Source organism: Azospirillum ramasamyi, assembly GCF_003233655.1.
In the GTDB taxonomy this organism is placed as follows: Bacteria; Pseudomonadota; Alphaproteobacteria; order Azospirillales; family Azospirillaceae; genus Azospirillum; species Azospirillum ramasamyi.
The window spans coordinates 352,501-410,171 of record NZ_CP029834.1 but is presented as its reverse complement, the minus strand read 5'-3'; the positions used below and the strand labels follow the sequence as shown (position 1 = coordinate 410,171).

The window sequence follows — 57,671 nt, the reverse complement described above, 5'->3', positions numbered from 1 at the left end:
TCGCCGTGCGGCGCCCGACCGGAGGCAACACCAGTGACCCCGCAACGCTTCCCCCCGAACTGGTTCCAGAAGGCCCGGCTGAAGCTGCGTCATCTCCAGCTGTTCGCGGCGCTCGACGAACACCGCAACCTGCACCGGGCCGCCGCCAGCCTGAACATGTCGCAACCGGCGGCGTCCAAGCTGTTGGGCGACCTGGAGGAAACCCTGGGGATCGAGCTGTTCGACCGCCATGGCCGCGGGATCGAGCCGAACTGGTACGGCAGCCTGATGATCCGCCACGCCCGGATGATCCTCAGCGAGTTGCAGGAGACGGGAGAGGAGCTGAACGCGCTGCTGGCCGGGCACAGCGGCCGCGTGTCGGTCGGCACGGTGATGGCCCCGGCGGTGGAACTCGTCGTGCCCGTCATCAGCAGCCTGACCCGCGAGCATCCCAACCTGAAGATCGCCGTGGCGGTGGAGACCAGCGACGTGCTGGCCGAACGGGTGCACCAGGGGGTGATGGATTTCGCCATCGGCCGCCTGCCCGGCCATTTCGACCCCACCGCCTTCGAGTATCAGGAGATCAGCAGCGAGGAGCTGTGCTTCATCTGCCGCGCGGGCAATCCGCTGCTGCAGCTCGGCCGCCCGCTGACCTCCGCCGACCTGTCGGATGCCACCTGGATCCTGCAGCCGGCCGGCACGCTGCTGCGCGACCGGGTGGAGGCGCTGTTCCGCGCCGAAGGCGCCCGGCCGCCGCACAGGGTGATCGAAAGCGCCTCCCCGGTCATCTCGATGGCGATGGTGGCGGAGACGGAATCGATCACCGTCTTCGCCCGTGCGCTCGCCCAGGTGTTCACTCCCGGCGGCTGCTACACCATCATGCCCTTCCACAAGCGCTTCAGCGTGGAGCCCTACGGCATCTTCTGGCTGAAGGACCGGCCGCTGTCTCCGGGAGCCCGCACCGTGCTGTCGGCGCTGCGCGCGGCGTCGGAACGCAAGATGCGGCGGTTGGCGGAGCCCGGCGCCGATACCGAAAACCATATCGGTTTGGCGAATAATCATATTTGACAGTTATGGGGAAACGGAGGATTGCTAGGGACACAAACCATCGCGCACCACGCCGTCCGCAAAAACCGAAAAGCGGAGACTGCGAATCGCGTGCCGTAGAAACGGGGAGGATTCCGGTCCATGTCGTCTCCCAAGCGTTCTTCCTTCGGTTCGAAACTTGCCGGCCTCACCATCGGTCTGCTGATCGCCGCCGGCACCGCAGCCGCCCCGGCGACGGCGCAGGACAAGCCGACCATCGGCATCGCCATGCCGACCAAGTCGTCGGCGCGCTGGATCGACGACGGCAACAACATGGTCAAGTATTTCCAGGAAAAGGGATACAAGACCGACCTGCAATATGCCGAGGACGACATCCCCAACCAGCTCGCCCAGATCGAGAACATGGTCACCAAGAACAACAAGGTTCTGGTGATCGCCGCCATCGACGGAACGACGCTGACCGACGTGCTGCAGAAGGCGGCGGAGCAGGGCGTGAAGGTCATCGCCTATGACCGCCTGATCCGTGGTTCCTCCAACGTCGATTACTACGCCACCTTCGACAACTTCCAGGTCGGCGTGCTCCAGGCCGCCTATATCGAGAAGGCCCTCGGCCTGAAGGAGGGCAAGGGCCCCTTCAACATCGAGCTGTTCGGCGGCTCCCCCGACGACAACAACGCCTATTTCTTCTACAACGGCGCCATGTCGGTGCTGCAGCCCTACATCGACAGCGGCAAGCTGAAGGTGCAGAGCGGCCAGGTCGGCATGGACAAGGTGTCCACCCTGCGCTGGGACGGCGCCGCCGCCCAGTCCCGCATGGACAATCTGCTGAGCGCCTATTACGGCGACAAGAAGCTGGACGCCGTGCTGTCGCCCTATGACGGGCTCAGCATCGGCATCATCTCGTCGCTGAAGGGCGTCGGCTACGGGACGCCGCAGCAGCCGATGCCGGTCGTCACCGGCCAGGACGCCGAAGTGCCGTCGGTCAAGTCCATCCTGGCGGGGGAGCAGCGCTCCACCGTCTTCAAGGACACCCGCGAACTGGCGAAGGTCACGGTCGGCATGGTCGACGACCTGCTGGCCGGCCGCCCCCCGCAGGTCAACGACACCAAGACCTACGACAACGGCAAGAAGGTCGTTCCCTCCTATCTGCTGAAGCCGGTCAGCGTCGACTCCACGAACTGGAAACAGGTCCTGGTCGACGGCGGCTACTACAAGGAAGCGCAGATCAAGTGAGCGGGCGGCGCGGGGGCGGATGCCGTCGGGCACTCCCCTCCTGCGCTCCGCCGGACCGTGCAGGCGGACGACCGGGGGCCATCCATGGACAGCATTCTTGAGATGCGCGGCATCACCAAGACGTTTCCGGGCGTCAAGGCGCTCGACGACGTCAACCTCTCGGTCCGCGAGGGGGAGATCCACGCGCTGATCGGCGAGAACGGTGCCGGCAAATCGACGCTGATGAAGGTGCTGAGCGGCGTCTATCCGCACGGGACCTATGACGGCGAGATCCGCTTCCGCGGCCAGCCGGTCGCCTTCCGCGGCATCGCCGACAGCGAGAAGCTGGGCATCATCATCATCCACCAGGAACTGGCGCTGGTCCCGCTGCTGTCGATCACCGAGAACCTGTTCCTCGGCAACGAGCAGGCGAAACGCGGCGTCATCGACTGGATTGCGGCCACCGCGCGGGCGCGCGACCTCCTGCGCATGGTCGGGCTGACGGATTCGCCGGAGACCCTGGTCACCGACATCGGCGTCGGCAAGCAGCAGCTGGTGGAGATCGCCAAGGCCCTGTCCAAGCAGGTCAAGCTGCTGATCCTGGACGAGCCGACGGCCAGCCTGAACGAAAGCGACAGCGACGCGCTTCTGGCCCTGCTGCTGCGCTTCAAGGAACAGGGGATCTCCTCCATCCTGATCTCGCACAAGCTGAACGAGATCGCCAAGGTCGCCGACCGCGTCACCATCCTGCGTGACGGCTCCACGGTGGAGACGCTGGACTGCCACGACGCGCCGATCAGCCAGGACCGCATCATCAAGGGCATGGTCGGCCGCGACCTCGCCGACCGCTATCCCCGCCGCGCCGGCAACGCCGGCGACATCCTGCCCAGAGAAACCCTGCCCAGAGAAATCCTATTCGAGGTGAAGGGCTGGAGCGCCGACCATCCCGTCCATCCCGGCCGCCGGATGGTCAAGGACATCGACCTGCATGTCCGCCGGGGGGAGGTGGTGGGCATCGCCGGCCTGATGGGCGCCGGCCGCACCGAATTCGCCATGAGCCTGTTCGGCCGGTCCTATGGCCGCAACATCCGGGGGCGGGCCTTCCTCGGCGGGCGGGAGGTCGATCTGTCGACCATCCGCAAGGCGATGGACGCCGGCCTCGCCTATGCCACCGAGGACCGCAAGCATTACGGCCTCGTTCTGGACGACGACATCCGCCACAACGTGACGCTGGCCAATCTGGACGGAGTCGCCAAACGCGGCGTCATCCACCACGAGCGCGAGATCGGGGTCGCCAACGACTTCCGCCGCCGCCTGCGCATCCGCTGTTCGGACGTGTTCCAGCAGACGGTCAACCTGTCCGGCGGCAACCAGCAGAAGGTCGTGCTCAGCAAATGGCTGTTCGCCGACCCGCAGGTGCTGATCCTGGACGAGCCGACCCGCGGCATCGACGTCGGCGCCAAATATGAAATCTACACCATCGTCAACCAACTGGTGGCCGAAGGCCGGGGCGTCATCCTGATCTCGTCGGAACTGCCGGAGCTTCTGGGCGTGGCCGACCGCATCTACGTGATGAACGAAGGGGCGCTGGTCGCCGAGATGCCGGCGGCCGAGGCCAGCCAGGAAAAGATCATGCACGCCATCATGTCGTCGGCCTCCCAATCCTCGGCGGCCCGCGCCGCCGTCGCGGCGGCCGCTTTGCACGATGCCGCTTTGAACGACGGTGTCCGGGAGCCCCTGCAATGAGCGCCGAACTGAACCTTCCGGCCGCCCCGCCGCGCCAGGCCTCCTTGGCCAGGTTCCTGAAGAGCCACATGCGCGATTACGGCATGCTGATCTCGCTGCTGGCGATCGTGGCCTTCTTCGAATACATGACCAACGGCACGCTGCTGCAGCCGCTGAACCTGACCAACCTCGTCCTGCAGAACAGCTACATCGTCATCATGGCGCTGGGCATGCTGCTGGTGATCGTCGCCGGGCACATCGACCTGTCGGTGGGGTCCGTCGTCGGCTTCATCGGCGCGCTGGCCGCCATCCTGATGGTGCAGTTCCACCTGCATTTCATTCCGACCGCCATCCTCTGCCTGCTGGCCGGCGCCGCCATCGGCGCGGCGCAGGGCTATTGGGTCGCCTATTTCCGCATCCCGTCCTTCATCGTGACGCTGGCCGGCATGCTGGTCTTCCGCGGCCTCAGCCTCGTCCTGCTCGCCGGCCAGTCGGTCGGCCCCTTCCCGGTGGAGTTCCAGCGCCTCAGCTCCGGCTTCATCCCGGACGTCTTCGGCACGGCCGGCTTCCACACCACCACGCTCCTGCTGTGCCTGCTGACGCCGGCGATCATCATCGGCCTCAGCGTCGCCACCCGCATCCGCCGCCACCGTTTCGCCATCGAACAGGAGCCGCTGCCGCTGTTCCTGCTGAAGAGCGCCGGGCTGTTCGCCATCGTCGCCTATCTCGGCATGCTGCTGGCCTCCTACAAAGGGCTGCCGAACGTCCTGATCATCATGGCGCTGCTGATCGGCCTCTACGCCTTCGTCACCCGCGACACCACCATCGGCCGGCGCATCTACGCGCTGGGCGGCAACGAGAAGGCCGCCAAGCTGTCGGGCATCGATACCCGCCGCCTGTCCTTCTACACCTTCGTCAACATGGGCGTGCTGGCCGCGCTGGCCGGTCTGATCTTCGCCGCCCGCCTCAACACCGCCACGCCGAAGGCCGGCGTGTCGTTCGAGCTGGACGTGATCGCCGCCTGCTTCATCGGCGGCGCCTCGGCCTCGGGCGGCGTCGGCCGGGTGACCGGCGCGGTGATCGGCGCCTTCATCATGGGCGTGATGAACAACGGCATGTCGATCCTCGGCATCGGCATCGACTGGCAACAAGTTATCAAGGGCCTGGTGCTGCTCGCCGCCGTCTGCTTCGACGTCTACAACAAGGGCAAGGCTTGAGGCCTTCCTCCGACCGGACAATCGCCATGACGCTCCCCACCCTCGGCCTCGTCGGTCTGGGAAAGATCGCCCGCGACCAGCACATCCCGGCCATCGCCGCCACCGGCCTGTTCCAGCTCGCCGCCGTGGTCAGCCCGGACGGCGGCGCCGCGGACGGCGTGCCGGCCTTCCGCTCGCAGGCGGAGATGCTGGCGGCCCTGCCCGGCCTGGACGCCGTGGCGTTGTGCACCCCGCCCGCCGTCCGCCACGGCCTGACGGTGGAGGCCCTGCGCGCCGGCAAGCATGTGCTGATCGAGAAGCCGCCCGCCGCCACCCTGTCGGAGCTTCACGATCTGGTGGCGGAGGCGGAGGCCGCCCGCCGCACCCTGTTCACCGCCTGGCATTCGCAGTTCAACCCGGCGGTGGAGGAAACCCGCCGCCGGCTGGCCAACATCATTTCCAATGACGCCGCCATCCGCAGCGTCGCCATCACCTGGAAGGAGGATGTGCGGCGCTGGCATCCGGGGCAGGACTGGATCTTCGCGGCCGGCGGCTTCGGCGTCTTCGATCCCGGCATCAACGCCCTGTCGATCCTGACCGACATCCTGCCGGCCCCGGTCTTCGTCGGCGCGGCCGACCTGCACGTCCCGGCCAACCGCGACACCCCCATCGCCGCGACGCTAGAGATGCGTGCGGCCCCCGGTTCCCGCATCGGCCGCGTCACCGCCGACTTCGACTTCCTCCAGCAGGGCGAGCAGACCTGGGCCATCGTGATCGAAAGCGACGGCGGGCGCCTCGATCTCACCCATGGCGGAACCCGCCTGGCGGTGGACGGCGTGCCGGTACTGGCCGAACCGGACACCGAATACCAGCGCATCTATCGCCACTTCCACCGGTTGATGGGCGACGGGGCGAGCGACGTCGACGCCCGCCCGCTGTCCCTGGTCGCCGACGCCTGCATGGTCGGGCGCTGGCATCGCACCGACGCCTTCGACTGGTAACGCCGCCGCGGCGACGCACACCCCAACTTCCGGCGCCGCCGATCCGGTCCGCGCCCCAACCTGAAACCGGTGCCGATATGTCCGATACGAAACCCCCTTTTCCTCCCAACCCCTCCGACTCCGGGCGCCGGCTGCGGTCGCGCGCGTGGTTCGACAACCCCGCCAATCCCGACATGACGGCGCTGTATCTGGAGCGCTACCTGAATTTCGGCCTGACGCGGGAGGAGCTGCAGTCCGGCGCCCCGATCATCGGCATCGCCCAGACCGGATCCGACCTCAGCCCCTGCAACCGCCACCATCTGGTGCTGGCCGAACGCCTGCGCGAAGGCATCCGCACCGCCGGCGGCATCGCCATCGAGTTCCCCGTCCACCCGATCCAGGAAACCGGCAAGCGGCCGACCGCCTCCATCGACCGCAACCTCGCATATCTCGGCCTCGTCGAGGTGCTGCACGGCTACCCGCTGGACGGCGTGGTCCTGACCATCGGCTGCGACAAGACAACGCCGGCCTGCCTGATGGCGGCGGCCACCGTCAACATCCCGGCCATCGCCCTGTCGGTCGGCCCGATGCTGAACGGCTGGTTCCGCGGCGAACGCACCGGGTCGGGCACCATCGTGTGGAAGGCCCGCCAGATGATGGCGGCGGGCGAGATCGACTATCAGGGCTTCATCGAGCTGGTGGCCTCCTCGGCTCCCTCGACCGGCTACTGCAACACCATGGGCACCGCGTCGACCATGAATTCGCTGGCGGAGGTGCTGGGCATGCAGCTTCCCGGCTCCGCCGCGATTCCCGCCCCCTACCGCGAGCGCCAGCAGGCCGCCTACGAGACCGGCAAGCGCATCGTCGAGATGGTGCGCCAGGACGTCAAGCCGTCGGACATCCTGACCCGCGACGCCTTCCTCAACGCCATCGTCGTCAATTCCGCCATCGGCGGCTCGACCAACGCGCCGATCCACATCAACGCCATCGCCAAGCACATCGGCGTGCCGCTGACGGTGGACGACTGGCAGACCCACGGGCTGGGCGTGCCGCTGCTGGTCAACCTCCAGCCGGCCGGAGAGTATCTGGGCGAGGACTTCCACCGCGCCGGCGGCGTGCCGGCGGTGGTGTCGCAGCTGATGCGCCAGGGCCTGATCCGCGAGGACGCGCCCAACGTCAACGGCCGGACCATCGGCGAAAACTGCCGCAACGCCGAGATCCTCGACACCCGCGTCATCCACCCGATCGACGACCCGCTGAAGATCAACGCCGGCTTCGTCGTGCTGCGCGGCAGCCTGTTCGACGCCGCCATCATGAAGACCAGCGTCATCTCCGACGAGTTCCGCGAGCGCTACCTGTCCAACCCCGAGGATCCCGAGGCGTTCGAGGGCAAGGTCGTCGTCTTCGACGGCCCGGAGGACTACCATCACCGGATCGACGATCCGTCGCTGGGCATCGACGCCTACACCATCCTGGTCATCCGCGGCGCCGGCCCCATCGGCTATCCGGGCGCGGCGGAGGTGGTGAACATGCGGCCCCCCGCCGAGCTGATCAAGCAGGGCGTCCATTCCCTGCCCTGCATCGGCGACGGGCGGCAGTCCGGCACGTCGGGTTCGCCCTCCATCCTCAACGCCTCGCCGGAGGCGGCGGCCGGCGGCAACCTCGCCCTGCTGCGCAGCGGCGACCGCGTGCGCATCGACCTGCGCCGCGGCAGCGCCGACATCCTGATCTCCGAAGGCGAATTGGCCGACCGCAAGGCCACGCTGGAGGCGGCCGGCGGCTACCCCGCCCCGCCGTCGCAGACCCCGTGGCAGGAGATCCAGCGCGGCATCGTCGACCAGCTGGACGAGGGCATGGTCCTGAAGCCGGCGGTCAAGTACCAGCGCGTGGCGCAGACAATGGGGATCCCGCGCGACAACCACTGACCGCTGTAATGCCGGAGTGCCCGCGGCAGCGTCGCGGGCTTCCGGCCCTGACGCCGGTCAGCGGCCGGGAGTGACCAGCAGCCCCCCGGCCAGGACGCGGAACGCCTCGACCGCCTTCGCCAGAACCTCCTGCGGCCGGTCGCTGGCCGCGACCCAAAGCGCGGCGTTCAGCGCCGCTCCGTTCAAAAGCCGGGCAGCCGCTTCGGCATCCACCGGCTTGACGATGCCTTGCCCGATCAGCCTCTTCACCGTCTCCAGGGTCGCCTGAAGGCAGTTGTTCTGACTGGGCCATTGCGACGGATCGCCGAGAAAGGCGGGTCCGTCGAGCAGCACGATGCGCTGGACCTCGGGTTCCAGCGCCATCTCGATATAGGCGACCCCCTCCGCCAGCAGGCCTTCCCAGTCATTGGCGGCCCGGCTGGCCGCCGCGCGCGCGCGCGCCGCCATCTCTCCGTCGATCTGGTCGACCACCGCCTGCAGCAGCCCGCGCTTGTCGCCGAAATTGTGATAGAGCGCCCCGCGCGTCAGCCCGGCCTCCGCCGTCAGCTCATCCATCGAGGCGGCGGCATAGCCCTTCTCCGCGAAGGCCTTGCGCGCGGAGCCGATCAGCTTGGCGCGGGTTTCCTCCATCATCTCGGCGCGTTTCTTTCCGGCCACGGCGATTCCTCCTGACATACGCATTGTATGTGAGTTGACATACGAGACGTATGTGTGCTGTCATTCGCATACGGGTCGTATATCAAATCGCGCCGCAACAGTGAAGCCGGATGCGGGGCGACCCGGCCAACGACCGATCACTTTTCAGCCAGGAGAAGAAGCCATGGCTCAACGTCAGGCCATCGTTCCGGAAAGCCGGCACGCGCTTTATGAGAAGCACCGCTACTCCGCGGCGATCCGCTCAGGCGACCTTCTGTTCGTCTCCGGGCAGGTCGGCAGCCGCGCGGACGGTTCGCCGGAACCCGACTTCGAGAAGCAGGTGCAGCAGGCATTCGACAACCTCAAATCCGTCCTCAAGGCCGCCGGCTGCACCTTCGACGACGTCGTGGACGTCACCACCTTCCACACCGACCCGGCCAACCAGTTCGAAACCATCATGGCCGTGCGTGACAGGATCATCGGCGCGCCGCCCTATCCCAACTGGACGGCGGTGGGTGTCAACTGGCTGGCCGGCTTCGATTTCGAGATCAAGGTCGTCGCCCGTATTCCCGAAGCCGCCTGAGCGGACGGCGGTCCCTTTTCGCAGACGAACCGCCTCCAGGCGTCACGTCCCGGAAGCGGTTCGTCCGTTTAGCGCATCCCTGCGATGCTTCTCAATTCGGGTGACTTTTCACGACCGGCCTTGACGCGCACAGCGGTTTACCCACATAAACACTTACGAATTCTCCAGGCGCGGACGACAGACTGTCCGAGCCATCCTCCCATCCCCCCGATCCCAGTCGTCCGATGGCCGCCGCATGGCGCCTCCGGCCGGGTCCCCTCCACACCGAGATCCGCATCGACGAGCGATGCACGCCCGTCCGGCAGCGTCGAATGCCGGCCTAAGTGAGACGTACGACAGAGGCATGACGTTTGATTCAAGGCGGCGCCGGACGGCGCCGAGCAACCGCGCACGCAACCAGCGTCCGCGTGACGACTTCGACGGCTCCCGCCCGGCGGCCAACACGGTCCATGGCGGCGGCTCCACCGGCCCGGTTCCGGGCAAGGACGAGATCCTGTTCCTTCCGCTGGGCGGCTGTTCCCGCATCGGCATGAACATGGCGCTCTACGGTCATGCCGGCAAATGGCTGATCGTGGACGCCGGCGTCGCCTTCATGGGCGACGAGGCGCCGGGCATCGACAGCCTGATGGCCGATCCGACCTTCATCGAGGAGCGGATGCAGGACGTCGTCGGGCTGGTGGTGACCCACGCGCACGAAGACCATATCGGCGCGATCCACCATCTGTGGCCGCGCCTGCGCTGCCCGATCTATGCCAGCCCCTTCGCCTCGCACATCATCCGCGACCGGCTGAAGGAAAAGGGCGCGCACCGCGCCGCCAAGGTGCAGACCTTCGACATCGGCGACACGCTGACCATCGGTCCCTTCCGGATCGAGACCATCGCCGTCACCCATTCGATCCCCGAACCGATGTCGCTGGCGATCCGCACGGCGGCCGGCACGGTGCTGCACACCGGCGACTGGAAGTTCGATCCCGATCCGCTGATCGGCCGGACCACCGACGTCGCCGCGCTGGAGCGCCTGGGCGACGAGGGGCTGCTCGCCATGATGTGCGACAGCACCAACGCCGACGTTCCCGGCTCCACCGGATCGGAAGCCGACGCCCGCGCCGGCCTGATCGCGGCCTTCGCCAACCGTTCGGGCGCCATCGCGGTGACCGGCTTCGCCTCCAACGTCGCCCGCATGACCGCGGTGGCGGAAGCGGCGGCGGCGGTCGGGCGCAAGGTGGTGCTGGTCGGCCGGTCCATGCTGCGCATGGAAAAGGCGGCGCAGGCCTGCGGCTATCTCGATCATGTGCCGGACTTCATGGATGTCCGCGAAGCCTCCTGGACCCCGCGCGAGAACCTCGTGTTCCTCTGCACCGGCAGCCAGGGCGAGGAACGGGCGGCGCTCAGCCGGCTGGCCCGCAACGAGCACCGCGACCTCTGGCTGGAAGAGGGCGACACCGTCATCTTCTCCGCCCGCGCCATCCCCGGCAACGAGGAGGTTCTGGCCGAGATCCACGAGCATCTGCGCGGCATGGGTGTCGAGATCGTCACCCCGGCCGATGCGCCGGTCCATGTCTCCGGCCACCCGAAGCGCGACGACCTCGCGCGCATGTACGGGCTGGTCCGTCCCCGCTTCGCCGTGCCGGTCCATGGCACCATCGAGCATATGGAAGCCCACGCCCGCCTCGCCCGCGCCTGCGGCGTCGAGCGCGCCCTGGTGCCGGAGGATGGCGACATCCTGCGCATCGCGAGGGAAGGCACCCGCGTGATCGGCCGCATCGAGCCCAAGCGCCTCGCCAACACCGGCCGGGAGTTGATCCCCTGGATCCCGCCGGTGGCGGTGACGGTGGACGCGGAGGAAGAGCGCGTCGCGGCCTGAACACGGCCTGAACGCCCATCCGGATCGAAAGAACGCCCTGCGCCCCCGGTGCGGGGCGTTTTTCATTTCCATGCGAATGGAAGCCGGCGGGCATGGCTCAGTCATTGCATACACCCGCGCATCTGATGCCCCACGGAGTGTAAGTTCGATGTTGTTGTTCTCCTGCTGCCGCAGCGCCGCCCTGTCGGCCCTGCTCCTGTTCGGGCTGAACGGGTCCCTCCAGGCCGCGGAGCCGGTCAAGGTCAAGGTGTTCGTCGGGTCGATGTTCGAGATCGGCAAGAACACCGGCGACCGGGCGGGCGAGTTCCAGCACTGGTACGAGCGCTATTGGCGGACCGCCGAACCGATCACGGTGAAGGGCGCCCTGAACCCGGTCTACTGCAACGCCGACGGCGTGTGCGGGTCGGTCCTGGGCATGGGCAAGGTCAGTTCCTCCGCCTCGATGCAGGCGATCCTGCTGAACCCGCAGCTCGACCTGTCGCAAGCCTATTTCCTGGTCACCGGCGTGGCCGGCACCCCGCCGTCGCGCGGCACCATCGGCAAGGTGAGCTGGGCGACCTGGGTGGTCGATTACGACCTGGGCCATCGCTGGGCGCCGGAGGAAGGCAAGCCGGGCGAGCCGACCTTCATGCCGCGCAAGGGCTATGAAGCGGTGCGCCTGTTCCCGATGAACCCGGCGCTGGTCTCCTGGGCGATGCGGCTGACCGCCGACACGCCGTTGAAGGACAGCGAGTCCGCCCGTGCCTATCGCAAGCGCTATCCGCAGGAAGCCGCGCAACGTGCTCCTTTCGTGGGCACCGGCACGCACATGACCGGCGACACCTTCTTCCACGGCCCCGGCATGTCGGAACAGGCGCAGTACATCGCCAAGCTCTATGGCGCCGACGACTATGTCATCACCGAGATGGAAGCGGCGGCGATCACGCTGGTGATCAAGCGGCTGCAGGGCTCCGACCGGGTGATGAGCCTGCGCGGCGCCGTCAATTTCGACCAAGGCAACCCGAACGAGACCACCCTGCAGCATCTCGACCCGAAGCCCGGCGAAACGGCCGGCGGCTTCGCCGAGACGGTGGAGAATGTGGAACTGGTCGGCTCCCGCCTGGTCGACCACATCGTCGGCCACTGGGACCAGTGGAAGGACGGCGTTCCGGCGCTGCCGGCCCAATAAAGGCGCAGGCGTAGAGACCGCGTCCATTCCGGCGTTCCATTCCGCCGGGCAAGAAAATCCACCGGGCAAGAAAAAAGCGCCGGGCCCGCGAGGGACCCGGCGCTTTTCCGTTTCAACGGCGGGAGCTGGCCCGTTCAGTCACCCGCAGCATGCTGCGGTACGGCATCCTGGCCGGGGCGCCGGCGGACGAACAGGCGGTATACCCCGACGAAGAAAACCGGCACGAACAGGATCGCCAGCACGGTGGCGGAGATCATGCCGCCCATCACGCCGACGCCGATGGCGTTCTGGCTCTCCGACCCGGCGCCGGTTGCGATCGCCAGCGGCAGCACGCCGAGGACGAAGGCCAGCGAGGTCATGATGATCGGCCGCAGACGCTGGCGGCAGGCCTCGATCGTCGCCTCCTTCAGATCCATGCCCTGGTCGTAGAGCGACTTGGCGAACTCCACGATCAGGATGGCGTTCTTCGCCGACAGTCCGATGGTGGTCAGCAGGCCGACCTGGAAATAGACGTCGCTCGGCAGGCCGCGCAGCGTCGCCGCGATGACCGCGCCGATGACGCCCAGCGGCACCACCAGGATCACCGAGGCCGGCACCGACCAGCTCTCGTAAAGCGCCGCCAGACAGAGGAAGACGATGAGCATCGACAGAGCATAGAGCACCGGGGCCTGCGAGCCGCTGAGCCGCTCCTCGAAGGACAGGCCGGTCCACTCGTAGCCGATGCCCGGCGGCAGCTTCTGCATCATCGCTTCCATCTCGGCCATCGCCTCGCCCGAACTGATGCCCGGTGCGGCCGATCCCTGGATGTTCAGCGAGGAGGAGCCGTTATAGCGCTCCAGCTTGGGCGAGCCGTAGACCCACTGCGCCGTCGTGAAGGCGGAGAAGGGGACCATCTGGTTGCTGGAGTTGCGCACGTACCAGCGGTCGATGTCGCTCGGCTGCATGCGGTAGGGCGCGTCGGCCTGCAGATAGACCTTCTTCACGCGGCCCTGGTCGATGAAGTCGTTGACGTAGGACGAGCCCCAGGCCACCGACAGCGTCGTGTTGATGTCGCTGAGCGAAAGCCCGAGCGCGCTCGCCTTCTCGCGGTCGATGTCCAGCTTGAACTGCGGCGTGTCCTCCAGGCCGTTGGGGCGGACGCCGACCAGCTTCGGATTCTGCGCCGCCATGCCCAGCAGCTGGTTGCGCGCCTGCATCAGCCGGTCATGGCCCAGCCCGCCGCGATCGACCAGCTGCAGGTCGAAGCCGGTGGCGTTGCCGAGGCCGGGGACCGACGGCGGCAGGAAGGCGAAGACCACCGCATCCTTCAGCTGCGACAGCGCCCCCATCGCCCGCCCGGCGATGGCCTGCGGCTTCAGCGCCGGGGATTCGCGCTCGCTCCAGTCCTTCAGCCGGACGAAGGCCATGCCGGCATTCTGGCCGCGGCCGGAGAAGTTGAAGCCGACAATGGTGAACAGGCCCTCGACGCTGTCCTTCTCCTTTTCCAGGAAATAGCTGGTGACGGCCTTGGCGGTCTCGGCCGTGCGCTCGGCGCTGGCGTTCGGCGGGGCCGACCACAGCACGAACAGCTGGCCGCGGTCCTCCGTCGGCAGGAAGGAGGACGGCATCTGCAGGAACAGGTAGCCCAGCCCGCCGAGGATCAGCAGATAGGCGACGAAATAGCGGCCCAGCCGGTTCACCGCCCCCCGCACGCCGCGGACGTAGACCCGGCTGCTGGCGTCGAAGCCGCGGTTGAACAGGCCGAAGAAGCCCTTGCGGGCATGCCCATGGCCGGCCGGAACCTGCTTCAGCATGGTGGCGCAGAGCGCCGGGGTCAGAACCAGCGCGACCACCACCGACAGCGCCATCGCCGATACGATGGTCAGCGCGAACTGGCGGTAGATGGCGCCGGCCGACCCGCCGAAGAAGGCCATCGGCACGAACACGGCCGACAGCACCAGCGCGATGCCGATCAGCGCGCCGGTGATCTGGTCCATCGACTTGCGCGTCGCCTCGCGCGGGGGCAGCCCCTCCTCGCTCATCACGCGCTCGACGTTCTCGACCACGACGATGGCGTCGTCGACCAGCAGGCCGATCGCCAGCACCATGCCGAACATCGTCAGCACGTTGACCGAGAAGCCGAAGGCGGACATCACGCCGAAGGTGCCGAGCAGCACCACCGGAACGGCGATGGTCGGGATCAGCGTCGCGCGGAAATTCTGCAGGAACAGGTACATCACGACGAAGACGAGGACGATGGCCTCGAACAGCGTCTTGATGACTCCATCGATCGACAGCTTGACGAAGGGCGTCGTGTCGTAGGGGTAGATGACCTCGATGCCCGCCGGGAAGAAGGGCTGCAGTTCCGCCACGCGCGCCTTGACCGCGGCGGCGGTGTCCAGCGCGTTGGCGCCGGTCGCCAGCTTGATGCCGACGCCCGCCGCCGGATTGCCGTTGTAGGCGGCGCTGATCTCGTAGGTCTCGGAGCCGATCTCGATCCGCGCCACGTCGCGCAGCCGCACCTGGGAGCCGTCGGGGTTCACGCGCAGCAGGATGGCGCCGAACTGTTCGGGCGTCTGCAGGCGCGACTGGGCGGTGATGGTGGCGTTGATCTGCTGGCCCGGAACCGCCGGGGCGCCGCCGAGCTGGCCGGCGGAGACCTGTGCGTTCTGGGTCTTGATGGCGTTGGAGACGTCGGTGGTGGTCAGCGCGAAGTTGTTCAGCGCATCGGGGTCGAGCCAGATGCGCATGGCGTTCTGCGGGCCGAAGACGGTGACGTCGCCCACGCCTTCGACACGGCTCAGCGTATCCTGGAGGTTGGAGGTGACGTAGTCGGAGATCTCGCCCTGACTCAGGCGGCCGTCGCTCGACACGAAGCCCACCACCATCAGGAAGTCGTTGCCCGCCTTCGACACCTGCAGGCCGCGCTGCTGGACCTCCTGCGGCAGCAGGGGAACCGCCAGCTGCAGCTTGTTCTGCACCTGGACCTGGGCGATGTCGGGGTTAGCCTCCGGCTCGAAGGTCAGCGTGATGGTCACGTTGCCGGAGGAGTCACTGTTGGAGGACATGTAGCGGAAATGGTCGAGCCCGGTCATCTTCTGTTCGATGACCTGCGTGACCGTGTCCTCCAGCGTCTTGGCCGAGGCGCCGGGATAGCTGGCGGAGATCGATACCGTCGGCGGCGCGATCTTCGGATATTGCTCGACGGGCAGGCGCAGGATCGCCAGGGCGCCGGCCATCATGATGACGATGGCGATGACCCAGGCGAAGACCGGCCGGTCGATGAAGAATTTTGACATGGGAGCGGTATCCTGGATCAGCGGGCCGAAGCGGCCTGTTCAGGCAGCGCCGCAAGGGCGTTCTGCGCCGGCACCGGCTTCACCTCGGCACCCGGCTTGACCTTCTGCAGTCCTTCGACGACCACCTGCTCGCCGGCGGCCAGCCCGTCCGACACCAGCCAGAGATTGCCGACCGCCCGTTCGGTCTTGATCGTGCGCTGGGCCGCCTTGTTGTCGGCGCCCACCACCCAGACGCGGGCGCTGCCGTCCGGTCCGCGGCTGACCGCCGCCTGCGGCACGGTGATGGCGTTCTCGGCGACGCCCTGCTCCACGCGGGCACGCACGAACAGGCCTGGCAGCAGTTCCTTGTTCGGGTTGGGGAAGACGGCGCGCAGCTGGACGGAGCTGGTTCCGGCATCCACCGTCACGTCGGAGAACTGGAGTTCGCCCTTCGCCGGATAGGGGGTGTTGTCGCCGTTGCTGTTCAGGAACAGCGTCACCGGGATCTTGCCGGGTTCGGCCGGGCGGATGCGGCCGGTCGCCATATCCTCGCGCAGCTTCATCAGCTGCGAGGCGGTCTGCGTCACGTCGACATAGATCGGGTCGAACTGCTGGATGGTCGCCAGCGCCGTCGCCTGGCTGGCGGTGACCAGCGCGCCTTCGGTGACCGCCGACTTGCCGATGCGGCCGGAGATCGGCGCGAAAACCTTGGTGTAGCTGAGGTTGATGTTGGCGAGGTTGTAGGCGGCCTTCGCGGCGGCCAGCTGCGCCTCGGCCTGTTTCAGCGTGGCCTGGACGTCGTCGAAATCCTGCTTGCTGACCACGCTGTTCTTCACGAGGTCGCCATAACGTCCGGCCTTGTTGCGCGCGGCCTGCAGGTTCGCTTCCGCCTTCTGCACATCGGCCTGGGCGCTCGCCAGCGCCGCCTCGTAGATGGCGGGATCGATCTGGTAGAGCTGGTCGCCGGCCTTGACTTCGCTGCCCTCGCGGAACAGGCGCTTCAGCACGATGCCGCTGACCTGCGGGCGGATTTCAGCCACCCGGTAGGCGGCGGTGCGTCCCGGCAGCTCGGTCGTCACGGTCAGGGGCTGCGGCCCGATGGTGATGACCGACACCTCCGGCGGACCGCCGGCCGGGGGCTGGCCTGCCGCCTGCTTCTGCTGGTTGCAGCCCGCGAGCACCGCAATCAGCGCAGCCGCCGCGGCCAGCGTCATGAATGAGTTGGATCTGAACATCTCTTTCCTCGTCTCGGCGCCGCGCGTCTGCGGTCCCGTCTCCCTGCTACGGCCGGGCTTTGCCCCGGCCTTCGGTGCGGGCTGCGGGTGGACCGGCACATCCCCGTTGCTTAGTACTGTCTCATACAGTACAGTGTACCAGACGATACATTCAGAATGCTGCAGCGCGCAAGGGGGTTCCGCAATGCCCGATACGGGGCTGGAGACAAGGGGGGTGGAATACGGCGCCGGAACGGGCACCCGCGGCCATGCGCGCTGCCGGGCGCTGCTGGATGCCGCGGCGGTGCTGTTCGTCGAGAAGGGCTATGCCGGAACGTCGCTCACCGATGTGCTGCGGCTCGCCGGCGGGTCGCGCACGACCCTCTATGCCCATTTCGGCGACAAGGACGGCCTGTTCCGCGCCATGATGGAGGAGCATTGCGCCCAGGTTCTCGACGACATGGCGCCGGACACCCTCGCCTTGGATGCCGCCGCCCCAGATGCCGCCGGCACCGGTTCAGAGCAGTTCGCCGACCCGGAGGAGCGGCTGGTCCGCATCGCTCTGCACATCATGCATGCGCTGACGGAGCCGCAGACGACGGCGATCCTGCGCACGCTGATTTCCGAGGGCGCACGCGTTCCCGACATCGTCGAGACCTTCTTCCGCGTCGGGCCGGAGCGCACGCGCGAGCGGATCGCCGGCTGCCTGCGCGAACTGGCCGAGGCGGGACGGATCCGCGTCGCCGACGCCGATGCGGCGGCGCAGGCCTTCTGCGGCATGGTGACCGGCAACCTCCTGATGGAGCGGCTGATCCTGCCCGACCGCCCGGTCGACATGCCTGCGGTGGAGGCTTATGTGCGCGCCTGCGTCCGCCTGTTCCTGCGCGGCGCCGCGCCGTCCCCGCCCTTGCCCCCGCCCTTGCCCCTGCCGGCCGCCTGACGGCACCGCGCCCCGACCACGCTCCCGAACCAACCGCCAAGCAAGAGGCCCGTTGAATGCCCCCCGGACTGCCATCAGGAATGCCGAAGGACATCGTCGTTTTCATCGAGGCGGACGAGGAGCGGGCGGGCCGGCTCGCCTACGCCGCCGCCCTGGCGCAAAACTGGCAGGCGCATCTGATCGCCACCTTCGTCGCCAACCGGCTGGAGCTGACCCCCGGCAGCGGCTTCGCCCGCGGCGGCGCATTGGAAGCCATGCTGCGCCAGCATCACACCACCACCCGCAACGCCGCGACGGAGGCACGGACGCTGTTCGACCGCATCGTCGCCGACACGGGCATCAGCGGTGAATGGCGCCTGTCCGACCATGAGGATGGCGAGTCGCTGATGCTCCATGCCCGCCATGCCAGCCTCGCCATCGTCGGCCCGCCGCTGCGGCCGACCCGGCCGGCGCGGATGCTCAGCCTGTCGGAGGATGTGATCTTCGCTTCCGGCCGCCCCACCCTGCTTCTGCCGGCGGGCTGGCCGTCGCACCGCATCGGGCGGCGCATCGTCGTCGGCTGGAACGGCAGCCGCGAGGCGGCGACCTCCATCGCGCTCGCGATGCCCTTCCTGACCGCGGCAGACGTGGTGCATCTGGTCGTGGTGCCCGAAGCGCGCCCGAACGGCCTGCTCGGCGGCGATCCGGGAGCCGACATGTCCCGCCATCTGGCCCGCAACGGGGTCGAGGTGGTGCTGGAACAGCGCCCCGGCACCGATGCCGGCACCGTGCTGCTGGACCATGCACGCACGGTCGATGCCGATCTGCTGGTTATGGGCGCCTACGGCCGGCCGCGGATCAGCGAGTTCGTCTTCGGCGGGACGACCCGGACGGTTATGGCGAAGGCGAACACCCCGATCCTGCTGTCGCGATGACGCTGCCGAAGGAGGGGGGGCCTGCGTCTTTTTTGCAGATCGCGCCGACCCCTCCTTCCGGTACAGACGTTCTGCAATGGCGCGGGCGCAACGGCGTGGAACGAACAATCAGACCGGACGCGGGCACCGCCGTGCCGGAGGAAAGCACATCATGACGAACAGCAGCCACAAGGCCGATGTCGCCGCCGGAGCCGCCGGGCCGCCGCCGGCTGGGCCCGCCACCTGCGGACCACGCGGACTGGCGCGCCGGCAGGCGATCCTGACCGCGGCCCGGCGCCTGTTCATCGAGAAGGGCTTCGAGAAGACGACGCTCAGCGACATCATCGCCGTGGCCGGCGGTTCCCGCGCCACGCTGTACGAGCATTTCGGCGACAAGGAAGGCCTGTTCCGCGCGATCATGGAGGAGGACAACGCCATGATCCTCTCCGGCCTCGCCCCGGCCCAGGCCGACGACCGCGTCACGCCGGAGGCCGGGCTGACCGCCTTCGCCCTGCATCTGGTCAAGGCCCTGCTGAACGAGGAAACCACCGGCACGGTCCGCATCCTGATTTCCGAAGGCGACCGCGTGCCGGACATCGCCGAGGCCTTTTTCCGCATCGGCCCGGAAAACGCCATCCGCCGCCTTGCCGAGTATCTGCAACGCCTGTCGGACAACGGCACCTTGAAGATCGAGGATCCGGCCGTGGCCGCCCAGGCCTTCCTGGGCATGGTCACCGGCAACCTGCTGGTGCGCCGCCTGATCCTGCCGCAGAGCGCCCCGGCCATCCCCGACCTCGACCGCTATGTCCGGCAGGCGGTGCGGCTGTTCCTGAACGGCGCCCGCGCGACCGGAAACATGGCTCCCGGATGAGCCGCGGCGGCGGTCAGATCGTTTCCGCCGCCTCCTCTCCCACCCCGCGGTCGCGGTCGGCCTTGGTCAGGGGTTCGGCGATCTCCTCCAGCCCCTTGCCTTCGGCATCGACGCCGTAGATCAGGGCGACCACGCCGCCGAACATCATCACCACCGACCCCAGCACATAGCCCCAGAACAGCGGGTCGCGCTCCGTACCCTCCCCCACCAGCCAGCCGAACAGCAGGGGCCCGGTGGAGCCCACCACCTGGGCGATGGCGAAGAAATAGGAGATGGCCTGCGCGCGCACCTCCAGCGGGAAGATCTCGCTGACCGTCAGATAGGCCGAGGACGCGCCCGCCGAGGCGAAGAAGAAGGAGACGCACCAGAAGACAGTGTGCGTGTCCGCCGTCAGCACTCCCTGCCGGAACAGGATGGCAGAGGCCAGCAGCACCGTTCCCGCCAGCAGATAGGTGCCGAAGATCATCCGCCGCCGCCCCACCGTGTCGAACAGCGGCCCCAGCAGCAGCGGCCCGATCAGGTTGCCGGCGGCGAAGGGGAAGAAATAGAGCGCCGTCTGCGACGGGTCGAGGTGATAGAAATTCTGAAGGACGAGGGCGTAGGTGAAGAAGATCGCGTTGTAGAGGAAGGATTGCGTGACCATCATCGTCACGCCCAGGAAGGTGCGGGACGGATATTGCCGGAAGAAGACGTCCACAAGCTGGGCGTAGGACACGGAATCCTCGGGGATGATGGACATGGCCCGCCGCGGATCGACCGGCGGCAGCGTCTTTCCCTGGTCGCGAACGCTGGCCTCGATGCCGTCGACGATGCGCTCGGCCTCCGCCTCCATGCCGTGGGTGACCATCCAGCGCGGGCTCTCCGGGATGAATCGGCGCAGATGGATGATGGCCAGCCCCAGAAGCGGGCCGATGAAGAAGGCGATCCGCCAGCCGAGATCCTCCGGGACCAGGGAGTGGTCGAGAAGAAAGACGCTGCCGACGGCGCCGATCATCGCGCCGCCCCAGTAGGTGCCGTTGATGGCGATGTCGACGCGGCCGCGGTAGCGGGCGGGAATCAGCTCGTCGATTGCGGAGTTGATGGCGGCATATTCGCCGCCGATCCCCATCCCGGCGACGAAGCGCCAGAGATAGAGGAACCACGGCGTCCAGGCGAACCCGGCGATGCCGGACGCGATCAGGTAGATCGCCAGCGTGGTGATGAACAGCCGCTTGCGCCCCCAGCGGTCGGTCAGCCGCCCGAAGACGAGCGCGCCGACCACCTGCCCCATAAGATAGATGGTCCCGGCGAGCCCGACCTCGGCACTCGACATGCCCAGGCTTTCCTTGTAGCCGGAGGCCGAGATCAGCTGGATTTCGATGCCGTCCAGGATCCAGCTGACGCCCAGCCCCACCACGACCATCCAGTGGAAGCGGGCCCAAGGCAGCCGGTCCATCCGGGCGGGCACGAGACTGCTCACCATGGCATTCCCTGGCGCGGAATCGGGAGCAGCGCTTTGTCTGGCGGTCATGGCGGACGGAACCCTTCGGGCTGCGGACAAGCCGGGTGAGGCTTGCCGGCAACCGATGAAACATCCGGCCGCAATGGAAGGTTTCGCCGTTCTCCATCCAGGCACCTGCCAAAAGTCTGATACACGAATTGTAATGACTCTTCTCAATTCCCGTTGCGTATTTGGATCGATCCAAATAGCCTGCCGCAAAGCATGCAGGGCGGCAGGACAGCGAAGGAAACCAGACAGCGAAGGAAATCGCGTTCCGGGGGATTGCTCCCGGATGGACCGGCGACGGACAAAGGCGCGTCGCGTGATCCTCATGGACCGCGCCGAGATCGGAATGGACGCGAAGCTTCCCCGGCCGGATTCCGGCCCGCCGAGGACCAATCCCCCACCAAGGACAGTCGTGATGAAGCCCGAAATCCTCCTCGTCGAACCGATGATGCCCGCCATCGAGCAGGCGCTGGACGCGGCCTACACCGTCCACCGCCTGTCCGCCGCGCCTGACCGCGACCGGCTGGTCGCCGAACTGGCCGACCGGGTGCACGCCGTCGTCACCGGCGGCGGAACCGGCGTGAAGAACGCCGTCGTCGACGCCCTGCCCAAGCTGGGAATCGTCGCCATCAACGGCGTCGGCACCGATGCGGTCGATCTGGAGCATTGCCGCGGCCGCGGCGTGCGCGTCACCAACACGCCCGACGTGCTGACCGATGACGTTGCGGACCTCGCCATCGGGCTGCTGATCGCAACGTCGCGCCGCATGGCGGTGGGCGATCGCTTCGTCCGGGCCGGGCAGTGGCCGACGGGCAAGCTGCCGCTCGCCCGCAAGGTCAGCGGCAAGCGGCTGGGCGTGCTGGGGCTGGGCCGCATCGGCGAGGCCATCGCCAGGCGCGCCGAAGCCTTCGGCATGTCCATCGCCTACACCAACCGCAAGCCGCGCGAGGGCGTGCCCTACCGCTTCGTCGCCTCGCCGGCCGATCTGGCGCGGGAGAGCGACATCCTGGTGGTCGCGGCGTCGGCGGGGCCGGACTCGCGCAACATGGTGGGCCGCGAGCTGCTGGACGCGCTCGGCCCCGACGGCATCCTGGTCAACGTCGCCCGCGGCAGCGTGGTGGACGAGCCGGAGCTGCTGGCGGCATTGACCGAGGGCCGGATCGGCGGGGCCGGGCTGGACGTCTTCGCCGACGAGCCCAACGTGCCGGAAGGATTCTACGGCCTCGACAACGTCGTTCTGCAGCCGCATCAGGCCAGCGCCACGGTGGAGACGCGCATGGCGATGGGCCGGCTGGTGCTGGACAATCTGGAGGCCTTCTTCGCCGGCCGGCCGCTGCCGACCGCCGTCGTGTGAGGCTCCGCCATCTTGGCCAAGCCGCCCGACGGCAGCAAGCCGGGTAACGGCCGCATCACCCTGACGGAGGTCGCCGGCCATGCCGGGGTGTCGCGCTCGACCGTGTCGCTGGTGCTGCGCGGCAGCCCGCTGGTGGCGGCGGAGACGCGGGAGCGGGTGCAGGGCGCCATGGCGGCGCTCGGTTACATCTACAACCGGGGCGCCGCCACCCTGCGCGCCGCCCGCACCCAGACCGTCGGGCTGTTGGTCTGCGAACTGAGCAACCCCTTCTATGCCGAGCTGACGGCGGGGGTGGACGATGTGCTGGACGCCGAGGGCTTCGTCGCCTTCATCGCCAACACCGCCGAGCAGCCGGAACGGCAGGAGCGTTTCCTGCGGCGGATGCGCGAACACAATGTCGACGGGGTGATCCTCTGCCCCGCCGCCGGAACGCAAGGCGAGCTTTTGGACCGGCTGGACCGCTGGCGGCTGCCCTGCGTGCAGGCCCTGCGCTTCGTCTCCGATCGCGGACGCGACTATGCCGGGGCGGACTACCGGGCGGGTGTGGAGACGGCGGTCGACCATCTGGTCGCGCTGGGGCACAGCCGGATCGCCTTCGTCGGCGGGACACTGGACCATTCCGCCTACGCGGCGCGCCATGCCGGCTTCACCGCGGCGATGCGGCGGCATGGACTGCCGGACGATCTGGTCCTGCGCTGTCCACTGACCCGGCGGTCGGGCGCCGAGGCGGCGGATGACCTGCTCAATCGGTTGCCGGCCCCTATGGCGGCCCCGACGGCGGCCTTGTGCTACAACGACGTGGTGGCGCTGGGGCTGATGCTGGGGCTGGAGGCGCGGGGCCTCAGGGCCGGCCGCGATCTGGCCGTCACCGGCTTCGACGACGTGCCGGAGGCCGCGCTCAGCCGCCCGGCGCTCACCACCGTCGCCACCTCCGCAAGGCGGATCGGGCAGGAAGCCGCCCGCCTGCTCCTGCGCCGCATCGCCGACCCGCAGGGCCCGCCCGAACGGATCATCCTGCCGAGCCGGCTGATCGTCCGCGATTCCTGCGGCGCCCCTCCCCCCTCCATCCACCACAGAGACCTGTCATGACCGATACCGTCGAGGCCCTGATCGCGGCACGCGAGACCCGCAAATGGCTGAGCGCGCTGGACAACCGCCCCGCCGACGAGGCCGAGGCCTATGCGATCCAGGACGCCGTCGCCCGCCGCCTCGGCCCCGTCACCGCCTGGAAGGTCGGCGCGGCCACGCCCGATGCCGAGCCCTTCCGCGCGCCGATCAACGCCGCCACCGTCTTCGAGAACACCGGCCATCTGCCGGCCAACATGTTCCAGGTCATCGGGGTGGAGGCGGAGATCGCCTACCGCTTCGGCAGCGACCTGGCGGCACGTGAACAGCCCTATACGCGGGACGAGGTTCTGGACGCCGTCGCCTCCGTCCATCCGGCCTGGGAGATCGTCGATACCCGCTTCACCGGCTTCGGCAGCCAGGACAGGCTCAGCCACATGGCGGACCAGTTCAACCACGGTGCGCTGATCGTCGGTCCGGCGATCGCCGACTGGCGCGCCCTCGATCCGCTCTCGGAGGCGGTGACGCTGGAGGTCGACGGCGAGACCAGGATGGAGACGGTCGGCGGCAACAGCGCCGGCGACCCGGTGCGGCTGCTGGTGTGGATGGCCAATGTCGGCGCCCGCAGCTTCGGCGGCCTGCATGCCGGCGAGGTGGTGACCACCGGTTCCTGCACCGGCACCGTCTTCGTCCAGCCCGGCAGCCGGTCGGTCGCCCGTTACGGCACCATGGGCAGCCTGACCCTGACGGTGGACTGACGCCATAGGGCGGTGCCGGGCCGCGATCCTCAGGACGGATCGAGAAGACGCGGCCCGGCGCCGCCATCCCCCAGCTCGTCCCACGGGTTGCGCAGCGGGCAGTCGCGGATCGACAGGCAGCCGCAGCCGATGCAGCCGTCGAGATTGTCGCGCAGCTTCGTCAGCTTGGCGATGCGCTCGTCCAGCTCCCGCCGCCAGCGCTCCGACATCCGTTGCCAGTCGTCCGTGGTCGGGGTGCGGTCCTCCGGCAGGGCGTTCAGCGCGTCGGCGATGGACGCGAGCGAGATGCCCAGCCGCTGCGCCACCTTGATCACCGCCACCCGCCGCAGCACGTCGCGGGAGAAGCGGCGCTGGTTGCCGGAATTGCGCCAGCTGCGGATCAGCCCCTGCGCCTCGTAGAAATGGATGGTCGAGACCGCGACGCCGGACCGGCGCGCCACCTCCCCCACCGTCAGATCCTTGTCATACTCCTCCGGCGACAGCATCCCGGCCCCCTCTTTCCCGCAACCCTGCCCCGCCAGTGTGACGCCGTTTCCGCTTGACCTCAAGTTGTGTTGAGGTTTTAGCCTGCCCCAACTTTGCTGCCCGGATGGGCAAAGTGCCGATCGGGTAATCAGGGGGACGGGGACCGTATGACGAGGGGAAAGTTTGCCGCCCTGCGCGAGCGCCTGGCGGGATGGGGAGATCGTGTGTTCAGGCCGATCCTGCCCGGCGCCACGCTGCGCGACCGCATGATCGCCTGCTGCGGCGCGCTGCTGGGCATCGCCGCCACCGGGCTGCTCTGCCGCAACATGTTGAGCTACATGTCCAGCGCGCCGGTGCTGGTTGCGCCGATGGGGGCGTCGGCGGTGCTGCTGTTCGCCGTGCCGGCCAGCCCGCTGGCGCAGCCCTGGTCGATCGTCGGCGGCAACACGCTGTCGGCCCTCGTCGGGGTGCTGGTCGCCGCCGTCATCCCCGACCCGATGCTGGCCGGCGGCGCCGCGGTGGCGCTGGCCATCGCCACGATGTCGCTGACCCGCTGCCTCCATCCGCCGGGCGGAGCCGCCGCCCTGACCGCGGTGCTGGGCGGGCCGGCGGTGACGGAGATGGGGATCAAGTTCGCCTTCTTCCCCGTCGCGGTGAACTCCATCCTGCTGCTGATCGCCGGGTTGATGTTCCACCGGCTGTCCGGCCACCGCTATCCGCACAAGGCGGTCAACCCCCACCGCACCAGCGATCCGCCGCCGCAGCTGCGCCCCGGCCTGACCCAGGGCGACGTGGACGTCGCGCTGCGCCGGCTGGCCGAGACGCTGGACGTCAGCCGCGAGGATCTGAGCGCCCTGCTGGTCAATGCCGAGCTGCATGCGCTGGAACGCCTGCATGCCGACATCAGCTGCCGGGACATCATGTCCCGCGATGTAATCTCGGTCACGCTGGACACCCATCCGCAGCTGGCCCGCGCCCGCCTGCTGGAACATGGCTTCCGCACCCTGCCGGTGGTGGATGCCCGGAACACCGTGGTCGGCATCGTCGGACACGAGCAGCTGTCGCATGGCGACACCGGCCGCAGCGGCGCCCGCGTCGCCAGCGTCATGGCCCCGGCGACGGTCGAACTGCCGGATACGCCGGTCTTCCGCCTGCTGGGCCGCCTGTCGGACGGACGCACCCATGACGTGGTGATCGTCGACCAGAACCGCCGGGTTCTCGGCATGGTCACCCAGACCGACCTGCTGGTGGTGCTGGCCCGCACCGCGCTTGCCCGTGCGGTGCAGACCGGCGTCGATGGGCTGAACGGGACGGCGCCGCGCAGCGCTTTGCGGGACGCCTCCGGTGGCCGGGCATAGCGGCCGGTCCCCTTTCGCCGCCATCGAGGCGGAGGGGGAATGGAACATTTGAAACGGCATGAAACAGGAATGCAGGCCTGTTTCACCGTTCAATTCGAGACCGGGATTGTCGTAGGGCGATAACAGCGGGGACGATGAAGCCCGGTTGGACACGCGCTTGCCCTCGATTCCGTGGCAGGCAACAATTCCTATCACAAAAACCGGGCAAGAGGATAAGCCTGGGGTCGAAATCCGCCGCTGCGAATGTTCGGAAAGGCGAAGGCCTGACTGTTGGAATCCTGAACTCTGGTGACGGGCACTTTGGAGATCGAAGCGTCACCAGAGTTCAAGGCCGGATTCGCCCGCCGTCACCAGAGTTCAGCGGTGCAATCAGGCGATGCGGGCCATCACCCGCTCGTTGATCGGCGGGCGCGAGGGGTAGAGGATCAGCCCTTCGCCCGATTCCTCGACGCGGGCGTCGGGATAGGCCGCCATGGCGTATTTCAGGTTCGGGATGAACTTGGTCTTGAACTGGCGGACCAGGGCGTAACCGGCGCCGAACTGGCCGTGCAGCGCCGCCCAGGTGATCGGCGTCGGCTTTTCCAGCGAATGCAGCCGATAGGCGAGCCAGATATAGACGTCGAGCGCCATCGACTTGCCGCTGATCGCCTTCAGCGCCTCTTCCGCCACCGGAACCGGGTGTTCGCGCAGGGCCTTGAAGAAGCTGTCGCTGAGCCGCACCGTCTCGGTGAACAGGGTTCCCTGGCGGTCGTCGGGCCGGCGCAGCTGGATGGCGTCGGCGACGATCGATTCCTTGCTCTGCCGCCGTCCGCCGTCGGCATCGGTGAAGAAGGTGAGATGGCAGGCGGACAGCCGCGCCGCCTGATCCTCGACATCGCGATAGGCCTTGCCGCAGATCGGAATGTCCATCCGCTTCAGCCAGTCATGCATGGAACCGCCAAGCTCCACCTCCGGATTGCCGGTCTGGATGGCGCGGGTCTGGAGATAGAGCAGGATCATCCGCGCCCGGCTGCCATAGGGCACGCCGATTCGGCGGGTGACGCCGTTGCGGTCCTCGATAACGCCGGGTTGGATCACCAGCTTGACCTTGTGGCCCGGCCGTTCCCAATGCTGGTCGTCGGGAAGCTGGCGATGTGGCAGCGCCGTCTGGCAGAATCCGGCATAGGTGATGCCGAGCTTGCCGTTTTCCGCGGCCTGGACCGCAGCGGCGATGTCGATCAGCGGCCGTTCCTCGTCCGAAACGAGGGCCAGTGCGCCGTCGCGGCCGTGAGTCTCGATCAAACGATGAATGGTACCCATGCCGCCCTCCCGCTCCTGGTCTCCGCTGGCATCCTGTGACAGCCGATGACCGAACCTGCCAGATACAACACTCGGGATCGCGCCGAAGGCAATTTGAACCTTGGTGACGCAGGCTAATTGGAAGCTATTTGGAACCAACTATTAGATTCGTCACCAAGGTTCAGGGGATAAGTCCGAGTCGCGTCACCACAGTTCAAGGATGGCGTCACCAGAGTTCATGGGGAAAACCAGGGTGCCTGTGGACGACTCGCTGGGTTCGAGAACTTGCTGACTTGAACCTTGGTGACGCCTCGACAGGCGAGTCGAGGGACTCGGACCTGCTGATTCGTTGTGGGCGTCACCAAAGTTCAAGGATCCCGGCAGGTAAGGGAAGCGGCCTTTTGGACGGCGTGATGGGATGTCGTCAGGTGGGCGGGGGTTCGCCACAGCGTTCCCATCGTGGATGGGCACATCACTGGAATGTTTGAATTCAATGACTTACCCGTTGTCCCGGCTAAGGCGGGGATGACGCCGGGAAGAGTTGATGTGGGCTTTCCGGTTCCTGCGGTCGCTTATGGGCCTTCCGGCAGCCGGGCGTCACCAAAGTTCAAATGGCCGGTCGAGTCGATTCCGGGCCCTCGGCGTCACCAAAGTTCAAAGCCACAGGCTTTCCAGCGTCACCAAAGTTCAGGAGTCACGCCGAGTCGGCCCGGATGGGAGCGTCACCAAAGTTCAAACTCCGGGGGCTCTCCACCCCGTCGGAGACCATCGGTGCGTCACCAAGGTTCAGGTGCCCCTGTTCCGCGGAACGGTGCGGGAGCGGCGGAGTTGTTTGCCCACGGGGCTGCTTTGGCGGGGGGAACGATGGCGCAGGGTGCGATGACCACCTCGGTGGGCAAGTCGGCGGCGGAGTCCGGCAAGGTGGTCCTTGCAGCCATCGCCGCCAATCTGGCGATCACCGTGACCAAGTTCGTGGCTGCTTTCCTGACCGGCAGCTCGTCGATGTTGAGCGAGGCGGTGCATTCCCTGGTCGACAGCGGAAACGAGGCGCTGATGCTGGTCGGGCTGAAGCGGTCGCGGAAGCCGCCCGACGACAGCCACCCCTTCGGCTACGCGCGCGAGCTGTATTTCTGGACCTTCGTCGTGGCGCTGGTGATCTTCGCCGGCGGGGCCGTGGTTTCGGTCTATGAAGGGGTGGAGAAGATCCTGCACCCCCAGCCGGTCGAATCGCCCTGGATCAACTTCGTCGTGCTGGGCATCGCCGTGGTGATGGAGGGGGTCAGCTGGCTGGTGGCGCTGCGCGCCTTCAATGCCCGCCGCGGGAGGGCCGGCGTGATCGAGACCGTCCAGGCCAGCAAGGATCCCACCATATTCATGGTGCTGTTCGAGGACAGCGCCGCCCTGGTCGGCCTGATCATCGCCGCCGCCTGCCTGTCCGCCGACCTGCTGCTGGACCAGCCGGTCTTCGACGGCATCGGGTCGGTGCTGATCGGGCTGGTGCTGGCGGCCACCGCCGGATTCCTCGCCTATGAGACGAAGAGCCTGCTGATCGGCGAATCGGCCCGTCCGGATCTGGTGCAAGGGGTGCGCGCCCTGCTGCGGGATGAACACATCATCGAGCGCGTCAACGAGGTGCTGACCACCCATCTCGGCCCCGAGGTGGTGATCGTCAATCTCAGCCTCGATTTGCGGGACGAGGTGAGCGCGGGCGAGGTGGAAATGGCGCTCGCGCGCATCGACCGCAGAATGAAGGAGCGCTTTCCCGAGATCAGCCGTGTTTTCACCGAATTGCGGTCCACGGCCTTGCCGGCCGACAAGGCCGGGCGAAGCGCGTGATCCCCACACCGTGATCCCCACACGCAGCGCGACATCCGGCGCCCCTTGCAAACAGCGAGGCTCTTACTACATCACCGGCAGCGTGTAATCAGGATGGAGCAGCCCTGCCCGGCAGGCGGGGACCCGATGAACAGTTCGCCAAGCGGCCCCAGACGGCCGCGGGGGGTCGGATCTCCGGTCGTCCGCGGCATATCCAGTCTTCCTGCATGGACGATCCGGCCGCCCCCAGGCGGCCGAGCCCTGACGCGCTTCAAGCTGCCGTCTCTTCCTTTTATTTCCGGCGAACAGCCCATGCCGTGGCTGATCGCTTTGTCTCATTTACCGGTCCCGTCGAACGCGGGGCGCCACAGGGCGCCAGCCGTGCCATTTGTCATGCCCACCTCTTCAGGGATCCCTTAGATGCTCTCCTTCGAGATCGCCATCATCGTGGCGTTGACGCTCCTCAACGGGGTGTTCGCCATGTCCGAACTCGCCGTCGTCTCCTCGCGGAGAGCCCGGCTGCAGCATCTGGCCGATCAGGGAGACCGGGGAGCCCGGACGGCGTTGCGGCTGATCGAGGAGCCGAGCCGCTTCCTCAGCACCGTCCAGATCGGCATCACGCTGGTGGGCGTCGTCGCCGGCGCCTATGGCGGCGCCACGCTGGGCGACCGGGTGGCCCAGTGGCTGAACGGCTTTCCCATTCTGGCCGGGAAGGGCGAGATCCTCGGCGTCGGCGGCGTCCTGGTGGTGATCACCTATCTGTCCATCGTGCTGGGCGAACTGATTCCCAAGCGCATCGCCCTGAAGAACCCGGAACGGGTCGCCTCCCTGATCGCGCCGCCCATGCGCATGCTGTCCCGCATCGCCGCGCCCTTCGTCTGGCTGCTCGGCGCCTCCACCGACCTGCTGCTGCGCCTGCTCGGCCTGCATGGAGCGCGCGAGGAGACGGTGACCGAGGAGGAGGTCCGCTCGATGATCTCCGAGGGAACGCAGGCCGGCGTCTTCGCCCCGGCCGAGAAGGAGATGATCGACGGCGTGCTGCGGCTGGCCGACCGCACGGTGCGCAGCATCATGATCCCCCGCCCGGACGTCGCGTGGCTCGATCTGGGCAAGCCGCAGGCCGAACTGCTGGAGACGATCCGCACCGGGAGCCATTCGCGCTATCCGGTGTGCCGCGGCGTGCTGGACGAGCTGGTCGGTGTCGTTCACACCCGCGACCTGCTGGGCGCGGTCGTCCAGGGCCGCCCCTTCGACCTGGAGGCCGGGGCCGGCAAACCGCTGGTGGTGCATGACGGGACGCCGATCCTGAAGCTGCTCGACCTGATGAAGAACTCGGGCCACCATCTGGCGATGGTGGTGGACGAGTATGGCTGCATCGAGGGGCTGGTCACGCTCACCGACATTCTCGAGATCATCGCCGGCGACCTGCCGGAGGCCGGCGAGGTGGTGGAAACCGCGGCGATCCGGCGCGAGGACGGCTCCTGGCTGGTGGAAGGCTGGATGCCGGTGGACGAGTTCGAGGACAAGGTCGGCCTGCGCGGACTTCGCGATGCCGGCGACTTCCACACGGTGGCCGGGCTGATGCTGTACCGCCTGGGCCATGTGCCGCAGGCGGGCGAGAGCTTCGACTGGAACGGTGCCCGCTTCGAAGTGGTGGACATGGACGGGCGCCGCATCGACAAGGTCCTGGTCGTGCCCCGGATCAACCAGCTGGCCGAAGCGGAGGAGTGAGGCCGGCGGGCGGGCGCCGGTCCGGCGCCTCGCCTGTTGTTGCAACTTGACGCGCCCTCCATTGACAAAGTTCCGGCAACTTGCTCAGACTCCGCTCACCGATGTGGCCGTCCACACCGGGACCGGAGTCGAGGGGGAATGACGGGAATGCTGTCGATCGGGGGCGACGAGATGCGCCAGCTGCGCGAACGTCGCGGGGAGAACCAGACGCAGTTCGCCGAATGGCTGAACGCGCAGCTTGGCCGCAGCTATACCAAGGCGCGGATCAGCCGCTGGGAAAGCGGGGCGGAGCGGATCCCGCAGCAGCTGGTCGATTTCCTGACCCGCCACAAGGCGGACGAGCGTCCCCGCGCCGCGACGTATCTGGCGATCGCCAACCAGAAGGGCGGCGTCGGCAAGACCGCCACCGCGGTGAACCTCGCCTATGCCCTGACGGAGGGCGGGGCGCGGGTTCTGCTGATCGATTGCGATTCGCAGAGCAACGCCACCGTTCATGTCGGCATCGGCAACGCCGCCATCGTCGCTTTGGAGCAGCAGCGCAAGACACTCTATTATGTGCTGCGCTCGGAGGAACCGCTGACCTCGGTCATCATGCCGACGGCGGAGCGCGGATTGGACCTCGTTCCCGCCGGGCTGTCGCTGGCCGACGCCGACGTGGAGCTGGCGGCGGATTCCACCGGCGGGCTGATCCTGCGGGAGAAGCTGGACGAGGTGCGCCGCGCCTATGATTTCGTGGTGATGGATTGCGCGCCGAATTTGGGGCTGGTGACCGCCAACGCGCTGTCGGCGGCGGAGCTGGTGGTGGTGCCGGTGCAGACGGAGGCGCTGGCCCTGCTGGGCGTCAAGCGGCTGGTCGACACCATCGGCCGCATCCGCCGCCGGGTGAACCCCGGCCTGCGCATCGCCGGCATCATCCCGACCATGTACAACGACCGGCTGACCCAGGACCGCGCCACGCTGCAGGAACTGCACGAATCCTACGCCGATCAGGTGCCGGTCTTCGCGCCGATCCCACGCGCCACCGTCTACGGCAAGGCGGCGGCGGCCGGCATGATCACGCTGGCCGGCGATCCGAAGGCGCCGGGGGCCGAGACCTTCCGCGAGGTGGCGCGCCAGATCCGCGCCTATGCCCAGAGCCGGGAGTTGCCGCATGTCGCGTAAGTTCGAACGCAAGACCCGCGAGCTTCTGGGCGGCGCCGGCGAGCCGGGCGGCGTGGCGGGCGGCGCCATGCCGGGCGGGCTGACGGTGGGCAGCGACCGGCTGTTCGGCACCTCGGCCGGCTTCCCGCATGTGGTGGAGCTGGACCTCGCCCGCGTCCACCGCAACCCCGACCAGCCGCGCCGTCATTTCGACGAGGCGGAACTGCGCAGCCTGGCCTCCTCCATCGAGCGGCACGGGCTGCAGAACCCGGTGCTGGTCCGCCCGCTGCCCCAGGGCGAGTATCTGCTGATCGGCGGCGAGCGCCGCGTCCGCGCGCATGAGATGCTGGGCCGCAAGACGGTCTTCGCCATCCTGACCTCCGGCGATCCGGACGAGATCGGGCTGATCGACAATGTCCAGCGCGTCGACCTGAACGCGGTGGAATATGCGGCGGCGCTGGCCCGGCTGATCGACAAGCACGGCTACACCCATGACGAGCTGGCCGCCGTGGTCGGGCGCGACCGCACCGACGTGACCAAGCTGCTGGCGATCATGAGCCTGCCGGCGGAGATGCGGGAGGAGTATGCGGCGGCTTACGTCCATGTCTCGCGTTCCGTCATGATCGAGATCGCCGCCGCCCCGGCGGAACTCCGCGCCGGGCTGTGGGAGCGTGCCAAGGAGGGGGCGAGCGTCAAGGCGGTGCGTCAGGCCAAGCGCGAGCATGCCCAGGGGGCTGCCGCGGGAGCCGACCCGGACTCCACCCCGCCGGAACCCGGTCCGAAGGAGGCGATGCGCTCCCTGCAGGCCAGCGTGAAGCGCATCATGCGCGACGTCGCCGTGGTGCGCGAGCAGCGCCGCTTCCTCGACCCCGACAACCGCGACCGGCTGATGCGGCTGCGCGCGGAGATCGACGCGATCCTGGAAGGGGCGGATGGCGGGATGGATGGCGAAGTCGAGCACGGGGTGGAAAGCGGCGCCTGACCGTTCAGGCCGCCTGCCGACGGCTCCAGAACGGGCGGTCCCGCCAGCGGCGCTCCAGCCCGTACCAGGCGCGCAGATGGGCGCGGTAGGCGTCGCGGATCGGCACCAGGCCGGCGGCGTAGTCCGCCAGCGCCGCGGCATCGCCGGAGAGATGGCGGTTGGCGGCCTCCGCCCCGGCGAGGCCGGTGTAGAGCGCGTTGAAGATGCCCTGGGACGACAGCGGGTCGAAGCCCAGCGCAGCGTCGCCGATCGCCAGCCAGCCCTCGCCCGAGGCGGGTGACAGGCTGCTGCTGTGGGCGGCGCAGAAGCCGCCCTGCCCCTCCGCTTCGAAGCCGCAGGCGGTCAGTGATTCCGACAGGACGGAGCAGTTGGACAGACGGCGCAGCAGCGATGCGGTGTCGCGGGCATCGGCGGCGGCGGGCAGGTCGGCGTCGGTATGGAAGGCGACGACCCGGCGCCCTTCGGGCAGCGGGGCGCTGTACCACCAGCCGTCCGGTTCCGCCTCGATCCAGGTCACGCCGGACTGGCGGCCGGGGGCGTCACGGCCATGGGCCCAGCCGCAGACCAGCCGGTCCGAGATCGCCCGCCGGGCGCCGAAGCGCTTGGCGAGCGGAGAACCGCGCCCGCCGGCATCGACCAGCAGGCGGGCGTGGACGGGAAGACGGCGGCCGGCGGCTTCCACCTCCAGCAGCCAGCCCTGCCCTGCCCTGTCCACCGACAGCATCTGGGCCGGGATCTGCAGGACGGCGCCGCGGGATGCCGCCACCCGGCGCAGCCAGCCGTCGAAGCGGCCACGGTCGAGATGCCAGCCCGGCCCGTCGAGATCGCGCAGGTTGTCGGCCTCGACCGGCTGCGGACCACCCCAGACCGACCGGCCGCCATGGCAGCGGGAATGGCCTTGCGCCAGGAAGGCGTCCCACAGATCCATGTCGAGCAGCAGCCGGCGCGCCGCCGGGGCCAGCGATTCGCCGATGCGGAGGGCGGGGCCGGCCCGCCGGTCCAGCACCAGCACCCGGTGCATCGCCGCGAGATTGAGGGCGAAGGTGGCGCCGGCCGGGCCTGCGCCGACGACGACCGCATCCACCCCGACCGCACGCGCCATTGCGTCGGCCTCCGCCCTATCCCTTACGGGCGGACCGATTTGGATCATCGCAGCCCGCGCGGGAAGCGGCGGACCTTGTCGATCCGGCTGAGGTCGACCGGCTGGGTCGCCCGCAGTCCGGCACCGCCGCCCGTAGGAGCCGGCGCCTTGGTGGACAGGGTGCGATGGGCGGCGCGGACCGCCTTGGTGTCGACCGTGTCGTCCACGTCGGGGATCGGGATGTGCTGGTCCTCCACCTCGATCAGCGGCGGGAACAGCTTCGCCCCTTCCGGATCGGTCGGGCCGGGATTGACCTCCACCACGCCGAGATGGTCGAAGTGATGGATCATGTTGTTGATCTGGTCGGTGTAGCTGGTGGTGCCCAGCGGCGCCACCCAGGCGGCGCGGTTGGCGAAGGCGGCCAGACGTGCCTGGGCCGGCTGTGCCGCGTCCATCACGATCTGGTAATTCTCGCGGGTCAGAACCTCGTTCGGCACGCGGGCCGGCCAGAAGGTGGGGACGTTGGGATCGTAGGCGGGATCGTAGCCCGAGCGGCAGCTCCCGGTATCGGTCTGCCACGGCACCGCCATCCAGCGGGTGATGCCGCCGGGAAGCTGGCCATAGAGCGGGCCGTTGGAGATGGTGACGGTGTCGCTGGACAGGATGGCGCCCATGCCCGGCTCCACCCAGCCCTTGGGCGCATGGGCGAAGCGGAACGGTTCCATATACATGGTGGAGGCGCGGACCGGCCAGGTCATCTCGCAGCCGGGATGGAAGGCGTCGGCGAGGCAGAAATCCAGCGCCGCGCGGGTCAGCACCTCGCCCTGCTCGTCCAGCGGCACCTGATCGAAGTCGGTGTAGACCGGAACCTTGCCCCAGTCGTCGTCGAAATCGCCGGCGACCCACTGATCGAGGAACTCCAGCTGGGTCTGGGTCAGCGAGGTGTATTGGCGCGGCGTCTGGGCCGGCGGGATGTTCATCGCGTCGCCATAGACCCAGGGCCAGGGCGTCGGCGACCAGCTGTCCACCGCGTCATGCCGGAAGGAGTTCTTCAGCACCCGCCGGGTTTCCTGGTTGGCGAGGCTCCGGTCGTTCAGCCGCGCGATCCACTCCGGCTTGGTGAAGTCGTTGGCGGAGTTCCAGCCGAACCCGGCGGCGAAGCCGGCATTGACCCATTGCAGCCCGGTCATCCGTTCGAACACCGGGTAGATGTCGTGGGTGAAGGACGGGCGGGCGGGCTTCGGCAGCGTGCCGGCCCGGATCGCCACGTCGCGCATCAGATCCCACATGGTGCGGACCGACTTGCGTTGCGGCCCGTAATTCGGCGGGCCGACGACGATCCAGGCGGGGGTGACCGGCAGTTCCATCCCGTTCAGCTTGACCACCGCATCGACCGGGCCGTCGGAGGTGTCGTCGTGCCAGCCCTCGTTGTTGCCGAAGGTGATCGCCTTGGTGCCGTTGCAGGACGAGGAGAAGCCGCGTCCGCCGGTGGCCAGCAGGCGATGGTCGCCCTCTTCGCACCACATGCGGCCGAGATAGACCGGCTCGCCCTGGTGCATGAACTTGCCGGCGGTCAACTTGCGGCTCTGCTTGCCGTGGCCGGCGTGGATCGCATTTTCACCGGCATCCAGCACCAGCGCCTCGCGGTCGGCGACGGTCGGGTTGCGCAGGGTCGTCGGATCGGCCGACGCCGCTTCGGGAATGTCGAGCGCCAGCTGGAAGGCGTACCAGGCCGACTTCTTGTTGGCGAGATGGACCTTCCAGGTGATGTCGGCGCCGCTTTCGGCGGCGGTCAGTTCGCGGACGATGCGGCCCATGGCGTTGACGCCATAGATGCGGAAGCGCGCGGCCTGCGGCAGAAGCCGGCCTTCGGCGTCACGATAGGGGTTCCGCGCCGGGTCGTCGCCGGCCATCAGCGGCTTGGGGTTCGGCACCTCGGGACCGACGACATACCCCTCCGGCGCGTTGCCGATGCGGGCGATGCCGATGGGCGGATAGATCACCGCCTTGACGATGCAGTCGTCCTTCGGCAGCGGCGGCGCCTGGGTGCGCGGCTTCGCCGGCTGCTCCAGCGGCTGGCCGTTGGCCTGATGGCGGACGTCGGCGCCATGGCTGTAGACCACCTTGCGCACCGCGGCGATGCTGCCCTGCGGCGTCTGCTCCACCGGCGTGCGCCAGATGTTGAAGGCCAGCTCCTGGCCATACTCCGCCTGACCGCGGGCGCAGACATCCTGTTTCGGCAGGATCAGCGTCGCCACCGGCTGGTAGGGGTATTGGTCGGTCGGCCATTCCTCCGTCGCCTTGTCCAGCGGATAGCCGGCGCTTTTCGGCACCGCCTGCACCAGGAAGGTGAAACGGTATTCGTCGTCCAGCAGCCGGTTGGCGAGGTCGGTGGCGAGGTAGTTCTTGTCGTCGGAGGGCACATCGACCACCGGATGGCCGGGCGGCCGCGAATCCGGCACCAGCGAGTATCTGGCATAGTGGTCGGGGCCGAAATCGAAGGGCAGGATCGCCCAATATTGGGTGGTCAGCACGCTGCCGTCCACCTGCGCCGACATGGCGTTGAAGATGCCGTCGGTCTTCGGATGGTTCCTGAGATAGCCCGGATAATCCTTCAGGACCGTGCCGGCATAGGTGAACTCGCACATCTCCTCCGCGTTATCGACGAAGAAGACCGGGAAGTTCTGCATGATGAAGTCGGCGACGTCGCCCGTCTCGCCCAGCGCGTTGACCCCATCGACGCCCCAGACCTTCAGCCCGATGCCGAGCGTCGAACCCAGATCGGGCGAGGTCGGGGCGGTGTCGCTGGAGAAGCGCACCCAGGCCGGCAGCTCGTCCCTGGCGAAGACGCCGACTCGCAGGGCCTCCGGCCGGTTCGGATCCATCACCAGCCGGCCATGGGCGGCGCCGTGCAGCTTGCGGAACACCGCGCGTTCCGCCGGCGTCTGGCCCAGCGCGATCCGCTTCATCTGGCCCATGGCGATGAACATCTCGTCCAGCCGCTGGGTGGCGTTGGTCGCGCAGTCGAAGCAGGGCGGACTCTTGCTGGGGTCTTCGGCCGTCATTCGTTCCGTCTCCTGAATCGTCCGGCAAGCGCGCCGGCAAGGGTGGATACGCCGGTGAAAAAGTTGTTTTGCCGTTTAAAAATTCCCGTTATGTGAGTCGTGCTTACGCGAGCACTCCAGTCGTTTCCACTGGAAATAATATTAACTCCCCACATTTATGCCGTTTCGGAGAGAGTGCGCGAATAGGCGCCGCAAGGGTTGATTTACATATCAATTATTCTACTTCTTGTGAAGAGCGCCGTGGTGGGGCGTCCCACAGTCCGGCTATCCCCGGAGTGCCCGCTGCGCATGCCCCTTACCCTCCCTCCCCTCTCCCCAGGGGTAAGGCTTCAGAGGGCGAAGCTCCGCGCTTCGCCACGGCGCGCAGCCGATGGACAAGAGCAGCGGGCCGGTGTACAAACCGCTCCACTGAGGTGAGTGTGCGCTCACTTCCTTTTATCCTATCCAGCTTTTGAAAGACCGCATCCCATGGCACCACGCCTGGACAGCCGCGCGCGGCGGCGGGCCATCGTCGATGCCGCCTTGCCGCTTTTCGCGCGCAAGGGTTTCGCCGCGACCACCACCAAGGAGATCGCCCAGGCCGCCGGCGTGTCCGAAGGTCTGATCTTCAAGCATTTCCCGTCCAAGGCCTCGCTCTACGAGGCGATCTTCCTCAGCTGCATCGACGGCGACCCGGAATACGAGCGGCTGATCGCCCTGCCGCCGGGTACCGCGACGCTGGTTCAGATGATCCAGGGGCTGGTCGGCTATTTCGTGATGGAGGTCCCGGCCGACCCCAACGAACGGGCGCGCCAGCGCCTGTCGGTCATCAGCCTGCTGGAGGACGGCGAGTTCATGCGGCAGGTCTATGAGGGAATCCGCAGCCGGTTCCTGCCCTGCTTCGCCGCCTCCATCGACGCCGCCATCGCCGCCGGCGATCTGGAGCCGGGGCCGATCGACGCGGAGAGCGGCCTCTGGCTCGCCGAGCATCTGTGCGAGATGATGGCGACCGTCTGCCTGTCCGGCGGGACGGTCGTCCCCTACAGCTGCGGCCGCCCCGAACTGGCGCGGAGGACCGCATGGTTCATCCTTCGCGGGCTAGGCCTGCGCGACGAGGCCATTGCCGAGCAGGAGCGGGGCGGTCATCTGATTTTCCACCCTCCCCCATCGCCGCCGAACGGCGGATCAAAGAATGACGATTCCACACCCGAGAGAGCGGAGTAGCCGATCGTGACCCTGGATCATTCGCCAAAGACCGAGACGTCGTTCGGGCATCCGGCGTCGGAGCCGGGCCGCGGCACGCCGCCGCCGCCGCCCGGCCCCCCGCGCAAGCCCGTCACCCGCGGCCGGCTGACCGTGCGCATCATCATCATGCTGGTGGTGCTGGCGCTGCTGGGGGGCGCGCTGTACGGATTCAACACCTTCCGCGCCAAGGCCATCGCCGATTTCTTCGCCAACAACAAGCCGCCGCCCACCCCGGTGACTTTGGCGGAGGCGACGGTGCAGACGGTGCCGAAATACCTGTCCGCCATCGGCACGCTGCAGGCGGCCCGTCAGGTGACGGTCGCGCCCGAGGTCGCGGGCCGGGTGGAGCGAATCCCCTTCGAATCGGGCGCCCGCGTCAAGGCCGGCGATCCGCTGGTGCAGCTGAACGACGCCACCGAGCAGGCCGATCTGCTGGCCCAGCGCGCCCAGGCGCGTCTGGCGGAGCTGAACCTGGAACGCTTCCGCGACCTGCGCCGCAGCCAGGCCACGCCCCAGAGCAACGTCGACCAGTATCAGGCGCAGCTCGACGAGATCAACGCCAACATGAAGCGCACCAGCGCGCTGATCGGCCAGAAGCTGATCAAGGCGCCCTTCGACGGCGATCTCGGCATCCGGCAGGTCAACGTCGGCGATTACGTCAATCCCGGCGCCACCATCGTCACGCTGACCGACCTGTCGCAGCTCTACATCAACTTCACCCTGCCGGAGCAGGCCTTTCCCAAGCTGTCGGTCGGCCAGGACGTGCTGATCAACGTCGATGCCCTGCCCGACCGCGATTTCGGGGCGAAGATCACCACCATCGAGCCGCAGGTCAGCGCCGAAACCCGCGCGGTGAGGGTGCAGGCGACCATGGACAACAGTGAACGCCTGCTGCGGCCGGGCATGTTCGCCAATGTCCGCGTCGTCCTGCCGCCGCAGCCCAACACCCTGACCGTGCCGGAAACCGCGGTGGACTACACCGTCTACGGCGATTCCGTCTTCGTCGCGACCCAGCAGCAGGGCCAGGACGGCAAGGAGCAGCTGGTGGTGGAGCGCAAGGCGGTGAGGACCGGCGACCGTCTGGCCAACCGGGTGGAGATCCGCAGCGGCCTGAACCCCGGCGACCGCGTCGTGGTGTCAGGCCAGCTGAAGCTTTCCAACGGTGCCGCCGTCGTCCCGGTGGAAGGCAACCCGCTGACCCCGCCGCAGTCCCTGCCGCAGAACTGAGGCCGACGCCATGGGCAATTTCACCGACATCTTCATCCGACGGCCCGTCCTGTCCATCGTGGTCAGCCTGCTGATCCTGCTGGTCGGCGCCCGCGCGATGCTGGAGCTGCCGATCCGGCAATATCCGCAGCTGCAGAACACGGTCATCACCGTGACCACCGCCTATCCCGGCGCCTCGCCCGAACTGATGCAGGGATTCATCGCCACGCCGATCGAGCAGGCGGTGGCGACGGCGGAGGGGCTGGATTACCTGACCTCCTCCTCCACCCAGGGGCAGAGCGTCGTCACCGCCTATGTCCGGCTGAACTTCGATCCCAACGTCGCGATGACGGACGTGATGGCGAAGGTCAACCAGGTCAAATACCAGCTTCCGCGCGAGGCCAACGACCCGGTCATCCTGAAATCGACCGGCGAGACGACCTCGATCCTCTATATGGGCTTCTCCAGCCCCGACCTGTCGGGCGCCGCGATCTCCGACTATCTGACGCGCGTGGTGCAGCCGGTGCTGTCCACGGTGGAGGGCGTGGCCCGCGCCCAGATCCTGGGCGGCCAGACCTTCGCCATGCGCCTGTGGCTGGACCCGGTCAAGATGGCGGCGCGCGGCATCTCGCCCGCCGACGTGTCGGCCGCCATCGCCGCCAACAACTACCAGTCGGCGCCCGGCCAGACCAAGGGCGTCTTCGTCATCTCCAACGTCACCGCCGACACCGGCCTGACCGACGTCGAGCAGTTCCGCGACATGGTGGTGAAGGCCAAGGACGGGGCGCTGGTGCGCATGCGCGACATCGCCACGGTCGAACTCAGCTCCCGCAGCTTCGACGCCAGCGTGGCGATGAACGGGCAGCAGGCGATCTTCATCGGCGTCGACTCCACCCCCACCGGCAACCCGCTGAACATCGTCGAAGACATCCGCAAGATGGAGCCGGAGCTGCGGCGCAACCTGCCGCCGGGCATGAAGATGGAGATCGTCTATGACAGCACCCGCTTCATCCAGGCCTCCATCGACGAGGTGGTGAAGACGCTGATCGAGGCGGTCGCCATCGTCATCGTCGTCATCTTCCTGTTCCTGGGCTCTTTCCGGTCGGTGCTGATTCCGATCGTCACCATCCCGCTGTCCATCATCGGCGCCGCCACCTTCATGCTGGCGATGGGCTTCTCGCTGAACCTGCTGACGTTGCTGGCGATGGTGCTCGCCATCGGCCTCGTGGTGGACGACGCCATCGTGGTGGTGGAGAACATCCACCGGCATATCGAACAGGGGAAATCACGGGTCGCCGCATCGCTGATCGGAGCGCGCGAGATCGTCGGGCCGGTCATCTCCATGACCATCACGCTGGCGGCGGTCTATGCGCCCATCGGCCTGCTCGGCGGCCTGACCGGCGCGCTGTTCCGCGAATTCGCCTTCACGCTCGCCGCGTCGGTGATCGTGTCGGGCATCGTGGCCCTGACGCTGTCGCCGATGATGTGTTCGGTCATCCTCAAGGACGGCGGAACCCAGGGCCGTTTCGCCGCCTTCCTAGACCGCCGGTTCGAAAAGCTGGCGGACTGGTACGAGCGGCGGCTGCACGGCACGCTGGACTACCGGGCGGCCACGCTGCTGTTCGCGGTCGGCATCCTGGCCAGCGTCGGCTACCTGTTCGCCAACACCATGTCGGAGTTGGCGCCGGAAGAGGACCAGGGCATCCTGTTCGGCATCTCCAAGGCGCCGCAATACGCCAACCTCGACTATATCGACAGCTTCGGGAAGCAGATCGACGAGACCTTCGCCAGCTTCCCGGAGACCGACACCCGCTTCGTCCTGACCGGCATGCCGACCCTGAACCAGGGCTTCGCCGGCATGATCCTGAAGCCGTGGGGCGAGCGCGAGCGGTCGGCCAAGGAGCTGCAGTCGCTGGCCCAGGCGGAGCTGAGCAAGGTGACGGGCATCAACGTGTTCCTGGTGTCGCCGCCCGCCCTGCCCGGCTCCACCGGCGGCCTGCCGGTGCAGATGGTGATCTCCAGCCCCGGCGATTACCGCACCATCTACGACGCCATCGAGCGGATCAAGGACGCCGCCACCAAGAGCGGCATGTTCATCGTCTCCGACACCGACCTGAAATATGACAGCCCGGTCGTCCGGCTGAAGGTCGACCGCGCCAAGGCGGCCGATCTCGGCCTGACCATGCAGTCGGTGGGCGACACGCTGGCCGTGCTGGTCGGCGGCAACTACGTCAACCGCTTCAACCTGAACGGCCGCTCCTACGAGGTCATCCCGCAGGTGCCGCGGGCCGAGCGCCTGACGCCGGAATCGCTGACCAACTACTACGTCACCTCGGGTTCCGGCGCCCAGATCCCGCTGTCCACCGTGGTGTCGGTGGAAACGGCGGTGGAGCCCAACGCGCTGAACAAGTACAACCAGCTGCCGTCGGCCACCTTCTCCGCCGTGCCGATGCCGGGCGTCTCCATGGGGCAGGTCATCGACTTCCTGGAGGAGCAGGCGCGCACCCAGCTGCCGGCCGGCTTCAACCACGCCTATCTGTCCGAGTCGCGCCAGTTCGTGACCGAGGGCAACCAGCTGATGATCACCTTCGCCTTCGCGCTGGTCGTGATCTATCTGGTTCTGGCGGCGCAGTTCGAATCGTTGCGCGATCCGCTGGTGATCCTGGTGTCGGTGCCGATGTCGATCTGCGGCGCGCTGCTGCCGCTGTTCTTCGGGCTGGCCACCATGAACATCTACACCCAGGTCGGTCTGGTGACGCTGATCGGCCTGATCTCCAAGCACGGCATCCTGCTGGTGGAATTCGCCCGCGAGATGCAGCTGAACGAAGGCGTGGACCGCCGCACCGCGATCGAACACGCGGCCCGCGTCCGTCTGCGCCCGATCCTGATGACCACCGCTGCGATGGTGGTCGGCCTGCTGCCGCTGCTGACCGCGGCGGGTGCGGGTGCGGCCAGCCGCTTCTCCATCGGTCTGGTCATCGTGTCCGGCATGCTGATCGGCACGCTGTTCACGCTGTTCGTCCTGCCGGCGGTCTACACCGTGCTGGCCAAGGACCACTACGCCGCCTCGCGTTCCAACCGTGCGGATCAGCTGCGCAGCATGAGCTGACGCCCCGCCGGACCGCGGAGTTCGGAAAAGAAAGGCCCCTCCCCGACCGGGAGGGGCCTTTTCCTTTGCCGGCCGGTCGAATCGGTATCGGGAGCGGTCCTCTCCAAGGTATGTAGAAGCTCATCGACGGGGAGCTGGAGGCGTCGTAAGGAGTAGGAATGAGTCCAATGCAAGAATAAGCGTCGATTTTGTTTATTAAACCTTCGTATGTATTTTCGAATGATCTTAATAATGTTACGGAAACTACCACCTATTTGGTGGTTTCGGGAAAAATGCCCCACCATTGCCCCAGCCGTCCGACCATCGTGTCGCCGCATCACAATTGCAAAGGATACGGCTCAATGGCCACGACCTCTGGGAAATCGACCATCACCGTGACCGCCGAGGGCACCGAACGGGCGCACTTCACCCTGCTGGTCGACGGTAGGAAGATCGGTGATGGCACCACGGGTGCCACGGCCAAGGACTTCGTCTTCGAGACGGATCTCGTGCAGGATCAGGCCCACAAGGTGCAGATCCAGTACGACAACGACGGATATGTGAACGGCAAGGACCGCAACCTGATCGTGAACGAGATCACGATCAACGGCAAATCGGTCCTGGCGACAGACGACATCGTCACCTACGACAAGGGCGCGATGGACGGCCGCGACGTGGTGGCCGGCCAGAAGGGCCTGTGGTGGAACGGCACGCTGGTGGTGGACGCCGACAAGAGCTATTTCGCCGGCGACGAGGTGGCCGCGCCTGCCGAACCCACGCCGGTGGATCCGATCCCCGCCGATCCGATCCCCACTGAGCCGACTCCCGCTGAGCCAACTCCGGGCGTGGCGAAGCCGAGCGGCCCCGGCTTCTACGTCGCCGAGAACGGCAACGACAGCTGGTCGGGCAAGCTGGCCGCGCCCAACGCCGACGGCACCGACGGTCCCTTCGCCAGTCTGGCGAAGGCGCAGACCGCCATGCGGGCCGATGCCACCATCGACACCACCTATGTGCGCGGCGGCGACTATTACCTGAACAATCCGGTCTGGCTGGACGGCCAGGATTCGGGCATCACCTTCACCGGCTACGGCAACGAGAAGGCGGTGATCCACGGCAGCGCGCAGGCGTCGGTGTCCTTCGGCCTGGGCGGCGCCAGGGACGTGACCATCGAGGGGCTGACCTTCACCGGCGGCGTCGCCAACGGCCATTATGTCTTCGCCGACAACGCCGCCGGCCTGACCTTCGCCAACAACACCGTGTCGGGCGGCGGCTATGGCATCACGGTGCAGAACAGCGCCAACAGCAAGGTGATCGGCAACCAGTTCGACCGCACCGGCGCCGAAGCGATCTTCGTCAAGGCCGGTTCCAACGCCACGCTGGTGTCGGACAACCTGATCAGGAATCCCAACGCCGCCGACCGCGGCGACGCCGGCATCTGGGTCAACGGCAGCTCCGACGTCAAGATCATCCATAACCAGATCGAGAACTCGCCGGAGAAGGCCATCGCCGTCGGCTCGGTCCAGACGGACGGCAGCGACGCGACCTACCGCGCGACCATCGCCTTCAACAAGGTGGTCAACGCCAACCTTGAATCGAACGACGGCGGCGGCATCTACCTGATCAACCGCCAGCAGGATCTGACCGATCACACCATCGTCAACAACGACGTGAGCGGCACCACCGCGACCAACCCCACGGGCCAGGTGGCGAGCTGGGGCATCTATCTCGATGACTGGACCAGCGGCGCCACGGTGAAGGGCAACGTCGTCCACGACAACATCGGCGGCGTGTTCCTGCATGGCGGCTGGAACAACACCGTCACCGAGAACGTGATCGCCGGCAACAGCGGCGCCCAGATCGGCCTGCAGCAGGACGTGGCCTGGAGCGGCTGGAAGGGCAAGGTGATGAGCGGCAACGACATCTCCGGCAACGTCGTCGATGTCAGCGAGGGCATGGCCGTCCATATCTACGGCCCGGCCGGCGTCGGCAACATCCACAACAACTTCTACAGCAGCCTGGATCCGTCCAAGGATCTGTTCGACGTCTGGCCGCAGGTTCTGGCCGGCGGCGGCAAGGGCCATCTGGCGGAGTGGCACGCCGCGGGCTATGACGAGGGTTCCGTCACGCTGGACCCGGGCTTCGTCAATCCGGGGGCGGACGACTTCACCTTGTCGGCGAACTCGCCGGTCTATGGGATGGGTTTCGACCACATCCCCTATGACGACATCGGCCTGCTGGGCTGATCGGCCCGTCCGTACAGACCGCAAGACTTGGAAAACGGGCCGCCCGTCGCCGGGCGGCCCGTTCCCGTTCGTGCCGTGCGTGACCGAAATGCCGCTGCCGGTGTTACCTGACCGATGACGCGGGATTTGGGGAGACGGTGATGGAGCATCTGCGGCGGTGGTGGGCGATCGTCGTCGACGCGGCGTATGGCTGGATCAACGACGACGCAATGAGCATGGCGGCGTCGGTCGCCTTCTACACCATCTTCTCGCTGGCGCCGCTGGCGATCCTGGTGATCGCCCTGGCCGGGCTCGTCTTCGGCGACGAGGCGGCGCGCGGCGCGCTGGTCGACCAGTTGTCGGCGCTCATCGGACGCGAGGCCGGCGAAACCGTGCAGGACCTGATCGCCCGAGCCGGTGCGCGGGAAACCGGCATCGTGGCCAGCATCATCGGCATCGGCACCATCGTCGTCGGCGCCACCACTGTCTTCGTCGAGCTGCAGACCGCGCTGAACCGCATCTGGAAGGTGGCGGCCCCGCAGGAATCGACCATCACATGGCTGGTGCGGGTGCGGCTGAAGGCGCTGGCGCTGATCGGCGCCATCGGGTTCCTGCTGATCGTCTCGCTGGTGGTCAGCGCGGCCCTGGCGGCGGTCGGAACCTGGGCCGCGGGCTATCTGCCGGCCGTGCCGTCGCTGTTGTGGCTGTTCGACATGATCGTCTCCTGGACGGTGCTGACCGGGCTGTTCGCGATGATCTACCAGATCCTGCCGGACGCGCGCATCCGCTGGGCCGACGTGTGGCTGGGGGCCGCGGTCAACGCCTTCCTGTTCGCGGTGGGCAAGTTCCTGATCGGCTTCTACATCGCCACGAGCGGGGTGGTGACGGTCTATGGCGCTGCCGGTTCCTTTGTGCTGATCCTGCTGTGGGTCTATTATTCAGCCGTCATTTTCCTGTTTGGGGCGCAGTTGACCCGGGCCTATTCGGAGCGTAAGGGCAGCCGGTCGCATCATCCTGCCATCGATCAGGCTTTGGCCGACCACCCCTCTAGCGATCGTCCTGCTACCGGCCAAAGGAGCCCTGCCCCGGCGTCATCGCGGTCTGTGGGGCCTTGAAGCTCCGGCGGTCGTGCGGTGATTCGTCCGCTACGCAGCGGGCCTGGGCTTCGCGGTAACGCTCATAGGAATCGTCGTTGAACAGCAGGCGCAGGTTGGCCAGCGCCTTGCGTAGCGGAATACGGCGGCAGGGGGCGGAAGGGTCGGACATGTGTTGGCCTTCGGAATGCTGTCCGGCTATGTGGGACGTCCCACACTAACCCGTCGGCCAAGGGCGATGGGGCGATTCCCGGCGAACGGCGGCATCATGCGGTCGAGCGGCAGAATGCGGATTTGAGCGGCGCCGCCCACTCCCTGCCGGCTGCCGCTCGGCAAATTCCGACCTGAGCCCGACAAAGGAAAAGGGCCATGTGGGACGTCCCACATGGCCCTTTTTCGTTGGCGGTCTTCCGTCACGATGTGGGACGTCCCACACCTCGACCGGTGCACGGTCAGGCGGCGGCGCGCCCCTGGGCGAGGGGAGCGATGCGGGCCAGAACCGCCGGCTCGATCGCCACCTGCAGATGGGCGTGGCTGTCGTCGTCGCGGCGGCCGACCACCTCGCCATGGGCGTAGAGCCAGGCGAGGGTCGCCCCGTCGCCATGCTCCACATCCAGTTCCACCAGCTCGCGGCCGGCGGTCATCCGGCTGTCGAGGATGCGGAACAGCGTGTCCAGCCGGTCCCCCGTCACCGCCGAAACGGCGCAAGCGTTGCCGGCCCGTTCGGCACGGGCAAGCACGGCGTCGAGCTTCGCCCCATCTAGAAGGTCGATCTTGTTGGAGACCTCGACCACGCGCGGGTCGCGTTCCGGGTCGATGCCGAGATCGGACAGGATCGTCTCCACATCGGCTTTCTGAGCCTCGGTGTCGGGATGGGCGATGTCGCGGACATGCAGGATGATGTCGGCCGACTGCACCTCTTCCAGCGTGGCGCGGAAGGCCGCGACCAGATGGGTCGGCAGGTCGGAGATGAAGCCGACCGTGTCGGACAGGATCACCTTGCGGCCCGACGGAAGAACCACCTGACGCATGGTCGGGTCGAGCGTCGCGAACAGCAGGTTCTTCGCGAACACCTCGGCGCCGGCCATCCGGTTGAACAGGGTGGACTTGCCGGCGTTGGTGTAGCCGACCAGCGCCACCACCGGATAGGGTACCTTGGCGCGCGCCTTGCGGTGCAGGCCGCGGGTGCGGCGGACGTCGTCCAGTTCCCGCTTGATCTTGACGATGCGGTTGCCGATCAGGCGCCGGTCGATTTCAAGCTGCGATTCACCGGGACCGCCGAGGAAGCCGAAGCCGCCGCGCTGGCGTTCAAGGTGGGTCCAGGACCGCACCAGCCGGGACTTCTGGTAGGACAGCGATGCCAGCTCGACCTGAAGCTGGCCTTCATGGGTGCGGGCGCGGGCGCCGAAGATCTCCAGGATCAGGCCCGTGCGGTCGATGACCTTCGCTCCGAAAGCCTTCTCCAGATTGCGCTGCTGCACCGGGGTCAGCGCATGATCGACGATGACGAGGTCGATGGCCCCGCCCGCCTCCCGCGCGTCGTCCAGCAGCTTGGCGTAGTGTTCGATCGCGCCGCCGCCCAGCAGCGTGGCCGGGCGCGGCTGGTTGACTTTCACGACGGCGGCCTGCGCCACCTCAAGCTCGATGGCCGCCGCCAGCCCCACCGCCTCTTCAAGCGAGGCTTCGGGGCTGCGGTCGTTCTCGGTTCCGCGCAGGACCGGGTGGAGGACAAGGGCGCGGCCCAGGCTGGACCGCGGGGTTTCGATGGTATTCGAATCGGTGTTCGGAGTCGTACCCATAGGGTTCCTTCATCGGCCCGGCGCCGGATGCGCGGGCAGGCTTCACAATAACCGGCATTCGACGCTGTCGGAGTGCGTGCATCGTCACAGGATGCGGATAGGAGAGGCCCTCTCCGGCCCGGCCGGCGGCGCCAGGCCCCAGGGGGAGGATTCCGGCAGCCTGCTCGTCATCAGGCCGGAGAGGAAGGTTTCGGCATGCCCGAACAGACGGACGCCGAACCGGGGAGCTTAGATCAAGGAAATCACCAAGGTTGCCGTGGAGCCTCTGCGATGGGGGCGACACGGGTATCCGACCAGGGTTGTGGGCCAGGATTTTGGGGAAGCTCGGCATCACCGCCGACACTGCTCAAAATGAGGGGTTTTTCGCTTAAAACAAGTGTACCAGACCGATTTTTCCGATCATAGCGCAGGCTGGGCCGGCACAGGCGCGTGCTCCGAACACCCAGATGGGGAACGGGCGGGCGGCGTCAAGGGAGGGCAGGGGAGGCCGTGCAAAGCGTTCCAGTCCAGCCCCCGGTAGACAGGACGGGCCCCCTCAGGCACCGTACCGACACTCGCCGGCTGGTTTGCGAGCCTACTCACTGTTCAAAAGGGTAGGGAGACTTCTGTCTTTCGTCGTCGGACCCCGCACGGAAAGCCGATAGGCCGTTTTTGTGCGGCGGCATTGCAGGTTTTTGTCTTGATTCTGGGAATATAAGCATCAGTGTACGAACGGTTTAGACTTTTCCCGTGGAGCCGCAAGAATGCTGCAGGTTGTCTTCCGAAGCCAGCTGACGACTCTGCTCTCCTATCTCGACATTCAGCGGATATGCCTTGCGGCGGCGCGGAACAATAGGAAGGCGGCGGTCAGCGGCTTCATGGTGGAATGCGGCGGGGTCTTCCTTCAGTCGCTGGAAGGACCGGTCCATGTGGTCAACGAGACGCTTGACCGCATGTATCGGGACAACCGCCACGACCATATCGAGATCGTCTGTTCCGAGCAGGACATTCCCCAGCGGCGGTTCGAAGTTTGGGCGATGAACGTAATGTTCCTGGACGACGACGCATTCTGGACGAGGGTGTTCGGATCGGAATACTCCTGCGACGAGATGCTGACCCAACGCATGGATCCCGCCTTTGCCATGGGGATTCTCGCCATGGCTTACCGCCATGCCTGTTCGGAAACCGGCCTGTCCGCCGCAGCCGCCGGAAACAGGCTGGGCCGGATCCCGCAGATCCGCCACATGATCCGGCGTTAAACCGGGACTGGTACCATCGGGCGTAGGTCGGAACTTGCGCCCGGCGGTATTACACGAAGCCCCAGGCCTGGGCCCCGGCGACCAGGACAACGACGGCGAGAAGCGACAGGATCGTCGCCAGCCCGATGGGCAGGGCGCGGCGGTAGATGGCGCCTTCCGCCTGCTGCAGCCCGACGAGCCCGGCGGCGAGCACGATGCGGCCGGGGGTCAGCATGGTGCAGATGCTGCCCGAAACGGTCTGGATCGCCGCGGTCAGCATCGGCGGCAGGCCGCTTTCGGCGGCGAGGCTCAGCTGGATGTGCATCATCAGGGCGTTGGACGCGGTGTTGGAGCCGGTCAGCATGCCGGCGGCGCCGCCGAACAGCGGGGTCGCCAGCACGGCGAAGCGCCCGGCGACCTCGCGCCAGGCTTGGCCGAACAACGCCGCGCCGCCCGACGCGGCCATGAAGGCGGCGAATTCGACGAAGACCAGCGTCGCCGCCATCGGCACCAGCGCCGCGCGAAGGGCGCCGCGGACCACCTCCCCCGCCTTGGAAGCCGGCAGTCCGGCCAGCAGGATGGCGGCGATCGCCACCAGCCATGTCGCCGGATGGCGCAGCAGGGCCAGCGGAGCCAGCCCGCCGAACGGGTCGAGCACCAGCCAGTGCCCGGTCCAGTCCGACAGCGGCGGCAGAAGCCGCGTCGCCATCAGCGCGGCGATCAGCAGCACATAGGGCCAAAGCCGCTCCATCAGCGCCGCCATCGCCGCTCGCGGTCCGGTCTCGCTGCGCAGCAGGCGCGGGCCCTCCACCAGCACCAGCAGGACGCCCGCCGCCAGTCCGCCGCCGAGTTCCGGGGCGACGAAGCGGTTGGTCAGCCAGATCAGCCCGGCCAGACAGAGCAGCAGGGCGACGTCGGCTGCCCGGTCGCGCAGGGTGGAGCGCAGGCCGCAGGCGTGGATCAGTCCCCAGAACACCGGCAGCAGGCAGGGCAGCACGACCGCCATCAGCAGGGCGCTGGCCGTCCCGAGCTCGGTGAAGGACACCCCGATCAACTCGGCGCCGACCCGCGTGCCGACCCCCATGGCGCCCCAGGCCGCCAGCACCTGGCTGAACAGGCCGAGGGCGGCGGCCTGGACCGGCGGCAGTCCCATGTGGCGCAGCATGGCGAGGGCCACCACCAGCCCGACGCCGAACCCCGTCACCGATTCCGCGAAGGGGCCGACCAGGAAGCAGGCGACGAAGACGGCGCGCCGGCGATTCTCCTGCGCGATCGCGGCGGCGCGGATGCCGCGGGCCTCGAAGGCGCGGTGGAACAGCAGACCGGCGGCGATGATCGACATGGCATGCCACGCCAGCCACGCCCCTTCGCCCGCCTTCACCGCCGCCATTTTCAGTGCCGCCATTTCCGGCAGTGCGTCGAGCGGCGCCTGCGCGGCGATCATCGTCACGAATGCCAGCGTCATGCCGGCCAGCCCGGCCGTCAGCAGGCTGACGCGGCGGGAGGCAAGGAGCAGGATCGTGCCGACGAGCGGCATCATGTGGAAGGCCAGGGTCATGATCGGACGAGAGGATTCCGGAAGGGGAGCGCCAGCCCCGAAGGCGGCCGTTTCCCCTGGGATACTAGTATATCGAATTGGTCGCAACCATGCGTGGCCTCTGCAGGCGGGGGGAAGGCATGCGCAGGTCTATGGGAGGGGGTAAATTACCAATAACCGGTAACCTTGCGTCATCCCCGCCTTCGTAGGCTGACGGCCGACAAAGGTTTTCGGCTCCATTCCGGGCGCCGGGAGCGGCTTACCCTTTCGAAAGCCGCTTTTCCAACTCCACCAGCAGGAACAGCAGGGCTCCGGCGGCGATCATGGCCGCCCAGGAGGCGGTGCCGATGGGGGCGGTGCCGAACAGGGATTGCAGCGGCGGGGCATAGGTGAAGGCCAATTGCAGGACGATCATCAGCACGATGGACAGCCAGACGGGGCGGCTGCCGGCGATGCTGTCCAGCAGGCCGGCATCGCTGTGCAGGCCGCGGGCGTTCAGCAGGAAGAAGATCTCTCCCACCACCAGGGCGTTGACGGCCATGGTGCGCGCCACCTCGATTCCGCCGCCCTGCATCCGCTGCAAATAGAAGAAGCCGAAGCTGGCGGCAACAAGCAGGACCAGCGCCACCAGCATCCGGCGGATCAGCGGGCCGGACAGGATCGGCTCGTCGCGCGGACGGGGAGGGCGGGCCATCACGCCGGGTTCCGGCGCCTCGAAGGCCAATGCCAGACCCAGCGTCACCGCGGTCACCATGTTGACCCACAGGATCTGTACCGGCGTGATCGGCAGGATGGTGCCGGACAGAACCGCCACCAGGATCACCACCGCCTGGGCGCCGTTGGTCGGCAGCATGAACAGGATGGTCTTGCGCAGATTGTCGTAGACGGTGCGGCCTTCCTCCACCGCATGGACGATGGAGGCGAAATTGTCGTCGGCCAGCACCATCGCCGCCGCCTCCTTCGCCGCCTCGGTGCCGTCGCGGCCCATGGCGACGCCGACGTCGGCGCGCTTCAGCGCCGGGGCGTCGTTGACGCCGTCGCCGGTCATGGCGACGGTGTCGCCGTCGCCCTGGAGCGCCGCGATCAGGCGCAGCTTGTGCTCCGGCGTGGTGCGGGCGAAGACGCTGTTGGCGCGGGCGGCGGCGGCGAAGCCCGTCTCGTCCATGCGGTCCAGTTCGGGTCCGCTGGTGACGCCGTCCGGCAGGCCGAAGGTCCGGCCGATGGCGGCGGCGGTGGCGGCATGGTCGCCGGTGATCATCTTCACCGTGATTCCGGCCTCGCGGCAGGCGGCGACGGCGCGCAGCGCCTCCTCCCGCGGCGGGTCGATCAGGCCGCACAGGCCGAGAAGCTCCAGCCCCCCCTCCGCCAGATCGTCGACGGTCAGTTCGGACAGGTCGACGGAGGTGCGGCGCGTCGCAAGCGCCAGAACCCGCTGACCCTGGCCGGCCAGATCGGCGGTCAGCGCGGACCAGCGCTCCCGGTCCAGCGGCACGCTGCCGCCGGCCCGCCGCTCGCGTTCGCAGAGCGCCAGCACGCGCTCCGGCGCGCCCTTCACCACCAGGATGCAGTGGCCGGCATGGTCGTGATGCAGGGTCGCCATGAACTGGCGTTCGGATTCGAAGGGAATGGCGTCGCGGCGGGGGGACCGGCCCAGCTCGTCCCCCGGCTCCAGCCCCGTCTTCATCGCCAGCGCCAGCAGCGCGCCGTCGGTCGGGTCGCCGGCCAGCAGCCAGTCGCCGCCGGGGCCGCGGTGCAGGTCGGCGTCGTTGCACAGCAGGGCGGCGCGGGCCAGATCCTGCAGCACCGGCTCGCGGGCCGGGTCGGCGTGGCTGCCGTCCCGGCTGAACTCCCCCTGCGGCGCATAGCCGTTGCCGCCGACGCGATAGGTGCCGTCGGCCGTCACCACCCATTGCACCAGCAATTCGTTGCGGGTCAGGGTGCCGGTCTTGTCGGTGCAGATGGTGGCGACCGAGCCGAGCGTCTCCACCGCCGGCAGATGGCGGATGATGGCGTTGCGCTTGGCCATGCGGGTCACGCCCACCGCCAGCGTGATGGTCATCACCGCCGGCAGACCTTCCGGGATCGCGGCCACGGCCAGCCCGACCGCCGCCAGCACCATGTCCTGCCATGGTTCGCCATGCACCAGCCGGCCGAAGGCGAAGGTGATCGCCGCCAGCGCCAGGATGCCGCCGGTCAGCCAGCGGCCGAACCGGGCCATCTGCAGCAGCAGCGGGGTTTCCACCGAGGCGACCGACGCCAGCAGATGGCCGATACGCCCGATCTCCGTGCCGTCGCCGGTCGCCACCACGATGCCGGTGCCCTGGCCCTGCACCACCATCGTGCCGGCATAAGCCATGTTCAGCCGGTCGCCCAGAGCCGCATCGGCGGCCACGGCGGCGGACGCCTTGGCGGCGGGGACGGATTCCCCGGTCAGCGCCGCCTCCTGCACCAGCAGCCCCTTCGTGCGCTCCAGCCGCAGGTCGGCCGGCACCCGGTCGCCCGAGGCGAGGAACACCCGGTCGCCCGGCACCAGATCCTCGGCCGCCAGGGTCACGGCATGGCCGTCGCGCATCACCACCGCCTGGGGCGACAGCATGTTGCGGATCGCCTCGAGCGCCTGTTCGGCCTTGCCCTCCTGGATGTAGCCGATCAGCGCGTTGACCAGCACGACGCCGAAGATCACGCCGGCGTCCGTCCAGTGCCGCATCAGCAGCGCCACCGTGCCGGAGGCGAGCAGGACATAGATCAGCAGGTTGTGGAACTGCATCAGGAACCGCATCCAGGCCGGCCGCCGTTTCGGCGGGGTCAGCCGGTTCGCGCCGAAGCGCTCCAGCCGTGCCGCGGCCTCCGCACCGCTCAGCCCCTCGTCCGGGCTGCAGAGCCGTTCGGCGGCGTCGGCGGCGTCCAGCGCATGCCACGGGGTGCCGTCAGCTTTTTGGGTGGGCGTCTGGGCGGCGGAGCCGGATTCGGCCAGCGGTGCCATGAAGTACCTCTCTGGTTGAACTCCGTCACTAGACCATCGTGCCGGGGAGGCGTCCTTAATCTGGCTCAATATTCGGATGGTCCGGTGCCTTGAAGCAGCGGCTCTCGATCCCGAGCCTTCGGGGTCGCGTGCTTCGGCGGCATGGGCCGCCGCCACGCCGGTCGACGCGGATACCGGCGGTCATCATGGACGACCGTTGGACTCAACCGAAACCGGAGCGTGGGTGCCCGGATTCGGCCAGTACCGTATCCAACACGCAGACCAGATGTTCGATGCGGTAGGGCTTGGGCAGAACCATCACGCCGGTGGCGCGGGCCACCTCCTCGCTGTAGCCGGTCGCCAGCACCACCGGAAGGGCGGGGTAGAGGCGCCGGACGGTGCGCGCCAGATCGACGCCGCTCATGGTGCCGGGCATCACCACGTCGCTGAACAGCAGGTCGAACCGGCCGGCCTCCAGCAGCGGCAGCGCTTCGTCCGCGGTGGCGGCCCGGGTGATGGTGAAGCCGGCATCCTCCAGCGCCGTGGCGACGGTCAGCGCGACGATCGGGTCATCCTCCACCACCAGCACATGGCCGCCGGCGCGGGCGCCGCCGTCCGGCTCGGCCGCCGGCTCGGCATCCGTCTGCGGGAGGGTGCCGGAGCGGCGGATCAGCAGGCCGATGGTGGTGCCGCGCCCCTCCTCGCTGTCGATCCAGGCGGTGCCGCCGGAATGGTGGGCGAAGCCGTAGACCTGCGACAGGCCGAGCCCGCTGCCCTTGCCGATCTCCTTGGTGGTGAAGAAGGGATCGAAGGCGCGCGTCCTCACATCGGCCGGCATGCCGGTGCCGGTGTCGCTGACCGTCAGCCGCACGAAGTCGCCCGACAGCCCGTCCGGCGCCTGCGGGTCTCCCGGCTCCAGCGTCGCGTTTTCCGCGCGGATGCTCAGCACCCCGCCCTCCGGCATCGCATCCCGCGCATTCACCACGAGGTTCAGCAGGGCGAGTTCCAGCTGCGTCGCATCGACCTCCACCGGCCACAGCCCGGCGCTGAAGTCGATTTCCAGCCGGATGTCGGCGCGCAGCGCCCGGTTCAGCAGTTCCGACATGCCGAGCACGCGGTCGCGCAGATCGACCGTTTCCGGCCGCAGTGCCTGCCGGCGGGCGAAGGCCATCAACTGCTGCACCAGCTTGGCGCCGCGGTCGACCGCCTGCCGGCCGGCATCGACCAGCGGCTGGATGCGCGTCCCCTCCGCCCGCTTCTCGATCATGTGCAGGCAGCCGGACAGGGCCTGGAGCAGGTTGTTGAAGTCGTGGGCGACGCCGCCGGTCATCTGGCCCAGCGCCTCGGTCTTCTGGGTCTGCAGCAGCGCCACCTGGACGCGCTCGCGCTCGGCCACCTCCTCGGCGACGCGGGCCTCCAGCGTCGCGTTGAGCTGCTGCAACTCCTCCTCCGCGCGCTTGGCCTCGGTGACGTCGCTGCCCTCCACGAACAGGCCGGTGACCTGTCCCGCCTCGTCCTTGATCGGCTGGTAGACGAAGGTGAGGAACCGTTCCTCCAGCGGCCCGTCCGGACGGCGCTGGAAGCGGATCGGCATGTTCCGCCCGACGAAGGTCTCGCCGCTGGCATAGACGCGGTCGAGCAACTCGAAGAAACCCTGTCCCTTCACCTCCGGCAGGGCCTCGCGGGCAGGGCGTTCGACCAGATCGCGATGGCCGACGAGTTGCATGTAGGTGTCGTTCGCCATCTCGAACACATGGTCCGGCCCGCGCAGAACGCACATGAAGTTGGGCGCCTGCCGGAACAGGGTGCGCAGCCGCTCCCCCTCCGCCGCCAGCCGGGCGTTGGCCGCCTCCACCGCCGCACGTTCGCGCATCAGCGCCTGGTTGGCGGCGCGCAACGCCGCTTCGGCCAGCGCGCGCTCCACCGCCGCCCAGCTCCGCTCCGCCACATCCTTCGCCAGCGCGGCATCGGCCTCGGTCCAATGGCGCGGCTTCGCCTCGTGCAGGTAGAGAATTGCGGTCAGCTGCCCGGCCTTCAGCAGCGGCACCATCAGAAGCGACCGCACGCCGATACCGGCGAAGGCCGCCGCCGGTCCGCTGCCGGAGGTGCGCAGGTCGGTCGTCACGTCGTCGACGCGCAGCGTGTATCCGGCCCGCAGTTCGGCGATCACGGCGGGGCCGAAGCTGTCGAGCGGCCAGGTCTGCCCGGACAGGCCGGCCATTCCGCTGTCGCTCCAGTCCCGTTCCACCGACACCGTGGTTCCGGTGGGATCGATGCGGCCGTAGCCGGCCCGCGCCACCCCCAGATGGCGGCCGATCGCCTCGGCGGCGGCGGCGGTGACGCCGACCGGATCGTTCAGCCCGCGCAAGCGCTCCGCCAGATCGAGCTGGAAGGTCAGGCGCCTTTCGGCCAGCACACGCGCGGTGTTCTCGGTGCAGGCGCAGAACATGCCGGCGACGCGGCCGGTCTCGTCGCGCACCGGGCTGTAGGAGAAGGTGAAATAGGTTTCCTCACGGTAGCCGTGCCGCTGCATCACCAGCAGCCGGTCCTCGTGGTAGGTCGCCTCGCCGGCCAGCGCCCGCACGACCAGGGGAACCAGATCCTCCCAGATGTCGGCCCACACCTCGGCGAAGGGACGGCCCAGCGCCTCGGGCTTGTCCCCCAGGATCGGGCGGTAGCTGTCGTTGTAGAGGAAAGCAAGATCCGGTCCCCAGACGACGAACATCGGGAAGCTGGAGGTCAGCATCAGGTCGACCAGCGTGCGCAGGGATTGCGGCCAGTCCTCCGCCGGGCCGAGGGAGGTGGCCGACCAGTCCATCGCCCGTATCCGTGCGCCCATCTCCCCGCCCCCGGTGAAGATGGGCGGCGCGTTCCGGCCTTCCATGGCTTCGCCACTTATGTCCCGGCTGCCCGCATGGCGAAGCCGGGCCGCATCCGCCCATACCCGATCGGCCTTCATGCGCCCAAGGTTCCGCAGATGTTTATCCACATGCCATCAACATCCGTCGGCACCCGTATGTAACGCCGACCGTGGATGCTCTGATAAAAATAGGGAATTTCCCGCGAATCATGGGGCGACGATATTCAATCGTGTGATTGGTGGCAATCCGGAGCATGTAGCCATTTGGGAGTAGTTTTCTTGTCTTATCATAGGGGGCGCGGCGCCAAGGCTACGGTCGATGCTGTCGAGATCATTGCGGCCGCCATCGGTTTCTTGTGCTGTCCCGGCGAGGGCCGGCCGGCCGTTCCCCGCCGTATCGATTCTTCGGAGAAAGCCTGTGGGTCCGTTCGACCTCTCCGCCATCCTGCTGACCCTGGCGGCGGCCTTCGGCTTCATCAATTACCGCTGGCTGAAGCTGCCCAGCACCATCGCGCTGTTCCTTGAGGGGCTGGTCCTGGCCCTGCTGGTCAGCGGCGCCGACGCCGTGGCGGCCACGCTCGGCCTCGGCAACTGGCTGCGCCACCTGATCGAACAGATCAGCCTGCCGGACATCCTGCTCGACGGCATCCTCAGCCTGCTGCTCTACGCCACCGCTGTGAACGAGGATCTCTGCGCCCTGCTGAAGCGGAAATGGACGGTGCTGGCGATGGCGACGCTCGGCGTCCTGCTGTTCACCGCGCTGATGGGGGTGGGGCTGCGCGTCGTCTTCGGGCTGGTCGGCCTGGGCGTGCCGCTGATCTGGTGCCTGGTGCTGGGGGCGGCCATCGCGCCGACCGACCCGGTGGCGGTGCACGGCATCCTGGAGCGGCTGCCGGTACCCGGCACGCTGCGGTCGGTGATTTCGGGGGAAAGCCTGTTCAATGACGGCGTCGGGGTGGTGGCGTTCGTGACGCTGCTGCATCTCGCCATCGGCAGTGAGCAGGACCTGACCGCGGGCGAGGTGGCCTTCGACTTCCTGAAGGAAGCGTTCGGCGGTGCTGCCCTCGGCCTCGCCGGCGGCTGGACCGCGTATCAGATGAAGCGGCGTGTCGACGACAGCACGGTGGAACTGACGATCTCGCTGGCCCTGGCGCTGGGAACCTATTCGCTGGCCAACAAGCTGGGCGTGTCGGGACCCATCGCGGTGGTGGTGGCGGGATTGCTGATCGGTTACACGACCGAACGCCATGTCAACAGCGAGCGGAGCCGTCGCGACCTGCCCGTGGTGTGGGCGATGATCGACGCCGTGCTGAACGCCCTGCTGTTCCTGCTGGTGGGGCTGGAGGCGACCATGACCATCTCCTGGACCACGCCCGCCCTCCTGGCCGCGCTGC

At 67.9% G+C, this 57,671-nt stretch carries 39 protein-coding genes (1 of these 39 running past the window's edge); 27 read left to right on the top strand and 12 right to left on the bottom strand.

Annotation, left to right across the window (positions count from 1 at the left end):
• Window positions 1–33: 33 nt before the first annotated feature.
• The 6 genes from DM194_RS26425 to DM194_RS26400 all read left to right on the top strand — a co-directional run bounded on the left by DM194_RS26425 (window position 34) and on the right by DM194_RS26400 (window position 8,064).
• The gene (locus DM194_RS26425; protein ID WP_111070608.1) at window positions 34–1,047 is read left to right on the top strand and encodes a LysR family transcriptional regulator; all 1,014 of its coding nucleotides are present in this window, start codon (window positions 34–36) and stop codon (window positions 1,045–1,047) included.
• 120 nt (window positions 1,048–1,167) lie between these two features.
• A complete protein-coding gene (gene chvE, locus DM194_RS26420) occupies window positions 1,168–2,259 on the top strand; it encodes a multiple monosaccharide ABC transporter substrate-binding protein (protein ID WP_111070607.1) in 1,092 nt (363 codons plus the stop codon).
• Between the two features lie 84 nt (window positions 2,260–2,343).
• Complete coding sequence (gene mmsA, locus DM194_RS26415) at window positions 2,344–3,984, top strand: multiple monosaccharide ABC transporter ATP-binding protein (protein ID WP_111070606.1); 1,641 nt, start codon at window positions 2,344–2,346, stop codon at window positions 3,982–3,984.
• Window positions 3,981–5,180, top strand: a complete 1,200-nt coding sequence (mmsB, locus tag DM194_RS26410; protein ID WP_111070605.1) for a multiple monosaccharide ABC transporter permease — start codon at window positions 3,981–3,983, stop codon at window positions 5,178–5,180. The genes mmsA and mmsB overlap by 4 nt, the downstream gene beginning before the upstream one ends.
• Before the next feature lie 26 nt (window positions 5,181–5,206).
• On the top strand, window positions 5,207–6,160 hold the full coding sequence (locus tag DM194_RS26405) for a Gfo/Idh/MocA family protein (protein WP_111070604.1): 954 nt from the start codon (window positions 5,207–5,209) through the stop codon (window positions 6,158–6,160).
• Between the two features lie 77 nt (window positions 6,161–6,237).
• Complete coding sequence (locus DM194_RS26400) at window positions 6,238–8,064, top strand: IlvD/Edd family dehydratase (protein ID WP_111070603.1); 1,827 nt, start codon at window positions 6,238–6,240, stop codon at window positions 8,062–8,064.
• A 57-nt stretch (window positions 8,065–8,121) separates the two neighbouring features.
• Here the strand turns inward: DM194_RS26400 and DM194_RS26395 are convergent, their stop codons facing one another.
• A complete protein-coding gene (locus DM194_RS26395; RefSeq protein WP_425457338.1) occupies window positions 8,122–8,739 on the bottom strand; it encodes a TetR/AcrR family transcriptional regulator in 618 nt (205 codons plus the stop codon).
• 145 nt (window positions 8,740–8,884) lie between these two features.
• On the opposite strand from DM194_RS26395, the gene DM194_RS26390 reads away from it, so the two are divergent.
• The 3 genes from DM194_RS26390 (at window position 8,885) to DM194_RS26380 (ending at window position 12,315) form a co-directional block, all read left to right on the top strand.
• Window positions 8,885–9,283 carry a RidA family protein gene (locus DM194_RS26390; RefSeq protein ID WP_111070601.1) on the top strand — a complete coding sequence of 133 codons (399 nt, stop codon included), beginning with the start codon at window positions 8,885–8,887 and terminating at the stop codon, window positions 9,281–9,283.
• Between the two features lie 343 nt (window positions 9,284–9,626).
• Window positions 9,627–11,147 (top strand): ribonuclease J, encoded by a 1,521-nt coding sequence (locus DM194_RS26385; RefSeq protein ID WP_111070600.1) that lies wholly within the window; start codon window positions 9,627–9,629, stop codon window positions 11,145–11,147.
• A 148-nt stretch (window positions 11,148–11,295) separates the two neighbouring features.
• Window positions 11,296–12,315, top strand: coding sequence for a purine-nucleoside phosphorylase (locus tag DM194_RS26380; RefSeq protein ID WP_111070599.1), 1,020 nt, complete (start codon window positions 11,296–11,298; stop codon window positions 12,313–12,315).
• Between the two features lie 134 nt (window positions 12,316–12,449).
• On the opposite strand, the gene DM194_RS26375 is transcribed toward DM194_RS26380, so the two are convergent.
• Together DM194_RS26375 and DM194_RS26370 are read right to left on the bottom strand one after the other, a co-directional pair.
• Window positions 12,450–15,593, bottom strand: coding sequence for an efflux RND transporter permease subunit (locus tag DM194_RS26375; RefSeq protein WP_111070598.1), 3,144 nt, complete (start codon window positions 15,591–15,593; stop codon window positions 12,450–12,452).
• Window positions 15,594–15,610: 17 nt separating this feature from the next.
• Window positions 15,611–16,807, bottom strand: coding sequence for an efflux RND transporter periplasmic adaptor subunit (locus tag DM194_RS26370; protein ID WP_111070597.1), 1,197 nt, complete (start codon window positions 16,805–16,807; stop codon window positions 15,611–15,613).
• A gap of 184 nt (window positions 16,808–16,991) precedes the next feature.
• Between DM194_RS26370 and DM194_RS26365 the strand changes: the two genes are divergently transcribed.
• From DM194_RS26365 to DM194_RS26355, 3 genes are all read left to right on the top strand, one after another.
• Complete coding sequence (locus DM194_RS26365; protein ID WP_111070596.1) at window positions 16,992–17,726, top strand: TetR/AcrR family transcriptional regulator; 735 nt, start codon at window positions 16,992–16,994, stop codon at window positions 17,724–17,726.
• A gap of 56 nt (window positions 17,727–17,782) precedes the next feature.
• Window positions 17,783–18,640: a universal stress protein gene (locus DM194_RS26360; RefSeq protein ID WP_246024645.1), complete on the top strand. Its 858-nt coding sequence runs from the start codon at window positions 17,783–17,785 to the stop codon at window positions 18,638–18,640.
• Window positions 18,641–18,791: 151 nt separating this feature from the next.
• Complete coding sequence (locus DM194_RS26355; protein ID WP_111070594.1) at window positions 18,792–19,490, top strand: TetR/AcrR family transcriptional regulator; 699 nt, start codon at window positions 18,792–18,794, stop codon at window positions 19,488–19,490.
• Window positions 19,491–19,503: 13 nt separating this feature from the next.
• On the opposite strand, the gene DM194_RS26350 is transcribed toward DM194_RS26355, so the two are convergent.
• Entirely contained in the window at window positions 19,504–21,000 is a 1,497-nt protein-coding gene (locus DM194_RS26350; protein ID WP_111070593.1) for an MFS transporter, read from the bottom strand.
• Between the two features lie 391 nt (window positions 21,001–21,391).
• Here DM194_RS26350 and DM194_RS26345 point away from each other — a divergent pair, with 391 nt between their 5' ends.
• From DM194_RS26345 to DM194_RS26335, 3 genes are read left to right on the top strand one after another with little or no spacing between them, the layout of a single operon-like run.
• Window positions 21,392–22,330: a 2-hydroxyacid dehydrogenase gene (locus tag DM194_RS26345; RefSeq protein WP_111070592.1), complete on the top strand. Its 939-nt coding sequence runs from the start codon at window positions 21,392–21,394 to the stop codon at window positions 22,328–22,330.
• 12 nt (window positions 22,331–22,342) lie between these two features.
• The gene (locus tag DM194_RS26340) at window positions 22,343–23,419 is read left to right on the top strand and encodes a LacI family DNA-binding transcriptional regulator (protein WP_111070591.1); all 1,077 of its coding nucleotides are present in this window, start codon (window positions 22,343–22,345) and stop codon (window positions 23,417–23,419) included.
• Window positions 23,416–24,153 (top strand): 2-keto-4-pentenoate hydratase, encoded by a 738-nt coding sequence (locus tag DM194_RS26335; RefSeq protein ID WP_111070590.1) that lies wholly within the window; start codon window positions 23,416–23,418, stop codon window positions 24,151–24,153. The genes DM194_RS26340 and DM194_RS26335 overlap by 4 nt, the downstream gene beginning before the upstream one ends.
• Window positions 24,154–24,182: 29 nt before the next feature.
• Here DM194_RS26335 and soxR read toward each other — a convergent pair whose 3' ends face one another.
• Complete coding sequence (gene soxR / locus DM194_RS26330) at window positions 24,183–24,638, bottom strand: redox-sensitive transcriptional activator SoxR (RefSeq protein ID WP_111070589.1); 456 nt, start codon at window positions 24,636–24,638, stop codon at window positions 24,183–24,185.
• Window positions 24,639–24,785: 147 nt separating this feature from the next.
• Here soxR and DM194_RS26325 point away from each other — a divergent pair, with 147 nt between their 5' ends.
• Window positions 24,786–25,976: an HPP family protein gene (locus DM194_RS26325; protein WP_111070588.1), complete on the top strand. Its 1,191-nt coding sequence runs from the start codon at window positions 24,786–24,788 to the stop codon at window positions 25,974–25,976.
• Window positions 25,977–26,345: 369 nt separating this feature from the next.
• Here the strand turns inward: DM194_RS26325 and DM194_RS26320 are convergent, their stop codons facing one another.
• A complete protein-coding gene (locus tag DM194_RS26320; RefSeq protein ID WP_111070587.1) occupies window positions 26,346–27,275 on the bottom strand; it encodes a replication protein RepA in 930 nt (309 codons plus the stop codon).
• 843 nt (window positions 27,276–28,118) lie between these two features.
• On the opposite strand from DM194_RS26320, the gene DM194_RS26315 reads away from it, so the two are divergent.
• The 4 genes from DM194_RS26315 (at window position 28,119) to DM194_RS26300 (ending at window position 32,922) form a co-directional block, all read left to right on the top strand.
• Entirely contained in the window at window positions 28,119–29,090 is a 972-nt protein-coding gene (locus DM194_RS26315) for a cation diffusion facilitator family transporter (RefSeq protein WP_111070586.1), read from the top strand.
• A 399-nt stretch (window positions 29,091–29,489) separates the two neighbouring features.
• Window positions 29,490–30,800, top strand: a complete 1,311-nt coding sequence (locus DM194_RS26310; RefSeq protein ID WP_111070585.1) for a hemolysin family protein — start codon at window positions 29,490–29,492, stop codon at window positions 30,798–30,800.
• A 147-nt stretch (window positions 30,801–30,947) separates the two neighbouring features.
• Window positions 30,948–31,961, top strand: coding sequence for an AAA family ATPase (locus tag DM194_RS26305; protein WP_246024643.1), 1,014 nt, complete (start codon window positions 30,948–30,950; stop codon window positions 31,959–31,961).
• Window positions 31,951–32,922, top strand: a complete 972-nt coding sequence (locus DM194_RS26300) for a ParB/RepB/Spo0J family partition protein (RefSeq protein ID WP_111070583.1) — start codon at window positions 31,951–31,953, stop codon at window positions 32,920–32,922. Before DM194_RS26305 ends, DM194_RS26300 begins: the two co-directional genes overlap by 11 nt.
• A 4-nt stretch (window positions 32,923–32,926) precedes the next feature.
• On the opposite strand, the gene DM194_RS26295 is transcribed toward DM194_RS26300, so the two are convergent.
• Window positions 32,927–34,024: an NAD(P)/FAD-dependent oxidoreductase gene (locus DM194_RS26295; protein ID WP_111070582.1), complete on the bottom strand. Its 1,098-nt coding sequence runs from the start codon at window positions 34,022–34,024 to the stop codon at window positions 32,927–32,929.
• Between the two features lie 44 nt (window positions 34,025–34,068).
• Window positions 34,069–37,068 carry a LodA/GoxA family CTQ-dependent oxidase gene (locus DM194_RS26290; protein ID WP_111070581.1) on the bottom strand — a complete coding sequence of 1,000 codons (3,000 nt, stop codon included), beginning with the start codon at window positions 37,066–37,068 and terminating at the stop codon, window positions 34,069–34,071.
• Window positions 37,069–37,536: 468 nt separating this feature from the next.
• Here DM194_RS26290 and DM194_RS26285 point away from each other — a divergent pair, with 468 nt between their 5' ends.
• The 5 genes from DM194_RS26285 to DM194_RS26265 all read left to right on the top strand — a co-directional run bounded on the left by DM194_RS26285 (window position 37,537) and on the right by DM194_RS26265 (window position 45,923).
• Window positions 37,537–38,271, top strand: coding sequence for a TetR/AcrR family transcriptional regulator (locus DM194_RS26285; RefSeq protein WP_111070580.1), 735 nt, complete (start codon window positions 37,537–37,539; stop codon window positions 38,269–38,271).
• 6 nt (window positions 38,272–38,277) lie between these two features.
• Window positions 38,278–39,519 (top strand): efflux RND transporter periplasmic adaptor subunit, encoded by a 1,242-nt coding sequence (locus tag DM194_RS26280; protein WP_246024642.1) that lies wholly within the window; start codon window positions 38,278–38,280, stop codon window positions 39,517–39,519.
• Window positions 39,520–39,529: 10 nt separating this feature from the next.
• Complete coding sequence (locus DM194_RS26275; protein WP_111070579.1) at window positions 39,530–42,607, top strand: multidrug efflux RND transporter permease subunit; 3,078 nt, start codon at window positions 39,530–39,532, stop codon at window positions 42,605–42,607.
• 341 nt (window positions 42,608–42,948) lie between these two features.
• Complete coding sequence (locus DM194_RS26270) at window positions 42,949–44,829, top strand: NosD domain-containing protein (RefSeq protein ID WP_111070578.1); 1,881 nt, start codon at window positions 42,949–42,951, stop codon at window positions 44,827–44,829.
• 140 nt (window positions 44,830–44,969) lie between these two features.
• Window positions 44,970–45,923 carry a YihY/virulence factor BrkB family protein gene (locus DM194_RS26265; protein WP_246024641.1) on the top strand — a complete coding sequence of 318 codons (954 nt, stop codon included), beginning with the start codon at window positions 44,970–44,972 and terminating at the stop codon, window positions 45,921–45,923.
• Window positions 45,924–46,354: 431 nt separating this feature from the next.
• Here DM194_RS26265 and hflX read toward each other — a convergent pair whose 3' ends face one another.
• The gene (gene hflX, locus DM194_RS26255; protein WP_111070576.1) at window positions 46,355–47,701 is read right to left on the bottom strand and encodes a GTPase HflX; all 1,347 of its coding nucleotides are present in this window, start codon (window positions 47,699–47,701) and stop codon (window positions 46,355–46,357) included.
• 743 nt (window positions 47,702–48,444) lie between these two features.
• On the opposite strand from hflX, the gene DM194_RS26250 reads away from it, so the two are divergent.
• Window positions 48,445–48,939 (top strand): BLUF domain-containing protein, encoded by a 495-nt coding sequence (locus DM194_RS26250; protein ID WP_111070575.1) that lies wholly within the window; start codon window positions 48,445–48,447, stop codon window positions 48,937–48,939.
• A gap of 49 nt (window positions 48,940–48,988) precedes the next feature.
• On the opposite strand, the gene DM194_RS26245 is transcribed toward DM194_RS26250, so the two are convergent.
• The 3 genes from DM194_RS26245 to DM194_RS26235 form a co-directional block, all read right to left on the bottom strand.
• Window positions 48,989–50,476, bottom strand: coding sequence for an L-lactate permease (locus tag DM194_RS26245; RefSeq protein ID WP_111070574.1), 1,488 nt, complete (start codon window positions 50,474–50,476; stop codon window positions 48,989–48,991).
• A gap of 238 nt (window positions 50,477–50,714) precedes the next feature.
• Window positions 50,715–53,438 carry an HAD-IC family P-type ATPase gene (locus tag DM194_RS26240; RefSeq protein ID WP_111070573.1) on the bottom strand — a complete coding sequence of 908 codons (2,724 nt, stop codon included), beginning with the start codon at window positions 53,436–53,438 and terminating at the stop codon, window positions 50,715–50,717.
• A gap of 202 nt (window positions 53,439–53,640) precedes the next feature.
• Window positions 53,641–56,235 (bottom strand): ATP-binding protein, encoded by a 2,595-nt coding sequence (locus tag DM194_RS26235; RefSeq protein ID WP_246024640.1) that lies wholly within the window; start codon window positions 56,233–56,235, stop codon window positions 53,641–53,643.
• 460 nt (window positions 56,236–56,695) lie between these two features.
• Here DM194_RS26235 and DM194_RS26230 point away from each other — a divergent pair, with 460 nt between their 5' ends.
• On the top strand, window positions 56,696–57,671 hold the 5' portion of the coding sequence (locus DM194_RS26230) for a cation:proton antiporter (protein WP_111070571.1). Its footprint extends 302 nt past the window's final position; only the first 976 of its 1,278 coding nucleotides appear in the window; it begins with the start codon at window positions 56,696–56,698; its stop codon lies off the right edge, out of view.

Excerpts from the sequence above, each read along its gene's own strand:
- mmsA (WP_111070606.1), top strand. The coding sequence starts at position 2,344 with ATGGACAGCATTCTTGAGATGCGCGGCATCACCAAGACGTTTCCGGGC.
- DM194_RS26275 (WP_111070579.1), top strand. The coding sequence starts at position 39,530 with ATGGGCAATTTCACCGACATCTTCATCCGACGGCCCGTCCTGTCCATC.
- DM194_RS26380 (WP_111070599.1), top strand. The coding sequence starts at position 11,296 with ATGTTGTTGTTCTCCTGCTGCCGCAGCGCCGCCCTGTCGGCCCTGCTC.
- mmsB (WP_111070605.1), top strand. The coding sequence starts at position 3,981 with ATGAGCGCCGAACTGAACCTTCCGGCCGCCCCGCCGCGCCAGGCCTCC.
- DM194_RS26320 (WP_111070587.1), bottom strand. The coding sequence starts at position 27,275 with ATGGGTACCATTCATCGTTTGATCGAGACTCACGGCCGCGACGGCGCA.
- DM194_RS26270 (WP_111070578.1), top strand. The coding sequence starts at position 42,949 with ATGGCCACGACCTCTGGGAAATCGACCATCACCGTGACCGCCGAGGGC.
- DM194_RS26345 (WP_111070592.1), top strand. The coding sequence starts at position 21,392 with ATGAAGCCCGAAATCCTCCTCGTCGAACCGATGATGCCCGCCATCGAG.
- hflX (WP_111070576.1), bottom strand. The coding sequence starts at position 47,701 with ATGGGTACGACTCCGAACACCGATTCGAATACCATCGAAACCCCGCGG.
- soxR (WP_111070589.1), bottom strand. The coding sequence starts at position 24,638 with ATGCTGTCGCCGGAGGAGTATGACAAGGATCTGACGGTGGGGGAGGTG.
- DM194_RS26290 (WP_111070581.1), bottom strand. The coding sequence starts at position 37,068 with ATGACGGCCGAAGACCCCAGCAAGAGTCCGCCCTGCTTCGACTGCGCG.
- DM194_RS26370 (WP_111070597.1), bottom strand. The coding sequence starts at position 16,807 with ATGTTCAGATCCAACTCATTCATGACGCTGGCCGCGGCGGCTGCGCTG.
- DM194_RS26375 (WP_111070598.1), bottom strand. The coding sequence starts at position 15,593 with ATGTCAAAATTCTTCATCGACCGGCCGGTCTTCGCCTGGGTCATCGCC.
- DM194_RS26315 (WP_111070586.1), top strand. The coding sequence starts at position 28,119 with ATGGCGCAGGGTGCGATGACCACCTCGGTGGGCAAGTCGGCGGCGGAG.
- DM194_RS26300 (WP_111070583.1), top strand. The coding sequence starts at position 31,951 with ATGTCGCGTAAGTTCGAACGCAAGACCCGCGAGCTTCTGGGCGGCGCC.
- DM194_RS26360 (WP_246024645.1), top strand. The coding sequence starts at position 17,783 with ATGCCCCCCGGACTGCCATCAGGAATGCCGAAGGACATCGTCGTTTTC.
- DM194_RS26400 (WP_111070603.1), top strand. The coding sequence starts at position 6,238 with ATGTCCGATACGAAACCCCCTTTTCCTCCCAACCCCTCCGACTCCGGG.
- DM194_RS26240 (WP_111070573.1), bottom strand. The coding sequence starts at position 53,438 with ATGGCACCGCTGGCCGAATCCGGCTCCGCCGCCCAGACGCCCACCCAA.
- DM194_RS26305 (WP_246024643.1), top strand. The coding sequence starts at position 30,948 with ATGCTGTCGATCGGGGGCGACGAGATGCGCCAGCTGCGCGAACGTCGC.
- DM194_RS26335 (WP_111070590.1), top strand. The coding sequence starts at position 23,416 with ATGACCGATACCGTCGAGGCCCTGATCGCGGCACGCGAGACCCGCAAA.
- DM194_RS26295 (WP_111070582.1), bottom strand. The coding sequence starts at position 34,024 with ATGGCGCGTGCGGTCGGGGTGGATGCGGTCGTCGTCGGCGCAGGCCCG.
- DM194_RS26250 (WP_111070575.1), top strand. The coding sequence starts at position 48,445 with ATGCTGCAGGTTGTCTTCCGAAGCCAGCTGACGACTCTGCTCTCCTAT.
- DM194_RS26350 (WP_111070593.1), bottom strand. The coding sequence starts at position 21,000 with ATGACCGCCAGACAAAGCGCTGCTCCCGATTCCGCGCCAGGGAATGCC.
- DM194_RS26245 (WP_111070574.1), bottom strand. The coding sequence starts at position 50,476 with ATGACCCTGGCCTTCCACATGATGCCGCTCGTCGGCACGATCCTGCTC.
- DM194_RS26355 (WP_111070594.1), top strand. The coding sequence starts at position 18,792 with ATGACGAACAGCAGCCACAAGGCCGATGTCGCCGCCGGAGCCGCCGGG.
- DM194_RS26395 (WP_425457338.1), bottom strand. The coding sequence starts at position 8,739 with ATGTCAGGAGGAATCGCCGTGGCCGGAAAGAAACGCGCCGAGATGATG.
- DM194_RS26310 (WP_111070585.1), top strand. The coding sequence starts at position 29,490 with ATGCTCTCCTTCGAGATCGCCATCATCGTGGCGTTGACGCTCCTCAAC.
- chvE (WP_111070607.1), top strand. The coding sequence starts at position 1,168 with ATGTCGTCTCCCAAGCGTTCTTCCTTCGGTTCGAAACTTGCCGGCCTC.
- DM194_RS26285 (WP_111070580.1), top strand. The coding sequence starts at position 37,537 with ATGGCACCACGCCTGGACAGCCGCGCGCGGCGGCGGGCCATCGTCGAT.
- DM194_RS26235 (WP_246024640.1), bottom strand. The coding sequence starts at position 56,235 with ATGGACTGGTCGGCCACCTCCCTCGGCCCGGCGGAGGACTGGCCGCAA.
- DM194_RS26405 (WP_111070604.1), top strand. The coding sequence starts at position 5,207 with ATGACGCTCCCCACCCTCGGCCTCGTCGGTCTGGGAAAGATCGCCCGC.
- DM194_RS26265 (WP_246024641.1), top strand. The coding sequence starts at position 44,970 with ATGGAGCATCTGCGGCGGTGGTGGGCGATCGTCGTCGACGCGGCGTAT.
- DM194_RS26385 (WP_111070600.1), top strand. The coding sequence starts at position 9,627 with ATGACGTTTGATTCAAGGCGGCGCCGGACGGCGCCGAGCAACCGCGCA.
- DM194_RS26365 (WP_111070596.1), top strand. The coding sequence starts at position 16,992 with ATGCCCGATACGGGGCTGGAGACAAGGGGGGTGGAATACGGCGCCGGA.
- DM194_RS26390 (WP_111070601.1), top strand. The coding sequence starts at position 8,885 with ATGGCTCAACGTCAGGCCATCGTTCCGGAAAGCCGGCACGCGCTTTAT.
- DM194_RS26325 (WP_111070588.1), top strand. The coding sequence starts at position 24,786 with ATGACGAGGGGAAAGTTTGCCGCCCTGCGCGAGCGCCTGGCGGGATGG.